Source organism: Vibrio intestinalis, from assembly GCF_025195085.2.
GTDB lineage: Bacteria > Pseudomonadota > Gammaproteobacteria > Enterobacterales > Vibrionaceae > Vibrio > Vibrio intestinalis.
Window position 1 is genome coordinate 1 of sequence record NZ_JANAVY020000017.1, and the last position, 57671, is coordinate 57671.

General features: G+C 45.5%; 52 protein-coding genes (1 of these 52 running past the window's edge). 14 read left to right on the top strand and 38 right to left on the bottom strand.

Features of this window, described 5'->3' with window-relative positions; translation table 11 throughout:
• Nucleotides 1-266 precede the first annotated feature (266 nt).
• From hemG to MU515_RS17000, 3 genes are read right to left on the bottom strand one after another with little or no spacing between them, the layout of a single operon-like run.
• A complete protein-coding gene (gene hemG / locus MU515_RS16990) occupies nt 267-794 on the bottom strand; it encodes a menaquinone-dependent protoporphyrinogen IX dehydrogenase (protein WP_260261576.1) in 528 nt (175 codons plus the stop codon).
• 9 nt (nt 795-803) lie between these two features.
• Nucleotides 804-2261, bottom strand: a complete 1458-nt coding sequence (locus MU515_RS16995) for a TrkH family potassium uptake protein (RefSeq protein ID WP_260261577.1) — start codon at nt 2259-2261, stop codon at nt 804-806.
• A 38-nt stretch (nt 2262-2299) separates the two neighbouring features.
• Nucleotides 2300-2923 (bottom strand): YigZ family protein, encoded by a 624-nt coding sequence (locus tag MU515_RS17000; protein ID WP_260261656.1) that lies wholly within the window; start codon nt 2921-2923, stop codon nt 2300-2302.
• Nucleotides 2924-3141: 218 nt separating this feature from the next.
• Between MU515_RS17000 and fadB the strand changes: the two genes are divergently transcribed.
• Together fadB and fadA are read left to right on the top strand one after the other, a co-directional pair.
• Nucleotides 3142-5313 carry a fatty acid oxidation complex subunit alpha FadB gene (gene fadB, locus MU515_RS17005; protein WP_260261578.1) on the top strand — a complete coding sequence of 724 codons (2172 nt, stop codon included), beginning with the start codon at nt 3142-3144 and terminating at the stop codon, nt 5311-5313.
• Nucleotides 5314-5325: 12 nt separating this feature from the next.
• A complete protein-coding gene (gene fadA, locus MU515_RS17010) occupies nt 5326-6501 on the top strand; it encodes an acetyl-CoA C-acyltransferase FadA (RefSeq protein WP_260261579.1) in 1176 nt (391 codons plus the stop codon).
• Nucleotides 6502-6555: 54 nt separating this feature from the next.
• Here fadA and punR read toward each other — a convergent pair whose 3' ends face one another.
• Complete coding sequence (punR, locus tag MU515_RS17015) at nt 6556-7464, bottom strand: DNA-binding transcriptional activator PunR (RefSeq protein WP_260261580.1); 909 nt, start codon at nt 7462-7464, stop codon at nt 6556-6558.
• 156 nt (nt 7465-7620) lie between these two features.
• Here punR and punC point away from each other — a divergent pair, with 156 nt between their 5' ends.
• The gene (gene punC, locus MU515_RS17020; RefSeq protein WP_260261581.1) at nt 7621-8826 is read left to right on the top strand and encodes a purine nucleoside transporter PunC; all 1206 of its coding nucleotides are present in this window, start codon (nt 7621-7623) and stop codon (nt 8824-8826) included.
• A gap of 38 nt (nt 8827-8864) precedes the next feature.
• On the opposite strand, the gene MU515_RS17025 is transcribed toward punC, so the two are convergent.
• From MU515_RS17025 to MU515_RS17145, 25 genes are all read right to left on the bottom strand, one after another.
• The gene (locus MU515_RS17025; protein ID WP_260261582.1) at nt 8865-10196 is read right to left on the bottom strand and encodes a hypothetical protein; all 1332 of its coding nucleotides are present in this window, start codon (nt 10194-10196) and stop codon (nt 8865-8867) included.
• Complete coding sequence (locus tag MU515_RS17030; protein WP_260261583.1) at nt 10196-10654, bottom strand: SET domain-containing protein-lysine N-methyltransferase; 459 nt, start codon at nt 10652-10654, stop codon at nt 10196-10198. The genes MU515_RS17025 and MU515_RS17030 overlap by 1 nt, the downstream gene beginning before the upstream one ends.
• Before the next feature lie 100 nt (nt 10655-10754).
• Entirely contained in the window at nt 10755-12113 is a 1359-nt protein-coding gene (gene glmU, locus MU515_RS17035) for a bifunctional UDP-N-acetylglucosamine diphosphorylase/glucosamine-1-phosphate N-acetyltransferase GlmU (protein WP_260261584.1), read from the bottom strand.
• A 151-nt stretch (nt 12114-12264) separates the two neighbouring features.
• Nucleotides 12265-12687, bottom strand: coding sequence for a F0F1 ATP synthase subunit epsilon (locus tag MU515_RS17040; protein WP_260261585.1), 423 nt, complete (start codon nt 12685-12687; stop codon nt 12265-12267).
• Nucleotides 12688-12705: 18 nt separating this feature from the next.
• Nucleotides 12706-14109, bottom strand: coding sequence for a F0F1 ATP synthase subunit beta (gene atpD / locus MU515_RS17045; protein ID WP_260261586.1), 1404 nt, complete (start codon nt 14107-14109; stop codon nt 12706-12708).
• A 34-nt stretch (nt 14110-14143) separates the two neighbouring features.
• Nucleotides 14144-15010, bottom strand: coding sequence for a F0F1 ATP synthase subunit gamma (gene atpG, locus MU515_RS17050; protein ID WP_260261587.1), 867 nt, complete (start codon nt 15008-15010; stop codon nt 14144-14146).
• A gap of 42 nt (nt 15011-15052) precedes the next feature.
• Complete coding sequence (gene atpA, locus MU515_RS17055; RefSeq protein ID WP_260261588.1) at nt 15053-16594, bottom strand: F0F1 ATP synthase subunit alpha; 1542 nt, start codon at nt 16592-16594, stop codon at nt 15053-15055.
• A 13-nt stretch (nt 16595-16607) separates the two neighbouring features.
• Nucleotides 16608-17141 carry a F0F1 ATP synthase subunit delta gene (atpH, locus tag MU515_RS17060; RefSeq protein ID WP_260261589.1) on the bottom strand — a complete coding sequence of 178 codons (534 nt, stop codon included), beginning with the start codon at nt 17139-17141 and terminating at the stop codon, nt 16608-16610.
• Between the two features lie 14 nt (nt 17142-17155).
• Nucleotides 17156-17626, bottom strand: a complete 471-nt coding sequence (atpF, locus tag MU515_RS17065; RefSeq protein ID WP_260261590.1) for a F0F1 ATP synthase subunit B — start codon at nt 17624-17626, stop codon at nt 17156-17158.
• Between the two features lie 71 nt (nt 17627-17697).
• Nucleotides 17698-17952: a F0F1 ATP synthase subunit C gene (gene atpE, locus MU515_RS17070; protein ID WP_260261591.1), complete on the bottom strand. Its 255-nt coding sequence runs from the start codon at nt 17950-17952 to the stop codon at nt 17698-17700.
• Nucleotides 17953-18009: 57 nt separating this feature from the next.
• Nucleotides 18010-18825 (bottom strand): F0F1 ATP synthase subunit A, encoded by an 816-nt coding sequence (atpB, locus tag MU515_RS17075; RefSeq protein WP_260261592.1) that lies wholly within the window; start codon nt 18823-18825, stop codon nt 18010-18012.
• A gap of 8 nt (nt 18826-18833) precedes the next feature.
• Nucleotides 18834-19223: a F0F1 ATP synthase subunit I gene (locus tag MU515_RS17080; protein ID WP_260261593.1), complete on the bottom strand. Its 390-nt coding sequence runs from the start codon at nt 19221-19223 to the stop codon at nt 18834-18836.
• A gap of 185 nt (nt 19224-19408) precedes the next feature.
• The gene (locus MU515_RS17085) at nt 19409-20290 is read right to left on the bottom strand and encodes a ParB/RepB/Spo0J family partition protein (protein ID WP_260261594.1); all 882 of its coding nucleotides are present in this window, start codon (nt 20288-20290) and stop codon (nt 19409-19411) included.
• A 25-nt stretch (nt 20291-20315) separates the two neighbouring features.
• Entirely contained in the window at nt 20316-21089 is a 774-nt protein-coding gene (locus MU515_RS17090) for a ParA family protein (RefSeq protein WP_260261595.1), read from the bottom strand.
• A 14-nt stretch (nt 21090-21103) separates the two neighbouring features.
• The gene (rsmG, locus tag MU515_RS17095) at nt 21104-21736 is read right to left on the bottom strand and encodes a 16S rRNA (guanine(527)-N(7))-methyltransferase RsmG (protein WP_260261596.1); all 633 of its coding nucleotides are present in this window, start codon (nt 21734-21736) and stop codon (nt 21104-21106) included.
• On the bottom strand, nt 21736-23631 hold the full coding sequence (gene mnmG, locus MU515_RS17100; protein WP_260261597.1) for a tRNA uridine-5-carboxymethylaminomethyl(34) synthesis enzyme MnmG: 1896 nt from the start codon (nt 23629-23631) through the stop codon (nt 21736-21738). The genes rsmG and mnmG overlap by 1 nt, the downstream gene beginning before the upstream one ends.
• A gap of 486 nt (nt 23632-24117) precedes the next feature.
• Complete coding sequence (mioC, locus tag MU515_RS17105) at nt 24118-24552, bottom strand: FMN-binding protein MioC (RefSeq protein WP_260261598.1); 435 nt, start codon at nt 24550-24552, stop codon at nt 24118-24120.
• Nucleotides 24553-24632: 80 nt separating this feature from the next.
• Entirely contained in the window at nt 24633-25994 is a 1362-nt protein-coding gene (gene mnmE / locus MU515_RS17110; RefSeq protein WP_260261599.1) for a tRNA uridine-5-carboxymethylaminomethyl(34) synthesis GTPase MnmE, read from the bottom strand.
• A gap of 114 nt (nt 25995-26108) precedes the next feature.
• Nucleotides 26109-27728 (bottom strand): membrane protein insertase YidC, encoded by a 1620-nt coding sequence (gene yidC / locus MU515_RS17115; protein ID WP_260261600.1) that lies wholly within the window; start codon nt 27726-27728, stop codon nt 26109-26111.
• Between the two features lie 2 nt (nt 27729-27730).
• Entirely contained in the window at nt 27731-27988 is a 258-nt protein-coding gene (yidD, locus tag MU515_RS17120) for a membrane protein insertion efficiency factor YidD (RefSeq protein WP_260261601.1), read from the bottom strand.
• Nucleotides 27955-28278: a ribonuclease P protein component gene (gene rnpA, locus MU515_RS17125; protein ID WP_260261602.1), complete on the bottom strand. Its 324-nt coding sequence runs from the start codon at nt 28276-28278 to the stop codon at nt 27955-27957. Before rnpA ends, yidD begins: the two co-directional genes overlap by 34 nt.
• A 46-nt stretch (nt 28279-28324) precedes the next feature.
• Nucleotides 28325-28459, bottom strand: a complete 135-nt coding sequence (gene rpmH, locus MU515_RS17130) for a 50S ribosomal protein L34 (protein ID WP_006880025.1) — start codon at nt 28457-28459, stop codon at nt 28325-28327.
• 229 nt (nt 28460-28688) lie between these two features.
• Nucleotides 28689-29426: an amino acid ABC transporter ATP-binding protein gene (locus MU515_RS17135; protein ID WP_260261603.1), complete on the bottom strand. Its 738-nt coding sequence runs from the start codon at nt 29424-29426 to the stop codon at nt 28689-28691.
• Entirely contained in the window at nt 29423-30094 is a 672-nt protein-coding gene (locus MU515_RS17140) for an amino acid ABC transporter permease (protein WP_260261604.1), read from the bottom strand. Before MU515_RS17140 ends, MU515_RS17135 begins: the two co-directional genes overlap by 4 nt.
• A gap of 108 nt (nt 30095-30202) precedes the next feature.
• Nucleotides 30203-30949: an amino acid ABC transporter substrate-binding protein gene (locus MU515_RS17145; RefSeq protein ID WP_260261605.1), complete on the bottom strand. Its 747-nt coding sequence runs from the start codon at nt 30947-30949 to the stop codon at nt 30203-30205.
• 409 nt (nt 30950-31358) lie between these two features.
• Between MU515_RS17145 and dnaA the strand changes: the two genes are divergently transcribed.
• The 5 genes from dnaA (at nt 31359) to MU515_RS17170 (ending at nt 38373) form a co-directional block, all read left to right on the top strand.
• On the top strand, nt 31359-32765 hold the full coding sequence (dnaA, locus tag MU515_RS17150) for a chromosomal replication initiator protein DnaA (protein ID WP_260261606.1): 1407 nt from the start codon (nt 31359-31361) through the stop codon (nt 32763-32765).
• Between the two features lie 72 nt (nt 32766-32837).
• Nucleotides 32838-33938 carry a DNA polymerase III subunit beta gene (gene dnaN, locus MU515_RS17155; protein ID WP_260261607.1) on the top strand — a complete coding sequence of 367 codons (1101 nt, stop codon included), beginning with the start codon at nt 32838-32840 and terminating at the stop codon, nt 33936-33938.
• Nucleotide 33939: 1 nt separating this feature from the next.
• Nucleotides 33940-35019 (top strand): DNA replication/repair protein RecF, encoded by a 1080-nt coding sequence (gene recF / locus MU515_RS17160; RefSeq protein ID WP_260261608.1) that lies wholly within the window; start codon nt 33940-33942, stop codon nt 35017-35019.
• Between the two features lie 17 nt (nt 35020-35036).
• Nucleotides 35037-37454 carry a DNA topoisomerase (ATP-hydrolyzing) subunit B gene (gene gyrB, locus MU515_RS17165; RefSeq protein ID WP_260261609.1) on the top strand — a complete coding sequence of 806 codons (2418 nt, stop codon included), beginning with the start codon at nt 35037-35039 and terminating at the stop codon, nt 37452-37454.
• A gap of 484 nt (nt 37455-37938) precedes the next feature.
• Nucleotides 37939-38373: an Hsp20 family protein gene (locus MU515_RS17170; protein ID WP_260261610.1), complete on the top strand. Its 435-nt coding sequence runs from the start codon at nt 37939-37941 to the stop codon at nt 38371-38373.
• 107 nt (nt 38374-38480) lie between these two features.
• On the opposite strand, the gene MU515_RS17175 is transcribed toward MU515_RS17170, so the two are convergent.
• The 4 genes from MU515_RS17175 to glyQ form a co-directional block, all read right to left on the bottom strand.
• Nucleotides 38481-39731: a valine--pyruvate transaminase gene (locus MU515_RS17175; RefSeq protein ID WP_260261611.1), complete on the bottom strand. Its 1251-nt coding sequence runs from the start codon at nt 39729-39731 to the stop codon at nt 38481-38483.
• A 270-nt stretch (nt 39732-40001) separates the two neighbouring features.
• Nucleotides 40002-42098: an alpha-amylase gene (locus MU515_RS17180; RefSeq protein WP_260261612.1), complete on the bottom strand. Its 2097-nt coding sequence runs from the start codon at nt 42096-42098 to the stop codon at nt 40002-40004.
• Nucleotides 42099-42295: 197 nt separating this feature from the next.
• Nucleotides 42296-44362, bottom strand: a complete 2067-nt coding sequence (gene glyS / locus MU515_RS17185) for a glycine--tRNA ligase subunit beta (RefSeq protein WP_260261613.1) — start codon at nt 44360-44362, stop codon at nt 42296-42298.
• Between the two features lie 2 nt (nt 44363-44364).
• On the bottom strand, nt 44365-45288 hold the full coding sequence (glyQ, locus tag MU515_RS17190) for a glycine--tRNA ligase subunit alpha (protein ID WP_260261614.1): 924 nt from the start codon (nt 45286-45288) through the stop codon (nt 44365-44367).
• A gap of 439 nt (nt 45289-45727) precedes the next feature.
• On the opposite strand from glyQ, the gene MU515_RS17195 reads away from it, so the two are divergent.
• The 3 genes from MU515_RS17195 (at nt 45728) to MU515_RS17205 (ending at nt 48741) form a co-directional block, all read left to right on the top strand.
• On the top strand, nt 45728-46285 hold the full coding sequence (locus tag MU515_RS17195) for a TMEM165/GDT1 family protein (protein ID WP_260261615.1): 558 nt from the start codon (nt 45728-45730) through the stop codon (nt 46283-46285).
• Between the two features lie 309 nt (nt 46286-46594).
• Nucleotides 46595-48268, top strand: coding sequence for an ABC transporter substrate-binding protein (locus tag MU515_RS17200; protein ID WP_260261616.1), 1674 nt, complete (start codon nt 46595-46597; stop codon nt 48266-48268).
• A gap of 212 nt (nt 48269-48480) precedes the next feature.
• On the top strand, nt 48481-48741 hold the full coding sequence (locus MU515_RS17205) for a hypothetical protein (RefSeq protein WP_260261617.1): 261 nt from the start codon (nt 48481-48483) through the stop codon (nt 48739-48741).
• Nucleotides 48742-48811: 70 nt separating this feature from the next.
• Here MU515_RS17205 and tusA read toward each other — a convergent pair whose 3' ends face one another.
• Nucleotides 48812-49060, bottom strand: a complete 249-nt coding sequence (gene tusA / locus MU515_RS17210) for a sulfurtransferase TusA (RefSeq protein ID WP_260261618.1) — start codon at nt 49058-49060, stop codon at nt 48812-48814.
• A 137-nt stretch (nt 49061-49197) separates the two neighbouring features.
• Between tusA and MU515_RS17215 the strand changes: the two genes are divergently transcribed.
• The 3 genes from MU515_RS17215 (at nt 49198) to MU515_RS17225 (ending at nt 52437) form a co-directional block, all read left to right on the top strand.
• On the top strand, nt 49198-49380 hold the full coding sequence (locus MU515_RS17215; RefSeq protein WP_260261619.1) for a hypothetical protein: 183 nt from the start codon (nt 49198-49200) through the stop codon (nt 49378-49380).
• A gap of 364 nt (nt 49381-49744) precedes the next feature.
• Nucleotides 49745-51358 carry a methyl-accepting chemotaxis protein gene (locus MU515_RS17220; RefSeq protein ID WP_260261620.1) on the top strand — a complete coding sequence of 538 codons (1614 nt, stop codon included), beginning with the start codon at nt 49745-49747 and terminating at the stop codon, nt 51356-51358.
• A gap of 137 nt (nt 51359-51495) precedes the next feature.
• Complete coding sequence (locus MU515_RS17225; RefSeq protein ID WP_260261621.1) at nt 51496-52437, top strand: LysR family transcriptional regulator; 942 nt, start codon at nt 51496-51498, stop codon at nt 52435-52437.
• 74 nt (nt 52438-52511) lie between these two features.
• Here MU515_RS17225 and acuI read toward each other — a convergent pair whose 3' ends face one another.
• The 4 genes from acuI to ilvE form a co-directional block, all read right to left on the bottom strand.
• Nucleotides 52512-53492, bottom strand: coding sequence for an acrylyl-CoA reductase (NADPH) (gene acuI / locus MU515_RS17230; protein ID WP_260261622.1), 981 nt, complete (start codon nt 53490-53492; stop codon nt 52512-52514).
• A 171-nt stretch (nt 53493-53663) separates the two neighbouring features.
• The gene (gene ilvA, locus MU515_RS17235; protein WP_260261623.1) at nt 53664-55205 is read right to left on the bottom strand and encodes a threonine ammonia-lyase, biosynthetic; all 1542 of its coding nucleotides are present in this window, start codon (nt 55203-55205) and stop codon (nt 53664-53666) included.
• A 3-nt stretch (nt 55206-55208) separates the two neighbouring features.
• Entirely contained in the window at nt 55209-57050 is a 1842-nt protein-coding gene (gene ilvD / locus MU515_RS17240) for a dihydroxy-acid dehydratase (protein WP_260261624.1), read from the bottom strand.
• A 14-nt stretch (nt 57051-57064) separates the two neighbouring features.
• Nucleotides 57065-57671, bottom strand: the 3' portion of a protein-coding gene (gene ilvE, locus MU515_RS17245; RefSeq protein ID WP_260261625.1) for a branched-chain-amino-acid transaminase. 344 nt of this gene lie beyond the right edge of the window; only the last 607 of its 951 coding nucleotides appear in the window; its start codon lies beyond the right edge, outside the window; it ends in the stop codon at nt 57065-57067.

A 57671-nucleotide genomic window follows, 5' to 3' on the forward strand; every position in this document is an offset into this window, starting at 1 on the left:
GCTTTGAGCTTTACTCGAAACGGACGGCCATTTTAGCGAGTTAAAGTTTAGTGTCAACCACTTTTTTCAAACTTTCTTTCAAGCAATTTGCTTGGCTAATTTGACCTTGCTAACTCGTCTCTCGTTCCTTTCGAAGCGTTGCCGTGTCAGCGAGGGGGCATTATAGAGATCACGTTTTACTTGGCAACCCCTTTTTGCAATTTTTCCGTACTTTTTGATTGTTCGGTTAATTGTTAGTCGAAAAGCGCCAAAACAGGCAGTTTTCTTTACAATTCTTTAAACTTATTAGCAAATAGAGTCACTTTTTCCCAGTTAGTGTACTCAACTTCTTTGCTGGTATCTGTCTCCCCTCCAGTCATGCTCATAATGAACTTAATCATTGTTCTATCAAACCAACTATAACGTGGGTAATAGAGAGCACCAGCAAACACACCGATCAGTTGTGGCTGCCAAGGAGAAAGCGTTAGAAACTTTTTGATGTAAGCGCTGCCTTCTGGCGTGTCTTTACCTTGGTCTTCTTTTCGCGCTGTTAGGTTCACACAAAAGAACGCCACTTTGGCCGACTGAAACTGAGCAAGATTCGCTTCTATATATTGGTAGAGCTTTTTGTTCAGTCTGCCATAACGAATAGACGCACCAATTAGAACTCGCTCATATTGTTCGAAGTCGATAGCTGGTAATTGATGAAGGTCTACCAAATCACATTCAAACTCAGATAACTGTTCTTCTATATAACGAAGGATTTTTTGAGTCTGGCCTTCTCGAGAAGAATAAAGAAATAGTGCTTTTTTCACACGGCTTCCTTAGCTACGCCAAAACGTTGGAGTAAGCAGAATTAATAACGTAAAGATCTCTAAACGACCAAATAGCATGGAAACAACCAGTACCCACTTTGCTTTATCGTTTATCTCACCAAAATGCAGAGCCACCTCTCCCAGACCAGGGCCGAGATTGTTAAGCGTCGCTGCAACAGCTGAGAATGCGCTTAGTTCATCCATTCCAGTGGCAATCAGTGCCAACATGCAAACAACAAACACCAATGCGTACGCAGAAAAGAATCCCCATACCGCATCGACCACCCGCTGCGATAGCGCACTCCCACCAACTTTGATGGTGTATACCGCTCTTGGATGAACCAATCGTTTTAGTTCACGAGCACCTTGTAAGGTTAGTAGCAGGATACGAATTACTTTCATACCACCCCCGGTAGAGCCAGCACAACCCCCTATAAAAGAAGAGAACAGTAACAATACAGGTAAGAATAGTGGCCACTCTGCAAACCCTGTAGTCGTAAAACCAGCAGTCGTCGATATGGATACTGTCTGGAACAACGCCTGATCAAAGGCATCATAGACCGAGTCATAAGAATGATGATTTAGCAGCATCAAGAAACAGATTAAGAATAGCAACGCCTGAATAAAGAAGAAGGCGCGAAACTCTGGATCTTTCCAATAATACTTAGGATGTACACCACCAGAAGCAAAGGCTGCGAAGTGAAGTGAGTAGTTACATGCAGATATCAATAAGAACACTACGGTAATCATATTGATGGCGTAGCTATCGAAATACCCCATGCTGGCATCATGAGTTGAGAAGCCACCAATCGCAATAGTAGAGAAGCTATGACCTATTGCATCAAATGGCGTCATGCCCGCAAGCCAAAATGCCACTGCACAAGCAATAGTTAAACTCAGGTAGATATACCAAAGCGCTTTGGCCGTCTCTGCGATTCTTGGCGTCATCTTACTGTCTTTTACTGGACCGGGAATCTCTGCTCGGTATAACTGCATACCACCGATGCCCAACACCGGAAGAATAGCGACCGCTAACACGATGATCCCCATGCCACCAAACCACTGCAGGAACTGACGATAGAACAAAATCGCTTTAGGGAGATGGTCTAAGCCAACAATAACAGTGGCCCCTGTGGTTGTCAGAGCGGAAAAAGACTCAAAGAAAGCATCGGTGACAGACACATTTGGGTTATCAGATAATAGAAATGGCAATGCACCCGCACTACCGATTACCGTCCAGAACAAAACAACGATAAGAAAACCATCGCGGGCTTTTAGCTCATGCTTGTGGCGACGATTAGGGAACCAGCACACCACACCACAAAATAGCAGCACGAAGAAAGTGGTAACGAAAGGCACACCTGCGCCATCTCGGTAGATAAGCGCTACCAAGGCAGGTGCAAGCATAGATACACTAAATAGGGCGAGTAGCAGCCCTACGATGCGGATAATAGATCGAAATTGCATTAGCTAATGATGTACGAAGCTCGGCTTCTGACTTCCTTTTAAATCCCTTCCAGTGAAGTCAAGATAGCTTTCGCGCCACTCTTATTCACTATCGTTTGGCGAAACGCCTCTAATTGTCGTAGCTCGACTTCTAATATCAGCTCGACGTCATCACTATATATTGCCTCAATTTCTTCTACACCGAATTGACTGTAAAGAGATTGTGCGACAGGCATAAAACCATAGTCTAACTGGAGCTTTACTTTAGTGGTGATTTTTTTCTCTATTGTTTGAAGCAGCTTAAGCGCCTGTTGAACGCCACCACCATAAGCTTTAACCAAACCGCCGGTTCCAAGTTTGATTCCGCCAGAGTAACGAGTGACTACCGCAGTAAGTTCCCCAACTCCTGAACCTGATAATTGAGCCAAAATTGGCTTGCCTGCCGTTCCCGATGGCTCACCATCATCACTAAAACCCCATTGCATTGAGTCTTCTGATCGCCCTGCGACAAATCCCCAGCAATTATGACGCGCATCAGCATGCTTTTGCTTGATATGTTCAATGAACTGCTTTGCTTGTTCGATAGAAGGTGTATGCGCGAGATGAGTAATAAAGATGCTCTTCTTTATCTCTTCTTCAAAAGTCACCGAATCAGCAGGAATTAAATAGGGCTTATCATTCATGGTTTGGCTTGGTTTATCCGAGAACACGCTAAGTTTATCACGAGCGAAACCTAAAAAGCGCGAGTTATATACAAATCACAATGTTAAACACTTGTTTAAAAATTGTATTGAAAATAAACAATCCGCGGTCCACACTAAGATAACTGGTCTTACCAGAACAATAACAACGATGATTAATCGCTACCAATAACGTAAATGGTATGTCACGGAGATAGACAATGATTTACCAAGCCAACAGCTTATATATAAAGGAAGTCAAAGATGGCATTGCCGAGCTCTGCTTCAGCTCCCCACAATCGGTAAACAAGCTCGATTTAGCGACGCTTAAGTCTCTAGATGAGTCTTTGGATGTATTACATCAATCCGAAAATATAAAAGGATTGCTGCTCACCTCAGATAAAGATTCGTTTATTGTCGGAGCCGATATTACCGAGTTTCTCGGCCTGTTTGCCAAGCCTGAAGAGGAACTCGACCAATGGCTTCAATTTGCAAACCAGATCTTCAGCAAACTGGAAGATTTACCATTTCCTACCGTTTCAGCACTCAAAGGCCACACATTGGGTGGCGGATGTGAGTGTGTACTTGCTACCGATATTCGCATTGGTGATAAAACCACCAGCATTGGATTACCAGAAACCAAACTTGGCATTATGCCGGGATTTGGCGGTTGTGTTCGACTACCACGTGTTATTGGTGCCGACAGCGCAATGGAAATCATCACACAAGGTAAAGCGTGTCGAGCAGATGAAGCGCTAAAAGTCGGTTTGCTTGATGCTGTGGTTGATAGTGATGCTTTATATCAGTCAGCAATGACAACACTCGAGCAAGCGATTGAAGAAAAAGTTAATTGGCACGGCCGACGTCAGCAAAAAACATCCGCTTTAATGCTGAGTAAAATGGAAGCGACCATGAGCTTTACTATGGCTAAAGGCCTAGTGGCTCAAAAAGCAGGCCCACACTACCCAGCACCTATGACTGCTGTAATAGCAATAGAAAAGGCAGCCAGTTCAGCACGTAAAGAAGCATTAGATATTGAAAGAAAGCTGTTTATTAAACTGGCTAAGTCAGATGAAGCTCAAGCCTTAGTTGGCTTGTTCCTTAATGATCAATACATAAAAGCACTCGCAAAACAGGCTGGAAAATCGGCCAGTAAACCGACTGAGCGTGCAGCCGTACTTGGCGCAGGTATTATGGGTGGTGGCATTGCTTACCAATCAGCACTAAAAGGTGTGCCTGTATTGATGAAAGACATCGCTCAAGCATCACTAGATTTAGGCATGAGTGAAGCGTCAAAACTCCTCAATAAGCGTCTACAGCGAGGCCGAATCGATGGTTTTAAAATGGCGGGGATTCTCGCATCTATCACACCAAGTCTTCATTATGCTGGTATCGATGATTCAGATGTCATTGTTGAAGCCGTAGTAGAGAACCCAAAAGTAAAAGCAGCGGTTCTTAGTGAAGTGGAGCAATACATCAGCGAAGATACGGTCTTAACGTCCAACACTTCCACCATTCCAATTAACTTACTGGCGAAATCACTCTCTCGCCCAGAAAACTTCTGTGGTATGCACTTTTTCAACCCTGTGCATCGAATGCCATTAGTCGAGATCATCCGTGGTGAGCATACGTCAGATGAAACCATCAATCGTGTAGTCGCTTACGCTGCTAAAATGGGTAAATCACCCATCGTCGTCAATGATTGCCCAGGATTTTTCGTTAACCGTGTTCTATTCCCATATTTTGGTGGATTCAGCAAACTTCTAACTGACGGAGCGGATTTTACTCAAGTAGATAAAGTAATGGAGCGTCAGTTTGGTTGGCCAATGGGCCCAGCCTATCTTTTAGACGTGGTAGGGATTGATACTGCGCATCACGCGCAAGACGTTATGGCTCAAGGTTTCCCAGAACGTATGGCGAAACAAGAAAAAGATGCGATTGATGCGTTATATCAAGCCAAGCGTTTTGGTCAAAAGAATGGCTTAGGTTTCTACCAATATACCATCGACAAAAAAGGCAAACCGAAAAAAGCGCTTTCTGAGGATGTGTTCACTTTATTGAAAAACGTTAGCAGTGAGACGCAACCATTCAGCGATCAAGAGATCATCGAACGCATGATGATTCCAATGATTAATGAAGTGGTTCTCTGCTTAGAGCAAGGCATTATTGCTTCCCCACAAGAAGCCGACATGGCATTAGTCTATGGCTTAGGCTTCCCTCCATTTAGAGGCGGTGTGTTCCGCTATCTTGATCATATCGGCATTAGCAACTTTGTTGCGATGGCGAGTAAGCACCAATCACTTGGCGCTTTATATCAAGTACCGCAAATGCTAACTGACATGGCCGAGAAGAATGAAAGCTTCTATGGTGCACAAGCTCAAAGTTCTATTTAGGAGGAGGACAAGATGACTATCAATACAAGAAATGTAGTAATTGTGGACTGTCTGCGAACTCCTATGGGACGCTCCAAGGGTGGCGCTTTTCGTCATACTCGCGCTGAAGATCTCTCGGCACATTTAATGAAAGGAATATTGGCACGCAACCCGCAGGTGAATCCGCATGAGATTGAGGATATTTACTGGGGCTGTGTACAACAAACCTTAGAACAAGGCTTTAATGTGGCGCGTAATGCCGCATTACTTGCTGGGTTACCCATTGAGATTGGTGCTGTTACCGTTAACCGATTATGTGGCTCGTCAATGCAAGCTTTACATGATGGTACGCGAGCGATTATGACCGGGGATGCTGAAATCTGCTTAATTGGTGGGGTGGAACATATGGGCCATGTACCGATGAACCATGGGGTCGATTTTCATCCGGGTATGTCTAAAACCGTCGCTAAAGCGGCGGGCATGATGGGCTTAACCGCAGAGATGCTTGGCAAATTGCATGGCATTAGCCGTGAACAACAAGATGAGTTTGCTGCACGCTCACACGCAAGAGCTCACCAAGCAACGCTTGAAGGTCGCTTTGCCAATGAAATCCTCCCCACAGAAGGCCATGCAGACGATGGCACACTGACCTTACTCGAATATGACGAAGTGATTCGCCCAGAAACTACGGTAGAAGGCCTGTCCCAACTACGCCCAGTGTTTGACCCTGCCAATGGTACCGTCACGGCAGGCTCTTCATCTGCATTATCTGATGGCGCTTCAGCCATGCTGATCATGAGTGAAGAAAAAGCCAATCAACTTGGTTTAACGATTAGAGCCAAAGTGAAAGCGATGGCTATTGCTGGCTGTGATCCATCCATCATGGGTTATGGCCCAGTACCAGCCACGCAAAAAGCACTTAAACGTGCTGGGCTGTCAATCGAAGATATGGATGTAGTTGAGTTAAATGAGGCGTTTGCCGCTCAATCACTGCCTGTCGCCAAGGATTTAGGGCTACTCGACGTGATGGACGATAAAGTAAATCTTAATGGCGGCGCGATTGCGCTAGGCCACCCATTGGGTTGTTCTGGTGCACGCATCTCGACCACGCTCATCAATTTGATGGAGGCGAAAGATGCCAAGTATGGCTTAGCAACCATGTGTATTGGTTTGGGCCAAGGTATTGCGACCATTTTTGAGCGGCCTTAATCCTCCAACTAAAAAGATCGCTAGGATTTCTAGCGATCTTTTTGTTTTCTTATTTTAGGATCTTAACCAGTCGTTATATAGCTGATCACTTGATCCTAAGTAATCGACCATCCACTCGATCATTTTATGGTTTTCATCTTTACGCCAAACCAAGCAACAATGACTGAGCGGCTTTTCTTCCGGCAAGATTTTCTCCACCAGCACGCCCTCTTCAATCAATGGCGCAGCAATATGACGCGGCATGTAGCCAACCCCAACACCATTCTTCAAACATTCAATCGCGCTATACCAATTAGGTAGCAATAATCGGCGCTGCTTTGGGTAATGCACTGTATGTCGTTTAGGTAAAACGCTGGATGTATCATCCAAACAAATCGCAGGAAACTGGCTGACAAACTCTTCGGTCAGGGTCTGTTCTCGCACGCAAGGATGGCTTGAGGACATAACAAAAGCCCAATCTAAAATACCCATTTCTTTGACTTCAAAATCACCACCGACCGGAATAGCCGCAGTGGCACCAATCACGATATCTGCACGACCTTGAGCAATCGCCTCCCATGAGCCATTGAACACTTCCATATTGATCTGCAGTTCGGCATGTTGGAAAGTCTGATAAAACGCTTCGATCATCGGTTTCATCTGATCAAGGCGCACGACATTATCCAAGGTTAAGCGTAGTGTTTTTTGCCAACCGTGCGCGGCTCGTTTCGTCTGACTTTTGATCTCCTCCATCTGGCGCAGCATCGCTCTCGCCTCAGCCAAGAACACCTCTCCAGCCGGTGTTAGTTCAACTTTTCTCGGTAGACGCTTGAATAAAACCACATCCAAATCTTGTTCCATTTGGCGAACACTGTAGCTGATCGCTGAAGGAACTTTGTGTAATGCCTCAGCGGCCGCGGTGAAACTACCGAGCCGAGCAACAGTGTCAATCATCTTCAAAGATGTGCGGGAAAATACGCTCATAGCAACCTGTTAAAAATTAACCTTTCAAAAAATTTGATTGATAACCACAAATATTAACGTTTCATTTTATAGAAAACCAAAAATAGAATGCAAAGGCAAACAAAAGGGCTGGCGCCAGTAGATAACAATGTGTGAATTTTTTTGAACGGAAATACTATGAAAGTATCCAAACTGCAGCTGTTTTATCTATCAGCACTTTCTATGCTTGGCTTCATTGCCACAGACATGTACTTACCAGCATTTAAAATGATGGAAGTCGACTTTGCTACCGGACCAGAACAGATCGCCCTTTCATTAACGGTTTTCTTGGTTGGTATGGCAAGTGGTCAACTATTGTGGGGCTTAGCCTCAGACAAATTTGGCCACCGCAACACGCTTGCTGTTGGCTTAGTGTTATTTACCCTGTCTTCGCTTGGCCTCGCATTTAGCGACCAAGTATGGCAATTACTTACACTGCGCTTTGTTCAAGCTATTGGTGTATGTGCACCAGCAGTAATTTGGCAGGCGATGGTCATCAAGCGCTACTCAAGCTCAAGCCAACAAATCTTTGCTACTATCATGCCGTTGGTAGCGCTATCACCGGCTCTAGCACCGCAGCTAGGGGTGTTGCTGGCACAAAACCTTGGTTGGCATAGCATCTTCTTTGCCTTAACCGTGATGGGTATCTTGCTGGTTATGGCGACGATGGGTCAGCAAAATGATGTCGTTGAAGAAAAGAAAACGTCGATTAGCAGTGATATTCGCGCACTCATCAGCTCAAAAACCTATTTGGGTAACGTGATGATGTTTGCGACTGCATCAGCGGCATTCTTTGCTTACCTAACTGGTATGCCAGAAATTATGGCTCAGCTAGGCTATGACAGTAACGACATTGGCCTAAGCTTCATTCCACAAACGATCGCCTTCATGGCTGGTGGTTGGTTAGGTAAAGTAGGCGTAGCCAAATACGGTGATGAAAAAGTATTGCGCCAACTGATTGGTCTATTCAGTGTTGCTTCACTGCTTATCTTTGCGGCATCGCAATGGCAGCTCACTTCAATATGGCCAATTCTAGCGCCATTTTGCTTAATTGCTGTCGCGAACGGTGCGCTATACCCAATCGTAGTAAACCGTGCGCTAGCCAGTGCGAAACAAAGCCCAGCGACCGCAGCAGGTCTTCAAAACAGCTTACAAATCAGTGTAAGTAGCTTATCCAGTGCGCTGGTGGCAATGCTAGCAAGCCAAGCTCAAATGGCGACCGGTATTGCGATCATCATCTGTATGGGTGGTTTATGGATTGGTTATGTGGTTTCAAACCGCGAGCTATCACAACACTTTACTACGCCAGATAACGCTCGCGTGGTCAGCGAAGACGAAGCGTAATATCCCTAAAGACAAAGAGCCGCAATGCGGCTCTTTGGTTATTCTTTTTTAAACAAGACTCGATAGACAACGAAGAACATCGACGCGAGCAATAATATTGGGAACCAAGTATTAAATGCTAGCAACAAATCTTTCTCCGAACCTCGGACAAATCCGGTCGAATCAACGAAACTTTCTACTTTCGCCAGCGATAGGTAATCAACCCAGATACTGACCAAACCTAACATTTGTATACATGAAATAATGAATAAGATTTTGTTTTGGCGTCGGTTGGCGTTTTCTACTTTCCGTTGATAGGAACGCTCGATGTACTCTTTGAATGAAGAGATGTAGTTGTTTACTTCATCTAAGGTTTCTTTGATAGTCCACTTAACTTCAATGCCTTTAAAGACCAACTCATTGTCAGATTCAAAGTACATCTTCATATCTTGGTTATGGATACGCACTAGCTCGAACTTATTGATGTAGCTATCAATCAGCTGTATTTCGCCACCATTGGTAAAGCGCCCCATTAACCGATCACGATTTAACTCATCCATCACAGTTTTAAACGAGCTCACAGCATGCCACATAAACTGCGCATGATATTGAATCGGGAAAAAGCGCTCATAATACTCTTGATCGCTACTCAAAATAGTATGGAAGCGTCCATGGAATACAAACTCCACTTCCTCGTTTGAAAGCAGTGTAGAAGCATTATCTTGGACTCGTTCAGCCATCTGATTCGCGTGAGTAATCATCGCACGATATTTCGCTTTGTTCTCAAGTGAGATACCGTTGACCTGAACCGTTATATTGCCAGTATTGTTGAGGAACTTAGGGCGATTATCTTCGGTCACTTTCCCTCCATAAAGCAGCTTTGAAACCACACTTAAACAGTGCTGACGCACTTCTTTCATCCAAGTGCCTATTTCACTATCGTCCTCTTCTTGCACCAACACATTACGAATCGAGTTATAAAAGTTATGCCTATCATCGTCATAATCTGTATCGGAGAACAGCTGCCCGAAGTACTGCTCTTCAATATCAAAACAAAACTCGGTCACAATGGAAATAGCAGACACACGCTCATCATAGATAAGGTCGAACTTCGCAGAGTCTTTGACTAGAAACTGGGAAAGGTCGTGTTGACCAAACACGAAATACTTAGGGTCACTAAAATCGACTCGCAGATACTTACTGCAAATCTCAGGTTTAGAAAGCAGAGAGTTAAAGTGCTTACTTCGGCGGTGAACCTTCTTGAACTCACGAATCCATCTTATCGATGGGGTCTGATAGTTCGATTCTGACACCTTGGCTTTCGAGATCACTTTAAAGGCTTCAACCGATATCTCCAACGGTTGAACACACATAACGGTAAATATAGCCATTACAGGTACTGCCCTCGTTCGCCATTGATGTAGCTGTCAGGTAGCCATTCTTTGCGGTAATCCACCAGCAGCTCTTCGCCTTTATCAATATCTCGCAATGTCACTAACTCTAAAGTATCAAAGTTAATCGCGATGTTAGGCTGGCGATGATGATTGATGTAACTGTATTTGGTTCTCAGACTGCGCACCATTAACTGGTCATCCGGCAAATACGTACATTCCATAAAGAAGTAGTCTTGATACGGTTCTATTTGGGGCGCAATAAGCTGTTGCAGTGCACTGTAGTCGGCTCGAGAGACTAACTGCCCATCAAGACGGCCAATCACTGTATTCTCAGATTTAGATTGTGTTAGAAACAGGCCAAAGCCGTGAGTAGGAGAAGGGTTAATGATAGTGTCGGATATCGTATCTAATGTCGCCTGACGAACGAAATCAATATCCTGAGTGATGTTTGCCATGTTGCCACCTCATATCCGTATTGGCGTCTGCAATTAACAACTAATCTATCACAAACAATGAGATAGATTAGTTGCCTTAACGGATAATTTTGAGGTTTGGCTACTTTTTCGTTGGACGCTGCCAGTTAGCGATTTTACGCTCTTTGGCGCGCGTAATAACGAGTTCACCTTCAGCAACATCTTTGGTTACTGTAGCGCCAGCACCAACTGTTGCGCCATTGGCAATGGTCACAGGAGCAATAAGCTGACTATCAGAACCAACAAATACGTCATCACCAATAATGGTCTTGAACTTGTTTGCGCCATCGTAGTTACAAGTGATTACACCAGCACCCACGTTAACACGTTGACCAATTTCGGCATCACCAAGGTAAGTTAGGTGGTTTGCTTTTGAGCCCTCACCTAAACGCACATTTTTCACTTCTACGAAGTTACCTACGTGCGAGTTGTTACGCATGTCTGCACCAGGACGCAAACGGGTGAATGGGCCTACCGTACAATCTTCACCAACAGTCGCACCTTCAATCACGCTGTATGGGCGAACAATAGTGTTATCATCGATTTCACAATCTTTCAGTATGCAACCTGCACCAATCACAACGTTATCACCGATAGAAACTTTACCTTCAATGATGACGTTAACGTCGATTTCAACGTCCATACCGCATTGCAGTTCACCGCGTAGGTCAAAACGCGCTGGATCGCGTAGCATCACGCCTTGCTCTAGCAATTTATGCGCTTGCATAGATTGGAATGCACGCTCTAGTCGCGCAAGCTGAGCGCGGTCATTCACGCCTTCTACTTCAATTGGATTTACCGGATGAACTGCTTCAACTGCGCGGCCTTCTGCGTGAGCGGCTGCGATAACGTCTGTCAGGTAGTATTCACCTTGCGCATTGTTGTTGTTAAGACCAGACAACCAACGCTTAAGATCACCACCTGTCGCAACCATTACGCCGGTGTTGATCTCTTTAATTAATTTTTGTTCTTCCGTTGCGTCTTTTTGTTCAACAATCGCAACCACAGGGCCATTGCGACGTACAATACGGCCGTAGCCCATTGGGTTATCTAGCACTACGGTTAACAGCGCGATACCACCGTTAGGCTGCGCTTCTAACAGGCTTTCAATGGTTTCCGTCGAAATAAGTGGCACATCGCCATAAAGAACCAAGACTTTTTCATCATCTTCAAAGCTTGGTGACGCTTGGTCAACCGCGTGACCTGTACCCAACTGATCCGCTTGCAGAACCCAGTTAACCGGCTCTTCAGCCAATGCCGCTTGCATTTGATCACCACCATGGCCATACACAAGGTGGATGTTTTGTGCGCCGAGGCCAGCACAAGTATCGATCACGTGTTTCGCCATTGGCTTACCTGCCAATGTATGGAGTACTTTTGGCATGTTGGAGTACATGCGCGTCCCTTTGCCTGCAGCAAGAATTACGGCACTGAATTTCATTAACTAACCTTTCGACGTTCAATTATTTGCGGCTTATTGTAAACATGATTGGCGTAACTGTTAATGCCACCACAAGATTTACTGCCAATAAATAAACAAAAAGGCGGTCAATTGACCGCCTTTATCACACTTTAGACACCGTTAATGCAAATTAACGGCGCTGCTTTGTCAGCTCGATAACACGTAGCTGAGCAATGGCTTTAGCCAGTTCACTGGCCGCTTGAGCGAAGTCCATATCGCCGTGCTGATTCTGGATTTGCTCCTCAGCGCGACGTTTCGCTTCCTCTGCCTTAGCTGCGTCTAGCTCTTCACCACGGATAGCGGTATCAGCCAGTACAGTCGCTGTACCCGGCTGAACTTCTACCATACCACCAGAAACATAAATGATTTCTTCGTGGCCGTGCTGTTTCACAATACGCACCATACCAGGCTTAATAGCGGTCAGCAGCGGCGTGTGGCCATGGAAAATACCAAGCTCACCTTCGCTACCGGTCACCTGAAACGTCTCAACACGACCTGAGAAGATTTGCTTCTCAGCGCTTACTACGTCTAGGTGAAAGGTTATTGCTGCCATATCGCCTCCTAGTTAGCCTTACAGCTTCTTAGCCTTCTCAATAGCATCTTCAATCGTACCGCAGTACATGAAAGCTTGCTCTGGGATGTCATCGTATTCACCAGCTAGTAGACCTTTGAAGCCACGTAGAGTCTCTTTAAGAGGTACGTAAACACCTGGGTCACCTGTAAATACTTCCGCTACGTGATAAGGCTGAGTTAGGAAACGCTCAATCTTACGTGCACGAGATACAACTTGCTTATCTTCTTCAGATAGCTCGTCCATACCTAGGATAGCAATGATGTCTTTCAGCTCTTTGTAGCGCTGAAGAGTTTGCTGAACGCCACGAGCTACGTCGTAGTGCTCTTGACCAACCACTAGTGGATCAAGCATACGAGATGTTGAATCTAGTGGGTCGATCGCAGGGTATAGACCCATTGCAGCGATGTTACGGTTAAGTACAACCGTTGCATCCAAGTGCGCGAATGTTGTTGCTGGAGACGGGTCAGTCAAGTCATCGGCTGGTACGTATACCGCCTGTACAGACGTGATAGAACCAGATTTAGTTGACGTGATACGCTCCTGAAGTACACCCATCTCTTCTGCAAGAGTTGGCTGGTAACCTACCGCTGAAGGCATACGACCTAGCAGTGCTGATACCTCTGTACCTGCAAGTGTGTAACGGTAGATGTTATCAACGAACAGTAGTACGTCACGACCTTCGTCACGGAACTTCTCTGCCATTGTTAGACCAGTCAGTGCAACACGTAGACGGTTACCTGGTGGCTCGTTCATCTGACCGTAAACCATCGCTACTTTTGATTGCTCAGGATTTTCAACGTTTACAACGCCTGCTTCCTGCATCTCAAAGTAGAAATCGTTACCTTCACGAGTACGCTCACCAACACCAGCGAATACTGATAGACCTGAGTGTTGTAGTGCGATGTTGTTGATAAGTTCCATCATGTTAACGGTCTTACCTACACCAGCACCACCGAACAGACCGATTTTACCACCCTTAGCGAATGGACAAACCAAATCGATTACTTTAACGCCAGTCTCTAGAAGTGCGATCTCATTCGATTGATCTTCGTAGCTTGGTGCTTCACGGTGGATAGAGTAAGTCTCTTCCGCACCGATCTCACCACACTCGTCAATTGCGTCACCTAGAACGTTCATGATACGACCTAGGGTCTTAGTACCTACTGGTACTGAAATTGGAGCGCCAGTGTTTACAACTTCAACTCCACGACGTAAACCATCAGAGCTACCCATTACGATACAACGAACTACGCCACCGCCTAGCTGTTGTTGAACCTCAAGAACTAGACGCTCTTTCGATTCTGTTACGTTAAGAGCGTCGTATACCTTTGGTACTTCACTCTGTGGGAACTCTACGTCGACTACCGCACCGATGATCTGTACGATCTTACCTGTAGCCATCGTTAATCCTCTAACTAATTAGTTTTACCTAAGCTTAAACCGCTGCAGCACCTGATACGATTTCAGACAGTTCTTGTGTAATCGCAGCCTGACGGGCTTTGTTATACACAAGTTCTAGATCTTCAATCAGGTTACTCGCGTTATCAGTTGCAGCTTTCATCGCAATCATTCGGGCCGCTTGCTCACAAGCAAGGTTCTCAACTACACCTTGGTATACCTGAGACTCTACGTAACGCACTAAAAGCGTATCCAGTAGAGGCTTTGGTTCAGGCTCATAGATGTAATCCCATGAGTGATCGCGCTGCATCTCTTCGCTTTCCGATTTAGGCAAAGGTAGCAATTGATCGATCGTTGGCTCTTGAACCATAGTATTTACAAACTTGTTGAATACTACGTATAGACGGTCCAATTCACCTTCATCGTATTTCTTCAGCATTACGCTTACAGAACCGATTAGGTCTTCAAGGCTTGGGCTATCGCCTAGGCCAGAAACCTGAGCAGCGACTTTCGCGCCACTGTTGTTGAAAAAGGCTGTTGCTTTTGAACCAATAACCGCTAGTTCAACTTCAGCACCTTTCTCTTTCCAAGCCTGCATATCGTGGACAGCTTTTTTGAACACGTTAATGTTCAAGCCACCACACAGACCACGGTCTGTAGAAACGATGATATAACCAACACGTTTAGCTTCACGCTCTTCTAGGTACGGATGACGGTACTCTAGGTTTGCGTTAGCCACATGACCGATCACTTTACGCATTGTTTCAGCATATGGACGAGAAGCTTCCATTGCGTCTTGAGAACGACGCATTTTTGAAGCTGCTACCATTTCCATCGCTTTCGTAATTTTCTGCGTGCTTTTAACACTACCGATTTTATTACGTATCTCTTTTGCGCCGGCCATCGTTACTCTCCATTAGTTGGTGGCATTACTGCCACCGACCTATTACCAAGTTTGGGTTGCTACAAAATCGTCAGCGATAGCTTTTAGCTGCGCTTCGATTTCATCGTTGTAAGCACCAGACTTGTCGATCTCAGCCGCTAGTTCTGCGTTGTGACCGCGAGCGTACGATAGTAGAGCCGCCTCGAAATCTAGAACTTTGTTAAGTTCTACACCATCTAGGTAACCGCGCTCTACAGCGAAGATAGTTAGCGCTTGGTCAAATACAGACATTGGAGCGTACTGCTTCTGCTTCATTAGTTCTGTAACTTTTTGACCGTGGTCTAGCTGTTTCTTCGTTGCTTCATCAAGGTCAGAAGAGAACTGAGCAAATGCTGCTAGTTCGCGGTATGCAGCTAGTGCTGTACGGATACCACCTGATAGCTTCTTGATGATTTTCGTCTGTGCTGAACCACCTACACGAGATACTGAGATACCTGGGTCAACCGCTGGGCGAACACCCGCGTTGAATAGCTCAGTTTGTAGGAAGATCTGACCATCGGTAATCGAGATTACGTTAGTCGGTACGAATGCTGAAACGTCACCTGCTTGAGTTTCGATGATAGGAAGAGCAGTCAAAGAACCAGTCTTACCTTTCACTTCACCGTTAGTGAACTTTTCTACGTACTCTTCACTTACACGAGCAGCACGCTCTAGTAGACGTGAGTGGAGGTAGAAAACATCACCAGGGAAAGCTTCACGACCCGGTGGACGTTTAAGTAGTAGAGAGATCTGACGGTAAGCTACCGCTTGCTTAGATAGGTCATCGTAAACAATCAGTGCATCTTCACCGCGATCGCGGAAGTATTCACCCATAGCACAACCTGAGTACGGTGCAAGGTATTGCAGCGCAGCAGATTCAGAAGCAGAAGCTACAACTACGATAGTGTTTTGTAGTGCACCGTGCTCTTCTAGTTTGCGAACTACGTTAGCGATAGTCGATGCTTTCTGACCGATTGCTACGTAGATTGAGAAAATACCAGAATCTTTCTGGTTGATGATTGCATCGATCGCCATTGCCGTTTTACCGATCTGGCGGTCACCGATGATAAGCTCACGCTGACCACGACCGATTGGGATCATTGAGTCAACTGACTTATAACCAGTTTGTACAGGTTGGTCTACCGATTTACGGTCGATTACACCTGGTGCAATCACTTCTACAGGCGAAGACAGTTTCGCTTCGATTGGACCTTTACCATCAATAGGCTCACCTAGTGTGTTTACAACACGACCAAGCATTTCAGGACCAACTGGTACTTCAAGAATACGACCAGTACCTGTAACTTTCATGCCTTCCTTAAGGTCGGCATATGGACCCATTACAACCGCACCAACCGAGTCACGCTCAAGGTTAAGTGCTAGTGCATAACGGCCACCCGGTAATTCAATCATTTCACCTTGCATCACGTCCGCTAGGCCGTGAATGCGGATGATACCATCGCTTACCGATACGATAGTACCTTCATTGCGAGCTTCACTAACAACTTCGAATGACTCGATACGTTGTTTGATTAGATCGCTAATTTCCGTGGAATTAAGTTGCATGCTCCAATCCCCATTAAGACTGCAATGCATCGCTCAGGCGGTTCAAACGACCACGCGCTGAGTTATCGATGACTAAGTCTCCGGCTCGAATTATAACCCCACCAAGTAGGGTCTCATCTATACTGCAATTCAGCTTTACTTTGCGCTCAAGGCGTTTTTCAAGTTTGCTGCTGATGGCTGCGAGTTGCTCTTCTGAAAGCTCGCTTGCTGAAGTCACTTCAACATCGATTTCTTTCTCGTGCTCTTGTTTAAGAGCAAAGAACTGTTTGCTTACATCAGGAAGGGCCGCTAAACGACCATTCTCAGCCATCACCTTCAACAGGTTTTGGCCATGTTCATCAACTTGTTCGCCACAAACACTAACAAAGATTTCAGCCAGTTTGTCGGCAGAAACAGAACCACTAAGTAGTTCTTTAACTTGTTCGTTTTTAGCGACTTCAGCGGCGAAAGACAGCATTTGACCCCATTGGTCTAACAGGTCTTTCTCCACTGCAAAGTCGAAAGCTGCTTTAGCATAGGGGCGTGCGATAGTAGTCAAATCAGACATATGCGCCCCCAGACTTAAAGTTTTGCAGTAATGTTGTCGAGAATATCTTTTTGCGCTTCTTTATCGATAGAACGCTCAAGGATTTTCTCAGCACCAGCTATAGCCAGAGTTGCAACTTGTTTGCGCAGGTCATCACGCGCGCGGTTGCGTTCTGCTTCAATTTCAGCTTCAGCTTGTGCAAGAATCTTCTGGCGTTCTGCCTGAGCTTCTGTGCGAGCTTCATCTAAAATTTGAGCTTGACGCTTATTTGCTTGCTCGATGATCTCAGTTGCTGTGCGCTTCGCTTCTTTCAACTGATCAGAAGCGTTGGCTTGTGCTAGATCCAAGTCTTTCGCAGCACGTTCTGCTGCATTTAGACCGTCAGCAATTTTTTTCTGACGTTCTTCGATCGCTTGCATCAATGGCGGCCATACATACTTCATGCAGAACCACACAAACAGTGCGAACGAGATTGCTTGACCTAGCAGAGTTGCGTTCATATTCACAACAGCTACCCCTCTATTTGGACTTCGTGTTAATCAATGACAAGCCTTAGCTTGTCTGAAGTTAAAAGTGATTAACTTAGTTGACCAACGAATGGGTTCGCGAAAGTGAATAGTAGTGCGATTACGATACCGATCATTGGAACCGCATCAAGTAGACCAGCGATGATGAACATCTTAACTTGTAGCATAGGAGCCATTTCTGGTTGACGTGCTGCACCTTCAAGGAATTTACCACCTAGAAGTGCGAAACCAATCGCTGTACCAAGAGAAGCAAGACCGACGATAATACCTACGGCGATTGCAGAAAAGCTCAGTAAAGTTTCCATTACTATCTCCAATTTATAGTTGTTGGCTTAGTGCCCAAATAAAAAGCTTTAAAAAAATTAATGATCACTGTCTTCGTGAGCCATTGACAGGTAAACAATTGTCAACATCATAAACACGAAGGCTTGAATCGTAATAACCAAGATATGGAAAATAGCCCACGGTAGTGAACCCATCCATTGTAAGTACCATGGTAGCATTGCCGCACAAAGAATGAATACAACCTCACCCGCGAACATGTTACCGAATAGACGCATACCAAGTGATAGTGGTTTCGCTAGTAGCGATACAACTTCAATCAGTAGGTTAAACGGAATCATTACTGGGTGATTAAATGGGTGTAATGCTAATTCCTTTGCAAAGCCACCTAGACCTTTCACTTTGATGCTGTAGTAGATCATCAGAGCGAATACGCCTAGTGCCATAGCCATGGTGATGTTCACATCAGCTGACGGTACCACTTTTAGATATGGAATCCCGAGCCAATGCTCTGCTGGGTAAGGTAAGAAGTCGATCGGAACTAAGTCCATCACGTTCATCAAAAATACCCAACAAAAGATAGTTAGTGCTAAAGGCGCGATCAGCGGGTTGCGTCCATGGAACGTGTCTTTGACGTTTTCTGCGACAAATTCAACGATCATTTCTACAGCACACTGAAGCTTACCCGGTACACCTACTGTTGCTTTCTTCGCTACCTTGTAAAAAATTCCAAGGAAAATTAAACCAGTAAACCAAGAAAAAAACAGGCTATCGATATGCACATTCCAGAAGCTTGCTTCATCCGCTACCAAACCTAGCTTAGCTAAAGATAGATTTGATAAGTGGTGGGCAATGTATCCGGACTGTGTTAGTAGCGCTTCACCTGGCGCAGCCATAACTCATCCTATTTTTTGTTGTTAATGAATAGCACTGGCGCACAGATATTAATACCTAGAGCCAGTAAATAGGTTAGTTTTAGGGGAACAAGTTCCACCTGTATATACATGTAAACAATCGAAAATAGTACAACTGTAATTAGGATCTTTAGAACTTCACCCGTGTAAAAGGATGCCGCGACTTTCTTTGCTGCACGCGCTCCACTAAACGCAAACGCACAAACAGCAAACACAGCATTGGCCAAGACAAAAATGCCACCGCCAATTAGTGCAGAAAGCCCCCATTGTATACTTACAGTTGCAGCCATTCCCGCTGCCACTAACGTAACCGCGCCAAGCTGAATCATTAACAATTGCTTAGCAAGCTCTCGCCCTGGTCTAGCCAACGCAGTTACCATGTATTCGTACCTCTATTAAATCCACAGCTATACATCAAGGTGCTGAGGAATTGGCAAAAATTATACGGTGAGTCGAACTGAATGCAATGAAAACACCGCAAAAAGTTACAATTTTGTTTACAAACCGACAACTTTTACTCAAAAAATCGTTTTTTACATATATTGATTGAGATCAAGTATCTCACTTAGCTCTGTAACTTGGCAATCAATTGCGCCAACTTTTCAGGCTCATCAACATTTATAGTCACTTTAGCCTTGCCGCTCTTAGAACGCACAATTGCAACTTTAGCACCAAGCATTTCACTCAGTTTTTGTGACATTTGTTGTGTCTCAACGTCTTGTGGCACATCTTTTTGTTCAGATTGCGGCTGAAGACACTTTTTTACCAACTGTTCGGTTTGACGAACGGTCATGCTCTTCTTCGCTACTTGCTGAGCAATCTCTACTTGTTGCTCGCCTTGCAGCATGATCAGAGCACGCGCATGGCCCATTTCTAACTGCTTGCTAGCCACTAATTGTTTTACGTCGCTTTCCAGTTGGTTAAGGCGCAAAATGTTGCTCACACTCGCCCGTGACTTACCAATCACGTCTGCCACTTGCTGATGCGTTAACGAAAACTCTTGCTGCAAACGCTCAAGCGCTTGAGCTTCTTCAATTACATTCAGATCTTCACGCTGAATGTTTTCGATCAGCGCTATTGCGATCGCGGCGCGATCTTCAACCTTTTTGATCAAACATGGCACTTGGGTCAGACCCGCTTTACGCGCTGCGCGCCAGCGGCGTTCACCGGCGATGATCTCGTACTTACCCATTTCAACCTGACGTACCACGATTGGTTGAATGATGCCTTGCGATTCAATCGAAGCCGCAAGTTCTTCGAGCGCTTCAGGTTCCATATCTTTACGTGGCTGGTATACGCCTGCGCGTAAACTTGTGATGCTTAGCTCAGTCAACTCACCATTGCTTGAAAGCTCTTGGCTATGAATTGCTGTTTGCTGTTTTTCTCGGGCTAGAGAGCTCGTCGAAAGAAGAGCATCAAGCCCTTTACCTAAACCACGTTTAGACATGATTTTGATTCCTTAGGTTAGTGTTTTATGCAGGGACTTCTTCGCGACGAAGCATTTCACCGGCGAGGGCGAGATATGCTTTTGCGCCTGCTGAGTATTTGTCGTAGTACATTGCAGGCTTACCATGACTTGGCGCTTCTGCAAGACGAACGTTACGAGGAATAACAGTGCGGTACACTTTGTCACCAAAGTGCTTTTTCAATTGGTCGGATACTTCATTGGATAGCCGATTTCGAGGGTCATACATGGTACGCAACAAACCTTCGATTTTTAGATTCTCGTTTACAACAGCGGCTAGCTTGCTAATGGTATCCATCAACGCGGTTAAACCTTCAAGTGCGAAATACTCACACTGCATTGGCACCAACACAGAATCTGCTGCGGCCATAGCATTGATTGTAAGAAGGTTTAGAGAAGGAGGACAATCTATAAAGATGAAATCATAGTTATCGCGAACCGAGGCAAGCGCGTGTTTTAAGCGTACTTCACGAGCAAACACTTCCATCAACTTGATTTCAGCTGCCGTTACGTCACCGTTCGCAGCAATGAGGTCATAATTGCCTGACGTTTTTCGGCATACCACTTCTTCAAATGGCACATCTTCCACCAATAACTCATAAGCCGTAGCGTCGATTTGATATTTATCGACACCACTGGCCATGGTTGCGTTACCTTGCGGGTCAAGATCGATCACCAATACTTTACGCTTGGTTGCGGCCATAGACGCGGCTAAGTTAATACACGTTGTTGTTTTACCAACTCCGCCTTTCTGATTGGCAATGGCTACAATTTTTCCCACGATCTACCTCGCTATTAATCCTTGCGCGATAAGATTACTAGATGACGCTCACCTTCCAATTGAGGAACTTGCAAAGGTTTGATATCGGTCACATTACACCACTCAGGGAGCTGCGCAATCTCATCCTGTGATAATTGCCCCTTGAGTGCAAGGAAACGACCGGTTTCCTCTTTCGGCAAGTGATGACACCACTCAACCATATCCACCATGGAGGCAAAAGCTCTACTTAGTACACCATCAAACTTATCTTCAGGTTGATACTCTTCAACACGACTTTGAAGCGGCGTCACGTTTTCAAGCTTAAGTTCATGCACGACTTGTTTAATAAAACGAATGCGTTTTCCTAAGCTATCCAGCAGATGAAAGCTTTTGTCCGGATTCATAATCGACAGTGGTATACCAGGCAAACCAGGGCCAGTGCCCACATCAATGAAACGCTCACCCTGTAAGTGAGTGCTAACCACTATGCTATCCAAAATGTGTTTCACCAACATTTCTTGCGGATCGCGTACTGAAGTTAAGTTGTAGGCTTTATTCCACTTATGCAGCATTTCAACATAAGCAACTAACTGTTGACGCTGAAGCTCTGAAACTTCAAGTTCTGTTTGACCAATAAGTTGATCAAGCGTTTGACGTAACTGAGTCATTAAGCTTCCTCGCCTTTCTTAAGTAGACCGTGTTTTTTCAAGTGAACCAGCAGAATTGAAATCGCAGCAGGTGTAATACCTGAGATGCGAGATGCAATGCCGATGCTTTCTGGTTTGGTATCCGTTAACTTCGCAACCACTTCGTTCGATAAGCCACTCACTTTTGAGTAATCCAAATCGAAAGGCAGTTTAGTGTTCTCATGACGCAGCGATTTCTCGATCTCATCTTGCTGACGCTTGATGTAACCTTCGTACTTCACCTGAATTTCAACTTGTTCACTTGCTTGATGATCATCGAGCGCAGGTTGGAACGCTTCTAGCCCTGTCAGTTGTGCATAAGTGATCTCTGGACGACGCAGTAGATCTTCACCACTTGCTTCACGTGCCATTGGCGTTTTTAGCAGTTGGTTAAGTGCCTCTACACCTTCCGACTTAGGATTCATCCACGTTGACTTCAAACGTTGACGCTCAAGCTCAATGTTTTCAATTTTTTGATTGAAACGAGACCAACGAGCTTCATCCACAAGGCCAAGTTTGTACGCTTGCTCAGTTAAACGTAGGTCAGCGTTGTCTTCACGCAATAACAAACGGTATTCAGCACGAGAGGTAAACATACGGTACGGTTCTTTGGTGCCCATGGTAGAAAGATCGTCGATCAATACCCCAACGTACGCTTCATCACGACGTGGGCTCCAACCCTCTTTGTCTTGGCTGAACAAGCTTGCGTTTAAACCAGCCATAAGGCCTTGCGCTGCCGCTTCTTCATAACCTGTAGTGCCGTTAATTTGCCCCGCAAAGAACAAACCTGAGATGAATTTTGTCTCGTAGGTGTGTTTCAAATCACGTGGGTCAAAGAAATCATACTCAATTGCGTAACCAGGACGCACGATGTGAGCATTTTCGAAGCCTTTCATTGAGCGAACAATTTGCACTTGAACATCAAATGGTAAGCTGGTGGAGATACCATTTGGATACAGTTCATGCGTAGTTAAACCTTCAGGTTCGATAAAGATTTGGTGACTGTTTTTATCGGCAAAACGCATTACTTTATCTTCAATTGAAGGACAGTAACGTGGGCCAATACCTTCAATCACGCCTGCATACATTGGGCTACGATCTAGGTTAGCGCGGATCACATCATGGGTTTGCTCATTGGTATGAGTAATAAAACATGGGATCTGGCGTGGTTGCTGACTGCGTTTACCCATGAACGAGAAAACTGGAGTCGGGTTGTCACCGTGTTGCGCTTCTAGCACTGAGAAATCGACACTGCGAGCGTCAATACGCGGTGGTGTTCCGGTTTTTAGACGATCCACTCGGAATGGAAGTTCACGTAAACGATCCGCCAGAGCGATTGACGGAGGATCGCCTGCACGGCCTCCTGAGGAGCTTTCCATACCAATATGAATCTTACCCCCAAGGAAGGTGCCAACGGTCAATACAACCGCCTTAGCGTGGAATTTAAGACCCATTTGAGTCACAACACCACGTACTTGATCATTTTCAACAATCAGATCATCGACTGACTGCTGGAACAAAGTGAGGTTATCTGTGTTTTCTAGCACGTTACGAACATACGCTTTGTACAAGGCACGATCCGCTTGAGCACGGGTTGCTCTTACCGCAGGGCCTTTTGATGCGTTCAATGTTCGGAATTGAATACCAGAATGATCAATGGCTTGAGCCATTAAACCACCCATTGCATCCACTTCTTTGACTAAGTGACCTTTGCCAATACCACCAATGGCTGGGTTACATGACATCTGACCTAAAGTATCGATGTTATGAGTCAATAAGAGGGTTTTTTGCCCTGTACGCGCTGATGCGAGTGCGGCTTCCGTTCCTGCGTGACCGCCACCAACAACGATGACGTCAAAGTTTTCGTGATAAAGCATGAACTGACCTCTGATATTCACGAGAGATGTAGACAGATAAAAGAGCGATATTCTACCTGCTTTCATGTAGAGAGAAAATCGCTTTTGTGTATTTTCATTTTAGGTGAGCAAAGTAAATATATATAAGATCTATATATATGATCTTTTATTGGATCTATTATTAGGATCGACTGTTTCTGTGGATAACTAAAAAATGATCAACAAGATCATGGATCTTATTTGGATCATATCATGTGATCTTACCTTGATCAGATCGAGGATTACTTGGGATCAAAATCGATGGTTATACACAGGGGGGGAGAGGCGTCAAAGTTATTCTTGGGATAACTATAGGTTAATCACCGGATAAAGTAATACTTATACACAGTCTGAATGGCTAAAATATGAGCACTTAAACGCAGTGGTCTGTGGGATAACTATCCACAGAGAGAATTTTAGGTAAAAAAAACGGCCAGCAAAGCTGACCGTTTTCGATGTTTGAGGGCTCTAGAAGCGCTCAATATGTTGTTCTAACCACTCTTCCGCAGCATCTTCAGGTACTGGATGAGCCAAAATATCGATAGTGAAACACTCCGTTAGCGCGGTTCCACCGATATCTTCCAGTAGGTCGTGTGCGTGTTTACCTGCTGCACAGAAGGTGTCATAGCTTGAATCACCGATTGCAACTACTGCATATTTCACATCACTCATCTTTGGTGGCGTGTCTTGTAGGGCTTGAATGAAAGGCTTGATGTTATCGGGATATTCCCCCGCACCATGGGTAGATGTGACGATAATCCATGTGCCATCAGCGTTTATGTTGCTTAAATCAGGCTGATTGTGAATTTCAGTTTGATGGCCTTTTTCAATCAACAGTTCACTGATGTGATCGCCAACGTACTCTGCACCACCAAGGGTACTACCGGTAATAATGTGGATCATGCGGGTTCCTTTTATTGATACCCATAGCGCGCCATGAGCGACTATGGGTATAAAACGCAGCGCGTGGCTGCGTAAGACTGTTATTTACCAATACAGAAGGATGAGAAAATGCGTCCTAATAAGTCATCTGAGCTGAATTCGCCCGTGATCTCATTTAGGTGTTGTTGAGCAATACGCAGTTCCTCTGCCAATATCTCACCTGCCATGTAGCCTTCTAATTGTTGTTGGCCAATGTCTAGGTGCTGCGCAGCTTTTTCCAGTGCCTCTAGGTGACGACGACGAGCCATAAAGCCGCCTTCGTGTCCACCAGCAAAACCCATACACTCTTTTAAGTGGGTGCGTAGGGCATCTACACCTTGACCTGTTTTAGCTGACAAACGGATCAAAGTGGGTGAATTGACGTGACAGATCCCAAGTTCTTCACCGGTTTGATCCGCTTTGTTACGGATCACTGTCATGCCAATACTATCAGGTAGACGATCAACAAAATCTGGCCAAATATCTTTCGGGTCAGTGGCTTCGGTTGTGGTGCCATCCACCATAAATAGTACGCGGTCAGCTTGAGCTATTTCATCCCAAGCTCGCTCAATACCGATTTTTTCCACTTCGTCAGAAGCATCACGCAGACCTGCGGTATCAATAATATGCAGTGGCATGCCATCAATATGGATATGTTCACGCAGTACATCGCGGGTTGTACCAGCTATGTCCGTTACAATTGCCGACTCTTTGCCTGATAAGGCATTCAGTAAGCTTGATTTACCCGCATTTGGACGGCCAGCGATAACCACCTTCATTCCTTCACGCATGATGGCACCTTGGTTTGCTTCTTGGCGAACCGCTGCGAGGTTATCAATGATGGTCTGTAGGTCTGTAGCGACTTTACCGTCGGCTAAAAAGTCGATCTCTTCTTCTGGGAAGTCGATAGCGGCTTCAACGTAAATGCGTAGGTGAATTAACGATTCAACCAAGGTATTGATGCGACCTGAAAATGCGCCTTGTAGTGACAGCAGCGCTGATTTAGCTGCTTCTTCAGAACTTGCATCGATTAAGTCAGCAATAGCCTCTGCTTGCGCGAGGTCGAGCTTATCGTTGAGGAATGCTCGCTCAGAGAACTCGCCGGGTCTTGCGGTGCGAATCCCATCAATTTTTAAGATACGCTTAATCAGCATATCCATTACTACAGGGCCGCCATGGCCTTGCAGCTCAAGAACGTCTTCACCGGTGAAAGAGTGCGGGTTAGGGAAGTACAGTGCGATGCCTTGGTCAAGTTGATGGCCTTGCTCATCGGTAAAAGGCAAATATTCAGCGTAACGTGGACGCAGTGTTTTGCCGGTTACTTCCAATGCGACTTTTTCGGCCAGTGGGCCAGAAACGCGGATAATACCGACACCGCCACGACCTGGTGCGGTTGCTTGGGCGACAATGGTATCTGTAGTCATAAAAAGTGCCTGTGTTTAGCTGTGCCGCTCGGGCAATAAATATCAATTAGCTGAATTGTAATCAGCTCCAATAAAAAAGGCGACCTTTTGGTCGCCTTTGTCTTGGATTAGAACTTACTTAGTGTGTAAGCCTTTCTTTTCCAGAGCCTTGTAAATCAGTGACTGCTGGATAAGTGTTACGATGTTCGAAACCAACCAGTAAAGAACAAGACCTGATGGGAAGAACAGGAAGAACACGGTGAACATGACAGGCATGAATGTCATGATCTTCTGTTGCATTGGGTCTGTAACGGTTGTTGGGCTCATCTTCTGAATCATGAACATTGAAGCACCCATCAGTAGCGGCAAGATGTATAGCGGGTCTTGCGCTGAAAGGTCAGTGATCCAACCGAAGAATGGAGAGTGACGTAGCTCTACCGATTCCATTAGTGCCCAGTACAGTGCGATGAAGATAGGCATCTGTAGGATAAGAGGAAGACAGCCGCCTAGCGGGTTTACTTTCTCTTTCTTGTAGAGTTCCATCATCTCTTGGCTCATGCGTTGACGGTCATCGCCAATACGCTCACGCATTGCTTGCAGTTTAGGTTGCAGCATGCGCATTTTCGCCATAGAGGTGTATTGCGCTTTCGTTAGTGGGTACATAGCACCACGAACGATAAAGGTTAGACAGATGATTGCCACACCCCAGTTACCCACAAAGCTTTGAATGAATGAAAGCAGTGTGTGTAGTGGTTTCGCGATGAACCATAACCAACCGTAGTCAACTACTAGGTCAAGGTGCGGTGCTACTTCTGCCATTTGGCTTTGTAGTTTAGGACCAACCCATAGTGTTGCGCTAAATTTCGCTTCGTCACCAGTTGCGATTGTCTTGTTAGGCAGACGCACACCGATGTCAGCTAGGTTGCCGATCACGCGAGTGTAGATATTGGTGTTTGGAGCGTCGTTTGGAATCCACGCCGATGCGAAGTAGTGCTGGATCATCGCTGCCCAACCTTGGCCATTGGCTAGGTTAAGAGACAGGTTACGATCTTGCATATCATCGAAGCTGTATTTCTTGTAGTTGGTGTCTTCAGTTGAGTAAGCACCACCACGGTATGTTGGCATAGTAATGCTGCCGCCATCATCCATTACGTTTTGACGTAGGTGCGCGTACATACCGAAAGTTGCGTTGTTGCCAGAGTTGTTCACTACATCGTATTCAACGTCAACAGCGTAGCTGCCGCGAGTTAGAACGAATGTTTTTGTGTACTCAAGGCCATTCGCTGCATAAGTCATCGGAATGCGCAGTTCGTTTGCATCGTCAGCCATTGTGAAGCTGTCAGCGCTTACTGCGTAGTTCGGACGGTTTGTACTGCTAAGGTCGATGCCTTGAGGACCAACTAGACCACTTTGTGCAATGAATTGGTGACCAGCATCGTTCTTTAATAGTTCGAAGTTTGCTTCTGAGTCCAGTTCAGCATCGTATTGGTTTAGGTAAGCTTTAACGATATCGCCACCAACCGTATCAATAGACAGAGTTAATACATCCGTTGTTACAGTAATAGCTTTCGCTGTTGCCTGTTGAGCTGGCGCTGGGTCGAGCTCGTCGGCAAAAGATGGTGCAGGTACAGTGCTGCTTGATTGAGCCTGTTCAACCGGCTGCGGTGCTGGGTTCTTTGCTACTTGCCATTGTTGGAACAATAGGAAAGAAACCAATGCTAGCGCGATCAACAGGATATTACGTTGAGAATCCATCGTTATTTATCTCTGTCTCGTTTTTGAACTGGTGGTACGGGGTCGAAGCCCCCATCATTTAAAGGGTGGCATTTTAATAGACGTTGGCCTGATAACCAACATCCTTTTACAAAACCGTGAGCTTTCAACGCTTCTATAGCGTAACTGGAGCAAGTTGGTTGGAAACGACAGCGCGGTCCGATGAGTGGACTAATAAGACCTTGGTAAAGTCGGACGAATCCGATTGCTAACCACGCGAGGGGCGAGACAGTCGTTGCCATAGCTTGTCAAACAACTTGAACAATTCATCATTGCTTAAATCTTGCGCGCTTTTCTTGGCAATCACAACAAAATCTTTATTAGGAAGTTGATGTTGTTTGTTACGAAAACTTTCTCGAGCGAGACGTTTGAAGCGGTTACGACCAACAGCAGTTTTGATTTGCTTTTTCGGAACGGCTAAACCTAATCGAGGATGAGATAGGTTGTTATTACGAGCAATGATGGTGAAATGAGGTGAGCCAGCTCGGTGAGCTTGCTGGAAGACATTTTGATAATGCTCGGGAGTTAACAAGCGTAACTCCCGATTGAACGCGTACGTATTCAAAATATTCTAGTGATTATTTTGACAGGCGCGCACGGCCTTTTGCACGACGTGCATTAATTACTTTACGACCGTTCTTAGTAGCCATACGTGCACGGAAACCGTGAGTACGCTTGCGCTTTAGAACTGAAGGTTGAAAAGTGCGTTTCATGTTAATTACCTTTACTGATCAGTAGTTTTAGGTTCTTAGTTAACCCGGCGTGGGCATTCATATCTTCTTTATATATAAAGAGGACAAACCGACGCCTCTCAACAAAGAGGCGGAATTGTAATCACACTCACAAATCGTGTCAACGATTCATGTATGTGAAATTCCGGTCGGGCGATTATACGTAGTGTGAGCAAAATCTCAAGGATCATACGATCCTTATGCTTGATCTTTACTCTATTCCCACTTGATTAAGGAATTTTTTCAGCTTTGGATCTTGCGGGTTATCGAAGATTTCCTGCGGCGATCCCTGTTCGACGATGTGACCATCGGCCATGAAGATCACTCTGTCAGCGACTTCTTTGGCAAATTGCATCTCGTGTGTGACCACCAGCATAGTTTGATGCTGAGTGGCTAAGTGCTTCATTAAACTCAATACTTCGCCCACCCATTCAGGATCGAGCGCGGAGGTTGGCTCATCAAATAGTAGCAGTTCAGGTTGCAAGGCCATAGCGCGGCCAATGCCGACACGTTGCTGTTGACCACCTGATAATGCGGCTGGATAGCTGTCACCTTTATCACCAAGGCCAATATCGTCCAGTATTTGCTGCGCGCGAGCTAATGCATCGGCTTTTTTCCAACCACGAACGGTAATTAAGCCTTCAGCGATGTTTTGCCTAGCGGTCATATGGGCAAATAAAGCGTAGTTTTGAAACACAAAACCGGTTTTACGGCGCAGAGCGAGCACTTCCGCTTTGGTGTGCTTTTCGCTGTTCACACTGACATCATCAATGCTGATCGTGCCTTGGTTAGCTTGTTCGAGAAAGTTAACGCAGCGCAGTAATGTTGATTTACCAGTACCACTGGAACCAATAATGACGATGATTTCACCTTTATTGATTTCAAGGTTTATGCCTTTAAGAACTTCAGTTTCGCCAAAGCTTTTATGAATATTGTCTAATTTGATCATCGTACATACGCCTTATTAAGCTTCTCTTCAGCCCAAATTTGTACTCGGGTTAATATCACCACCACACCCCAGTAAATCAGCGCTACAGCCAAGAAGGCTTCAAAGAACTTAAAGCTGGATGAGGCCTCCATTTGTGCTTTGGCCATAATTTCAGCTACGCCTAGGGTAAAAGCAAGCGAGGTCGATTTAATCATATCGATGAAGTAGTTCATCAATGAGGGTAAGGCTACGCGGGTGGCTTGTGGCAAGACAATACGGCGCATGGCTTGAGAGGTGGTCATCCCCACCGACAAACTGGCTTCCATTTGGCTGCGATCAATACCAATAATGGCGGCGCGAATACTTTCTGCCATGTAAGCGGCAAAGTGTAAGGTTAAGCCGATCACCGCGGCGCTAAAAGCGTCCAGCCCAACTAACGCAGGGAAAACTTGCGGCAGACCGTAGTAAAGCAAAAATAGCTGCACTAACAGTGGTGTTCCGCGGAAAAAACTGATGTACAGCTGACTTAGTTGATCAAGGCCTGGGAGGCGAAAAACACGAATATTGGCGATAACAACCGCTAAGATCAGTGAAAATACCAATCCCCAAGTGGCCATCTCCATGGTTGTGCCGAGATATTTGAATAAAATCGGCATCAGATCCAGCATGTAATTAAAATCGAATCCCATAAACTTACCTAACTAGAGAAAACAAAAGGTGGAATAGAGCATTCCACCTTGAACAGAACTTATTTAACTTTAGCCCTTGAACAACGATATCGGGCTAGGGATGGCAAATTAGTGGGTGATGTCCGCACCAAACCATTTTTCAGAGATTGCTTTTAGAGTGCCGTCTGCACGCATGTCAGCCAGTGCTTTGTTCACTTCTGCTTGAAGCGCTTTGCCCTTGTCGTTATCAAGGAAAGGCCAAGCATTTTGAATGGTTTCAAACGGTTCGCCTGCCAATTGTAGTGGTAGACCAGTCTTTTTAATCAGCTCTAGCGCGGATAGGCGATCCATCACAAAGGCATCTGCGCGGCCAAGTGCAACATCATGTTCGATACCTGTATCGTAGGTTTTGACGTTGATCTTGCCATCTTTGTCGTAGCTACGTAGCAGTTGCTCAAAGTTAGAACCTAGGTTTACTGCCACGGTTTTGCCCGCTAAATCCGCCACACCTTTAATGTCATCGTTGCCTTTACGAACGGTGATTTGCGCGCCATCTACCACGTATGGGTCAGCAAATAGGTATTTCGATTTACGTGCGTCCGTCATGGTAATTTGGTTTGAAATCGTATCAATACGACCGGTTTCTAGTAGACCAAACAAACCAGAGAAGTTTGCTGTTACGTATTCCACGTTGTAATCATTACGCTTACCAATTTCATCCCATAGATCCACTTCAAAGCCTTGCAGCTTGTCTTGCTGAACGAAAGTAAATGGGAAGTAGCGGCCTGACATACCCACTTTAACGTCAGTTGCTGCTTGTACTGTGGCAGCGGAGAGAGCGATAACTGCAACTGCAGCTTTAATCCAGTTTTTCATAGTGTGACTCCATGTAATTATGGGGATAAATACTACTGTTCTTGTCTGAATTAGATAAATAACCAAGAGCAATAACCTAGACGGCTTAGTAATAAGTTTGTAAATAGAACCCCGTTTAATGGGTTAGACGTTGCAAAGTAGGTTAAGACGAAGGTGTGGATAACCTGATCGAAAAAACTTTCATTCACAGAGTTATCACCAATTTTAGGATCTAGCTGAAAATGGGCAAATGTGGATCAATGTGTGGGTAAAAAAGGGACGAGATGTGGGGATCTATCGAATTAAGTCGAAAATATTGTGAATAACTTAGATCTTATTCACTGGATCGTAGATCATTTGCTGGCGATCTCGGTTATCAACAGGTAAAATCGCCAGTCTTTTCCGATCTATTACTTCGAGTGGGGGCACTGTGTCATCTTCGCTTTGGTTGCAATGTTTGCAACAGCTTCAAGAAGAGCTACCAGCTACAGAATTCAGTATGTGGGTACGTCCGTTACAAGCGGAGCTCAATGACAATACGCTCACTTTATTTGCACCCAACCGTTTTGTATTGGATTGGGTTCGCGATAAGTATCTCAACAGCATTAATCGTTTATTGCAGGAATACTGCGGTAACGATATTCCAAGTCTACGTTTTGAAGTGGGTAGCCGCCGTGTCAGTGCGCCTGCTCCAGCACCAAAGCGTACTCCAGCAGACGTAGCAGCAGAGTCTTCAGCGCCAGCGCAACTGCAAGCTCGTAAACCGGTACATAAAACTTGGGATGATGATCCACAAGCAGTCGCAAACATTAACCACCGCTCTAACGTAAACCCAAAACACAAGTTCAATAACTTTGTTGAAGGTAAGTCTAACCAACTTGGTTTGGCAGCGGCTCGTCAGGTTTCTGACAACCCAGGCGCAGCGTACAACCCACTATTCTTATACGGTGGTACTGGCCTAGGTAAAACGCACCTATTGCACGCAGTAGGTAATGCCATTGTGGATAACAAGCCAAACGCGAAAGTGGTGTATATGCACTCTGAGCGTTTCGTGCAAGATATGGTTAAAGCACTGCAAAATAACGCGATTGAAGAGTTCAAGCGCTACTACCGCAGTGTTGATGCACTACTTATCGATGATATTCAGTTCTTTGCTAACAAAGAGCGTTCTCAAGAAGAGTTCTTCCATACTTTCAATGCTCTGCTTGAAGGTAATCAACAGATCATTCTTACCTCTGACCGTTATCCTAAAGAGATCAGTGGTGTAGAAGATCGTCTTAAATCTCGCTTTGGTTGGGGTCTAACGGTTGCTATTGAGCCGCCGGAGTTGGAAACCCGCGTCGCGATCTTGATGAAGAAAGCAGAAGACCACCAAATTCATCTTGCTGATGAAGTGGCGTTCTTTATTGCTAAGCGTCTACGTTCAAATGTTCGTGAGCTTGAAGGTGCATTGAACCGTGTCATCGCCAACGCGAACTTTACCGGTCGCCCAATTACGATTGATTTTGTGCGTGAAGCGCTACGTGATCTACTGGCTCTACAAGAAAAGCTGGTGACGATTGATAACATCCAAAAGACCGTGGCGGAATACTACAAAATCAAAGTCGCCGATTTATTGTCTAAGCGTCGTTCACGCTCTGTTGCGCGTCCTCGTCAGCTTGCTATGGCGCTGGCCAAAGAGCTAACCAACCACAGCTTGCCTGAAATCGGTGATGCGTTTGGTGGCCGTGACCATACGACTGTACTTCATGCATGTCGTAAGATTGAGCAACTACGTGAAGAGAGCCACGATATCAAAGAAGATTACTCGAACTTGATTCGTACCCTTTCTTCTTAATTCGCTGTATTCTAGTCAGTGGCTTTGTGGCAGTGATGCCACTGCAATAACGAATTTTAATAAGAGCGCATTATGAAATTTACCATTCAACGTAGCCACCTTTTGAAACCGCTACAGCAGGTTTCTGGTGCTTTAGGTGGTCGACCGACGTTGCCAATTTTAGGCAACCTGCTTATCAAGGTTGAAGACAACACACTATCGATGACAGCCACGGATTTAGAAGTGGAGCTGATCAGCCGAGTAACCCTAGAAGGCGACTTCGAAGCGGGCAGTGTGACCGTACCTTCACGTAAATTCCTTGATATTTGCCGTGGTCTTCCTGACGACTCTGTGATCACTTTTGTTCTTGATGGTGATCGCGTTCAAGTGCGCTCTGGCCGTAGCCGATTCTCTCTATCTACGTTACCTGCTAATGACTTTCCAAACATTGAAGATTGGCAAAGTGAAGTAGAAGTTTCACTGACACAAGGTGAGCTGCGTGCATTGATTGAGAAAACTCAGTTCTCAATGGCAAACCAAGACGTGCGTTACTACCTCAACGGTATGTTGTTTGAGATTGAGTCCACCACACTGCGCAGCGTTGCTACTGACGGCCACCGTATGGCGGTATCGCAAACTCAGCTAGGCGCTGACTTTGCTCAAAAGCAAATCATCGTGCCACGTAAAGGTGTGCAAGAGCTGGTTAAGTTACTAGACGCACCTGAACAGCCGGTTGTGCTGCAAATTGGCAGTTCAAACCTACGTGCAGAAGTGAACAACTACGTATTTACTTCTAAGCTGGTGGATGGTCGATTCCCTGACTATCGCCGAGTAATGCCGCAAACCACCACCAAAACGCTAGAAGCAAGCTGTGACGAATTGCGTCAAGCTTTCTCTCGTGCCGCGATTCTTTCGAATGAAAAATTCCGTGGTGTTCGAGTGAACTTAGCGGACAGCGAAATGCGCATTACTGCCAACAACCCTGAGCAAGAAGAAGCGGAAGAGATGTTGGACGTGAGCTTTGAAGGTGAAGCGATCGAGATCGGTTTCAACGTTAGCTATGTATTGGATGTACTCAATACGCTGCGCTGTGAAAAAGTACGTGTGTCGATGTCAGACGCCAATGCCAGCGCATTGATTGAAAACGCCGATGACGATAGCGCAATGTACGTGGTAATGCCGATTCGACTCTAGCATGCCGCTTACCCGTCTTATTATTCAGCAATTTCGAAACGTTAAAGCCTGTGATATTGAACTATCAGCAGGCTTTAACTTTCTTATTGGCCCGAACGGCAGTGGCAAAACCAGCGTGCTGGAAGCCATCTATTTGCTCGGCCATGGTCGTTCATTTAAGAGTTCATTGACTGGACGAGTGATCCAAAATGAGTGTGACGAGCTGTTTGTACATGGCCGTTTTTTGAACTCGGATCAATTTGAGCTACCAATTGGCATTAATAAGCAGCGTGATGGCTCGACAGAGGTTAAAATAGGCGGTCAATCTGGGCAAAAGTTAGCTCAATTGGCACAGGTTCTACCATTGCAGTTAATCCACCCTGAAGGGTTCGATTTGCTCACTGATGGGCCCAAACATCGCCGTGCATTTATTGATTGGGGTGTGTTTCATACCGAGTCAGCATTTTATGATGCATGGGGACGTTTTAAGCGTTTGAACAAACAACGCAATGCGTTACTAAAAACTGCGCGCAGTTATCGTGAACTCAGTTACTGGGATCAAGAGATGGCTCGTTTGGCTGAGAACATTAGCCAATGGCGTGCTCACTATGTGGAGCAAATGACCGCCAAAGCAGAACAAATATGTCGCACATTTTTGCCAGAATTTGATATTCAATTGAAGTATTATCGTGGCTGGGATAAGGACACGCCTTATCAAAGCATCCTCGAAAACAACTTCGAGCGTGATCAATCGCTTGGTTACACCTTTAGTGGGCCAAATAAAGCTGATTTGCGCATAAAAGTGAACGGTACACCAGTTGAAGATGTGCTTTCACGGGGTCAGTTAAAACTGATGGTGTGTGCGTTGCGTGTCGCGCAAGGGCAGCACCTAACCGAAATGACCGGAAAGCAATGCATTTATCTCATTGATGACTTTGCATCGGAATTAGATAGTCAACGTCGTAAGCGCCTAGCGGATTGCTTAAAAGAGACGGGGGCTCAAGTTTTTGTAAGCTCTATTACCGAAAGCCAAATCGACGATATGAACGACGATAATGGCAAGATGTTCCATGTGGAACATGGCACAATAGAGCCAGTATAAATAGCGGAAGATAACTCATGTCTGAAAATTACGATTCATCGAGTATTAAAGTACTGAAGGGTCTGGATGCTGTTCGTAAGCGTCCAGGTATGTACATCGGCGACACGGACGACGGTACCGGCCTCCATCACATGGTCTTTGAGGTGGTGGATAACTCAATTGATGAAGCGTTGGCAGGTCACTGTAAAGACATCATTGTGACAATCCATGAGGATAACTCTGTTTCTGTTAGTGATGATGGTCGTGGTATTCCAACGGAAATGCACCCAGAAGAGAAAGTATCAGCAGCTGAAGTTATCATGACGGTACTTCACGCGGGTGGTAAGTTCGATGACAACTCATACAAGGTATCGGGCGGTCTACACGGTGTAGGTGTTTCAGTAGTAAACGCTTTGTCTGAAAAAGTGACACTAACGATTCATCGTGGCGGTCATATCCATACACAAACTTACCATCACGGTGAGCCACAAGCGCCACTAGCGGTTGTAGGTGATACGGATAAAACGGGTACGCAAATTCGTTTCTGGCCTAGTGGTGAAACCTTCTCAAACACTGAGTTCCACTACGATATCCTAGCAAAACGTCTACGTGAGCTATCTTTCCTAAACTCTGGTGTTTCTATCATGCTTAAAGATGAGCGTGAAGAAGACAAGAGCGATCACTTCATGTTTGAAGGTGGTATCCAAGCGTTTGTTGACCACCTAAACACCAACAAGACGCCAATTATCGAGAAAATCTTCCACTTCGACTACGAGCGTGAAGATGGCATCTCGGTAGAAGTGGCAATGCAATGGAATGACGGTTTCCAAGAGAACATCTACTGTTTCACCAACAACATTCCTCAGCGTGATGGTGGTACTCACCTTGCTGGTTTCCGTGCTGCCTTAACTCGTACCTTGAACTCGTTCATGGACAAAGAGGGCTTCTCGAAGAAAGCGAAGACTGCGACATCTGGTGATGATGCGCGTGAAGGTCTAACGGCTGTTGTTTCAGTGAAAGTGCCAGATCCTAAGTTCTCAAGCCAAACAAAAGACAAGCTGGTTTCTTCAGAAGTGAAATCAGCGGTTGAATCGGCAATGGGTGAAAAGCTGTCAGAGTTCTTAGTAGAGAACCCGACAGAAGCGAAGATGGTGTGTTCTAAAATCATCGATGCGGCTCGTGCTCGTGAAGCAGCGCGTAAAGCTCGTGAAATGACTCGTCGTAAAGGCGCGTTAGACCTAGCAGGTCTTCCAGGTAAACTGGCAGACTGTCAGGAAAAAGACCCAGCACTCTCTGAACTATACATAGTGGAGGGTGACTCGGCAGGCGGCTCCGCAAAACAAGGCCGTAACCGTAAGAACCAAGCGATTCTTCCACTGAAAGGTAAAATCCTTAACGTAGAGAAAGCGCGTTTCGACAAGATGCTTTCTTCACAAGAAGTGGCGACACTGATTACCGCTTTAGGTTGTGGTATCGGTCGTGACGAATACAACCCAGATAAACTGCGTTACCACAACATCATCATCATGACCGATGCCGACGTCGATGGTTCGCACATCCGTACGCTACTATTGACCTTCTTCTACCGTCAAATGCCTGAGCTTATCGAGCGTGGCTACGTGTACATCGCTCAGCCACCGCTTTACAAAGTGAAGAAAGGTAAGCAAGAGCAGTACATCAAAGATGAAGATGCAATGAACCAATACCAAGTGGCACTAGCACTTGATAACGCATCTCTACACGTGAATGCAGAAGCGCCAGCGCTTTCTGGTGAAGCTCTAGAGAAACTGGTTCAGCAATACAATGCAGGTATTAAGCTGGCTGAACGTATGAGCCGTCGTTACCCACATGCATTGGTTCATGAACTAATCTACACGCCGCGTCTAACAGCAGAACAATGCCACGATGCAGCCGCTGTTGAAGCTTGGACTAAGCAGCTAGTTGAGCAGCTAAATGCTAAAGAAGTGGGCGCTAGCCAATACAGCTTCGAAGTAGAGCAGCACGCTGAGCTTGGCCTAAACCTACCTAAGATTGTGGTTCGTACTCACGGTGTGACACATGATTACGCACTAAGCGTTGATCTGTTTAACTCGAAAGAATACGGCAAGCTAGCGGATCTATCTGAAGCGTTAGAAGGTCTAATCGAAGAAGGTGCTTACATCAAACGTGGCGAGCGTACTCTGCCAGTAACAAGCTTTGTAGAAGCACTTGAGTGGTTGATTAAAGAATCACGTCGTGGCCTAAGCCTACAGCGCTACAAAGGTCTAGGTGAGATGAACCCAGATCAGCTTTGGGAAACCACAATGGACCCAGAAACGCGCCGTATGATGCAAGTAACGATTGAAGATGCAGTCGGTGCAGACCAACTGTTCACCACGTTAATGGGTGACCAAGTTGAGCCTCGTCGTAACTTCATCGAGGAAAATGCACTCAAGGTAGCCAACTTAGACGTTTAGTATCTTTGATACTTCGCTCTTTCGCTTAATTTCTGTGTCAGAGGTGCTCACATACCTTCGTATGCTCCGCGCCTCTTCCTTGAACTAAAGCGAAATAGCTTCGTCTCAAAACACTAAATTATTTTAAAGCACTGTCCTTTGGATGGTGCTTTTTTGTGTTTGTAAGGTATTGAAAAATAAAGGTGTGAAAAATAATTTAAAATAATCCCTTGAAAGTGATTTGAGCTATCCACATATCTATTAGTGAAGAGGATGACTGTCTTGCTCAATAGAGAAGAAACAGGTTTTCTGGATTCGCTGAATAGGTATCGCTCAGGAGAGGATAACCTTGAAAGCACACAATTGAACTTGATTCATGCCTATGTCCCTGCGCTACGAGAGCCCGAGGAGTAGTGAATGAGTCCCTTAGTCGGCAACGATCCTATGCAGAATAGATCCGCGCAAACTCACGACTAAGACTATTGCTTACTATGAGGATAGCATTATGAGAACTGTAGATTTCACTCCACTTTACCGCAACGCAATTGGCTTTGACCGTCTATTCAACATGATGGAAGCCAACACAGCCAAAAATTCTTCTGGCGGTTACCCTCCTTACAACATTGAGCAAAAAGACGAAAACAACTTCCGTATTACTATGGCAGTTGCTGGCTTCGCTGATGACCAACTCGATCTGACTCAAAAAGAAAATATGTTGATAGTAAAAGGTGAGCGTAAAGCTGAAGAAGGCAAACAATACGTTTATCAAGGTATTGCAGAGCGTGATTTCGAACGTAAATTCCAGCTAGCAGACTACGTAAAAGTCGTGGGTGCAAGCATGGAAAATGGTCTACTACACATCGACCTAGAACGTGAAATCCCAGAAGCGATGCAACCACGTAAGATTGCGATTAACGGCAGCAAGCTAATCGAAGGCTAATTACCACTGGCTTTAACTAGCCATATATATCGGGAATTAAGAGTGAAAGAGCACCGTTATTTCTAAGGAAATAGGTGCTCTTTTTTGTATCTAAGGGAAGTGAAAAATCAGCCTTGCTGATATGCCTTCTCAACCTCTTCAGCAATAATTTTGATGCCTTTTTGCATCATCTCATCATCCTGCACATAGTTCATACGTAAGCATTGATGAGCGTGTTCCCAGTCATCTTCCTGGCCGATGAAAAAATATTCTCCCGGAACAATCAATACGCCTCGAGCCTTTAACCGCTTATACAGTTCCATGGTGGTGATTGGTAGTTCGTCAAACCACAACCACAAAAATATTGCGCCTTCGGGCTTATGGATGCGAAAACGTGAGTCGGGAATAACTTGTTGTAGCAATTCAACCGCACGTAGTGATTTGTTTTGGTAAAACGGTTTGATGGTGTTTTCGCTAAGCTTGAGTAGATCGCCTTGCTCAATCATGTGATTCGCGAGCGCAGGGCCTAAGCTGCCTGGTGCTAAACTGATGATGCCGTTCATGTTGGTCATCGCTTGGGTGACTTCTTCGTTGGCGATAACAATGCCACAACGTACGCCAGGCAGGCCAAGTTTAGACAGGCTCATACACAAAATGGTGTTGTCATTCCAAAATGGTTTTACATCTTCAAAGATGATATTTGGGAAAGGCAGACCATACGCATTGTCTATGATGAGAGGGATATTGTTCTCACGCGCTAGCTTATCGAGCTTTTGAATCTCTTCGTCCGTCAGTACATTGCCGGTTGGGTTGGTTGGGCGTGAAGCGCAGATCGCCGCGACTGATTCATCCACTTTCAATTGTTCAAAATCGACGTGGTATTTGAATAGCCCATTTTCCAAAAGCTCGATTTCAGGGTGGTATGAGATGAAGATATTCTCATCAATTCCCGCGTCCCCATAACCAATGTATTCCGGAGCTAAAGGCAGAAGAATTTTTTTCAGTGAGCCATCTGGCTGTTTACCAGCAAGTAAATTGAATAGGTAGAAAAAACCACTTTGGCTGCCATTGGTTAGGCTAATGTTCTTCTCACTGATGTCCCAACCGTAAGTATCTTTGAATAATTGTGCGAGCGCTTTTACAAAGCTGTCTTTGCCTTGAGGGCCATCATAGTTAGCGAGAGCTGCAACCAATTCGCCGTTGGCGAGCATAGTCTCACTGGCTTGGTGAAAGTAATCGAGCATGGCTGGGATGGCGGCAGGGTTGCCTCCTCCGAGCATGATGGCACCCGGTGTGCGTAGGCCATCATTCAAATCATCCATAAGTTGGGTAATACCCGAGTACTGATTAAATTTTTCACCAAATTGAGAGAACTGCATCTGTAGTTAACCTAATTCATTGCGTTTGCTTCGTGTTAGTTCACGCCAGTGCTTGGCTGACGAATCGAATAATCCTTGAACATACCGCAATGGCTATGAGACGCAAAGCACAAATTCATCTAATAATGGATAAAAGTGCTTTTCTCTGGTTATGACGGGTGTGGTTAAAAGTGATTTAAAACCGAGGCTATGTGAAAGTATGAAATGCTGGTGGTCAGAAATGAAACCAAAAGAAAAGGGAAGCTGAAGCTTCCCTTACGTTATTGTCTTTTACTCACCGGTATAAACCACTAAGACCTTGTCATCCTGATATTGGCGCTCGAATGCGTAATACCCTTCTTGCTGTCGAGTGATATGTTTACCTTGGGCGATAGCTGGATGGCGTTGGCGGAACTCGCCAAGTTTTTGCCAATGTTGTAATAACGCCTGCCGCTCATCTTTAATTTGCGCCCATGGCATATCCGATCGTGTGCCTTGGTGACTATCTGAGCCCGCAAAACTGACGTCACGCGCGATCTCATCACCGTAGAATATTTGAACCGCACCAGGGGCGAGCATTAAAGCATTCGCTGCACGGGCTTGGTTGTCGATACTTTGGCTGCGCGACCAAAACAGCTGAGTGTCGTGAGAGGATAGATAACTCAGCACATTAAACTCAGGATCTTGGTTGATACGTTCAGCATAGCGCGCGTAGTCTTTATCCAAGCTTGCAAAACAGTTGAGCGCTTTAGGTGCGATGTCGGTTTGGAACTCAAAGTTAATAATTGAATCGAAGCCGTTATCAAAGTATGGGCTTTTCACTACGCTGTGTGCCCAGACTTCTCCTGTCATCCAAAATGGCAAGTTATCCAAAGCTTTGTCTGGATTGTTTTGCTTCCATTCGGCCAGTGCTTGATTGGCGCTTGTTTTTAGCTCCGCCCAAGCTTGCATCTCAACATGTTTAGCAGTGTCTACGCGAAAGCCATCAATACCATATTCACGAACCCAGTCTGATAGCCAAGTAATTAAGTGCCTACGTGGTGTCAGCTGACTGTCTTGGGCATTGGTTTCTTTATTGCGGTAAAAATTGGGTAATCCGGTCTTTTGCTTCGATTCGGTTTTAAGATCCGGTAAGAAGCTCAACGACATGGTGATGTCGTTGTAGCCTGGGGCGTCATAGTTACCGATATCGGTGCGAAGCCAATCTTTGCCCCACCATTTGTCCCATGCTTCGCCATCGTTATATTTGATGTAGTCGTTGAAACTGTGCCAGTTTTGGCCTTGCTTAGGTGTCCAGTCGGTCCACTTCTCACCGAGGATCTGTTTAGCCTCTTGGTCATCAAGATAGAGTGCACCAAAACCAAATTCCTGCATATCTGCTAGCGTGGCATAACCGGTATGGTTCATCACTACATCCCAGATGACGCGAATGCCTTTACTATGAGCGGTATCAATGAAGGTACGCAGTTCGTCCTCCGTGCCCATATTGGCGTCAAGTTTGGTCCAGTCTTGATGGTAATAGCCGTGATAACCATAGTGTTTGAAATCGCCATTACTGCCACCGCCAACCCAACCATGGATTTGCTCTAGTGGTGAGGTTATCCAAATCGCATTCACGCCGAGAGATTCGATATAGTCGAGTTTTTTGGTTAATCCGGCTAAGTCGCCGCCGTGAAATGTGCCGATTTCGTGTTCGCCATCTTTGCTCCGACCGTAACTCTGGTCATTGTTGGGATTGCCATTGTAGAAACGGTCAGTCATAACAAAATAGACGGTGGCGTTATCCCAGCTAAATGGTTGAACTTCCTGTTGGGCAACCTCTTCAAGTAACAACAGTCCTTGGCTCATTGGCGCAGGTTGTAGAGTAATCGTGCCATTTTCTACAATGGCTTGTTGGCCTGACAGGGCATCTCGAATGACAGTGCCATCAGAGAATGTTTTCGCTACATTGATGGTTTTAGCGGCCTCACCGGCAACAGGGCATGTGTATTGAACAACCTGGGGCTGGTTAGCTTTAGCTTCGACAGTGAGCTCGTTGCTATTAGAGTTGAGAGTGAACTGGTAGCGGCTGGTTTTGAATATGCGTAATGGCATCGCTTGATTGCCTGCACAGTCATTCACTTTAAGCGGTTGGTTGAACTTAATTCGTCCATCTTCAGCGAGCGCATAGCTACTACCACAGCTGTTGTGGTTATCCGCGATGGTGACTGAGTATTGGCCTTTTTCAAGCACTTGCTCTGCAACGAGTAAGCCTTGTTCATTAGGCTGAAATAGAGCGGTATTGTCTCCAATCGTTAATGCGATGGTGTTGTCTGGAATTGTATTGCCTTGCAGTTGGCTACAGGCGCTGAGTAGGCCGATAGAGAGCGCTGAAATGGTTTTCTTCATTGTGTCCTTCCCCCGAATAAACGCCTCAGTTATAACAAAACTGACCCTCTACAATCCGAGTGATGTGACCGTTTCTCCTGCTACAAAACTTTGCCTAGTTCACAAATCGATTTATAAATTCATCTGCTTTTGAATAGGCAATAAAAAAGGGAAACCATGACTGGTTTCCCCTTCGTTCTATTTCATTTCAATGCGGCTTATTTTTGCAGCAGTGAAATGTCCGCAATCTGTAGGAACAGGTTACGTAGGTTGTTTAGCAGTGTTAGACGGTTCTTCTTCAGAGCTTCGTCATCAGCCATAACCATTACGTTATCGAAGAATGCATCTACTGGCTCACGTAGGTCAGCTAGCTTGCTTAGTGCTTCTTGGTAGTTACCTGTTGCAAATGCTGGCTCTAGTGCTTCAGTCATTACTTCAACGCTTTCTGCTAGCGTCTTCTCTGCATCTTCTTGTAGAAGTGCAAGGTCGATTTCTGCTGCTAGTTCGCCGTCGAATTTCGCTAGGATGTTACCTACACGCTTGTTCGCTGCCGCTAGTGCTTCAGCTGCTTCTAGCTCACGGAAGTGAGATACCGCTTTAACGCGTTGGTCGAAGTCTGCTGGCTTAGTTGGACGGTTAGCCAGTACAGCTTGGATGATGTCCACGCTGAAGCCTTCGTCTTTGTACCATGCGTTGAAACGACCAAGCATGAAGTCGATAACGTCGTTTGCAACGTTCTCGTTTGTTAGCTTGTCGCCGAACAGAGACTGAGCCTTAGCAATTAGGTCAGTTAGGTCTAGGTTGTAGCTGTTTTCTACGATGATACGTAGTACACCTAGCGACGCACGACGAAGTGCGAATGGGTCAGAACCCTTAGGCGCTTGGCCAATACCGAAGATACCAACGATAGTATCTAGCTTGTCAGCCATTGCTACAGCAGATGAAATACCTGTGCTTGGTAGGTCGTCACCCGCGAAACGAGGCATGTACTGCTCGTACAGTGCTAGTGCAACTTGCTCGTCTTCACCATCGTGAGTTGCGTAGTGCATGCCCATTACACCTTGAGTATCTGTAAATTCAAATACCATTGATGTCATTAGGTCACACTTCGCTAGTAGGCCTGCACGCTTAGATTTTTCAACGTCAGCGTCGATCTGCTCAGCGATGTAGCCAGCAAGTTCAGTAATACGGTCTGTCTTGTCTTTGATAGTACCAAGCTGCTTTTGGAAGATAGCCTGTTCTAGCTCAGGTAGGCGGTCAATAAGAGGGCGCTTACGGTCAGTGTTGAAGAAGAATTCAGCATCCGCTAGACGTGGACGTACAACCTTTTCATTACCTTCAATTACGTAGCGAGGTTCTTTAGATTCAATGTTTGAAACGAAGATGAAGTTAGGCAGTAACTTCTTGTTCTCGTCATACACTGGGAAGTATTTTTGGTCACCTTTCATGGTGTAAACCAGAGCTTCAGAAGGCACTTTTAGGAACTCTTCTTCAAACTTCGCAGTAAGAACGACCGGCCATTCAACCAGAGAAGTTACTTCTTCTACTAGGTCATCTTCAAGGTCAGCAATACCGCCAACCGCTTCAGCTGCTTTTTGCGAATCAGCAAGGATGATAGCTTTACGCGCTTCGTAATCTGCCATTACTTTACCGCGCTCTTCTAGAATCGCTGGGTATTGCTCTGCAGAATCGATAGTGAACTCTTGCTCACCCATGAAGCGGTGACCACGGATAGTGCGGTCAGAAGCTACGCCTAGGATCTCGCCTTCAATCAGGTCAGAACCCATCAGCATAGTAAGTGTTTTAACTGGACGAATGAACTGAGTCGTCTTGTTACCCCAACGCATAGGCTTAGCGATTGGTAGGTTACCCAGCGCTTTTGCGGCTAGCTCAACAACGATTTCAGTCGTTGCTTGGCCTTTTACTTCTTGTTTGAAAAGAAGCCATTCGCCTTTGTCTGTTACTAGACGGTCAGCTTGCTCAACAGTGATACCGTTACCACGCGCCCAACCTTGAGCTGCTTTGGTAGCATTACCGTCAGCATCGAATGCCACAGAAACAGCAGGGCCACGTTTTTCAACCACTTTGTCTGCTTGGCCTTCAGCAAGACCTGCAACTTTAAGTGCTAGACGACGAGGTGCTGCGTACCATTTCACACCCTCGTGTGCTAGGTCTGCACCTTTAAGTTCCGCTTCGAAGTTTGCAGCGAAAGCTTCTGCTAGCGTACGCAGTTGCGTTGGTGGTAGCTCTTCAGTACCTAGCTCAATTAGAAATTCTTTTGCCATGATTACTTCTCCTCGTCTTGTTTCTTACACATTGGGAAGCCAAGTGCTTCACGAGATGCGTAGTACGCTTCTGCAACCGCTTTAGTTAGGTTACGGATACGAAGGATGTAACGTTGGCGCTCTGTAACAGAGATAGCTTTACGCGCATCAAGAAGGTTGAATGCATGTGCTGCTTTAAGAATGCGCTCGTAAGCTGGAAGAGGTAGAGGTTTCTCTAGCTCTAGTAGCTCTTTAGATTCTTTTTCACATTGGTCAAAGAAGCTAAATAGGAAATCTACGTCAGCGTGCTCGAAGTTGTAGGTTGATTGCTCAACTTCGTTTTGGTGGAAGATATCACCGTAAGTCACGTTGCTGCCGTCTGGTGCTACGTTCCATACAAGATCGTAAACAGAGTCTACTTCTTGGATGTACATTGCTAAACGTTCGATACCGTAAGTGATTTCACCTGTTACTGGTTTACACTCAAGGCCACCAACTTGTTGGAAGTAAGTAAACTGAGTTACTTCCATGCCGTTAAGCCATACTTCCCAGCCTAGACCCCATGCGCCTAGTGTTGGGTTTTCCCAGTTGTCTTCTACGAAACGAATGTCGTGAACAAGTGGGTCGATACCAAGCACTTCAAGTGAGCCTAGGTACAACTCCTGAATGTTATCTGGAGATGGTTTTAGAGCTACTTGGAATTGATAGTAGTGCTGCAGACGGTTCGGGTTCTCACCGTAACGACCATCGGTCGGACGACGAGAAGGTTGAACGTATGCCGTAGACATTGGCTCTGGGCCAAGTGCACGTAAACATGTCATTGGGTGAGAGGTACCCGCACCTACTTCCATATCTAGAGGTTGAACGATGGTACAACCGTTTTGTGCCCAATAATCCTGCAGCGCGAGGATCATTCCCTGGAAGGTTTTGATATCGTATTTTTGCATAGCCTGCTTCGCGCGATTCTTCTGAATGAATTTAATGAAAATAACGATCAAGTATACCGAGATATCGTGCGTGGTAGTAGAGGGAATCTTGCTTATTTCATAGGCAAAAGCGTTTAGTTTGCTCTAAACACAAAATTTTCCACCAAAACTACCGTTAAGTACGCCTGATAACGGTTTCTGACTGCAGTTTCTCGGCTTGCAACTGGCTATGTTACTGATTAGAATTGCGCCGTCTTTGGGGAGTAGCTTACTCATTCAACAACCTCGTTGAAACGTTCGTTCGTCAACATACTTGGTGCCAAATCACCATGGCGTTCGAGACTCATCATTCCGCGATGGGTTTAGCAAGACCTTAGACAAATCATCACAAACCAGGGTGGGGAGTGAGGTTTGTCTTTGGAAATATAATAATAATCCCCGCCCTAATATGAGCAATGTTGTGAGCGTTCTAGCTATATCTTTAACGACTGTAGCGATAGCCGAGATAGGGGATAAAACCCAACTGTTGTCTTTGCTGTTAGCCAGTCGCTTTCGTAAACCTGTGCCAATTATTTTGGCCATCTTATTGGCGACTCTTGCCAACCATGCCTTAGCAGCATGGTTAGGGGTAGTGGTGGCCGATCATGTTTCTCCTGAAGTTCTCAAATGGGGTATTGCAGCGAGCTTTTTAGCTATGGCTGTGTGGGTGTTAGTGCCTGACAAAATTGATGAAAATGAAACCTACTCAGGTAAAAGTGCCTTCTTTACCAGTTTTATGGCCTTTTTCATTGCGGAGATTGGCGATAAAACGCAAATTGCGACCTCAATTATTGGTGCGCAGTACGCTGATGCTTTGCTGCTAGTGGTGATCGGTACGACGCTTGGCATGATGGTGGCAAATGTGCCTGTTGTGCTGATGGGGAATTTCTCTGCCGACAAATTACCGTTAGCCCTTATTCGCAAGATAACGTGTGCCATCTTTGTTGCATTGGCGATTGGCGCAGCATTCTTCTCTTAAATTTGCCTAATCGCTGATAGTGAATGACGTGCGGCCAGATGGATATTTTAATCTGGTCGCATTTTAATCAGAATAGTGGCGAATTCGATTAAATCTGATTTGTTGTAATCTTTCATCAAACGGCACAAAAATAGATGATGTGCTGCTCAAATATTCCGCAATTTGACGGCCAAAGTTGTTGTTCAATTATCAAACATCATTTTTTTGTAATGAACATGCAACGCCATGTTTTTTATTAGATTTTCGTCATATTGATGTCGTAAATTATTCTCGTTATTTTCTATGCGATTTTATTCATAAGGTATCGCTATGAAAACAACTCTTTTATCTACCGTGATTGCCTCTGCAATCGCGTTTTCTGCAAGTTCTGTTGTTGCGGCTGATTTAGATGAGATGTCTCAACTGACAATCATCCCAAACCATAACCCATCGCTAATCCGCAACTTTAACCCTTATGCAGTGTCTCGCCTGCATACTGCGCGTGACTTTATCTTCGAGCCGTTAGTGATCTTTAATGAGCTGAAAGGTAATGTGCCAGAGTACCGTTTGGCGACAGGCTTTGCGCTAAGTGAAGACCTACTCAGCATTACTTTTGATTTACGTGAAGGCGTGACTTGGTCTGATGGCGAAACGTTCGATGCAGACGATGTGGTATTCACGTTTGATTTAGTTCGTAAACACCCAAACATTGATGATCGCGGCATTAACAGCAAAGTGAAGTCAGTTGAAAAGCTTGGCCCTTACAAAGTGCGTTTCAACTTAGATAAGGTGAACACCAACATCGGTTACGAAATCGCGCAAGTTCCGGTTGTGCCTGAGCATCAATGGAAGTCAGTTGAAGACCCTGCGGCATTTATGAACCCGAATCCTGTCGGCACAGGGCCATTTACTGAACTACCTAAGTTTACTTCGACTCTGTTCCTTCAATGTCGTAACCCGAATTACTGGGATAATGACAATCTCGATGTAGACTGTTTACGTGTACCGCAAATGAACCATAACGACCAAGTGTTGGGTGAGTTAATGAACTCACGCATTGACTGGGCAGGCTCGTTCATTCCTGATATTGATCAGACTTTCCTAAAAGCCTCGAAGAACCATGGTTACTGGTATCCGCCAGCAGGTACGCAAGCATTCATGTTTAACTACGCGTCAAAAGACAAAGTGAAACATGAAGTGCTGAACGATATTCAGTTCCGCCGTGCCTTCTCAATGGCGATTGACCGCCAAACGCTGATTGATATTGCGAACTACGGTAATGCGGTATTGAATGACTTTGCTTCTGGCCTCGGCTATGCATTTGAAACTTGGTCTGATGAAGCGGTACATAACCAGTACAAACCGTTTATGACTTACTCGCCAGAAAAAGCAAAAGCACTATTAGCAGAAGCTGGCTATAAAGATATCGACAACGATGGCTTTGTTGAGTCTCCATCTGGTGAGAAGTTTGAACTAAGTATTCAATCACCTCAGGGTTGGACGGATTTCAACAACACAGTCATGCTGGCTTCTGAGCAGTTGCTTGAAGTGGGTATTAAAGTGAAAGCGCGTACACCTGATTTCTCTATCTACAATAAGAGCATGCTAGGTGCGGATTACGATATCGCTTACACCAACTACTTCCATGGTCCAACACCACACAAATACTGGGATAGTGGTTACCACTCGCGCCTACAAGCGTCTGAAGGTATGCCGCGCTTTGCGATGCACCACTGGAAGAACGATAAGTTAGATAGCTTGCTAGATAGCTTCTACAAAACAGCAGATAGCCAAGAGCAGAAAAATATTGCTCATGACATTCAAAAGCTGATCGCAGAAAACCAAGTAACAGTGCCAGTATTGTCTGGACCTAACTTCTACCAATACAACACCACTCGCTTTACTGGCTGGTGGACAGAGGATAATCCAAAAGGTCGTCCAATGGTTTGGGAAGGTACACCAGAACGTCTACTACACGTACTCGACCTAAAACCACGTAGCTAATCCGTTAGCCTACAAAAGCTCAACACATAAACCCAAAAGGCTCTAATCTTAGATTAGGGCCTTTTTTATGCTTGATGAACTGACCTATAAAGAAGAAAAGTGAGTTTGTTCAAACTCTTAAGTAAATTCGGTGAAATGCGTGACCGCTGACATATTAGTGTCACAATTGTCATGCTACTTTAATCATAACAACAGTGGCGGAGGGCAAAATTATGCTGACACGTTACATGGGGATGACCCCAAAAAGTCAGAGCTATTTGTTCACATTTGGCTTAGTACTGACCATTCTCGGTATGATGTTGACGGATATGTGGCTGCCGATGGTGGCAGGTGCCATTATTCTTGCAGGCTTAACGGTCGAATCTTGGATTCGCGTGGCACACATTATCCCAATGCATGAACAGATGCGCTCAATGCAAAAACAGATAAACAAGCTGCAATCTGAAATACGTACGCTTGAGTACGACGAATAATCGCTCACAGAACAAACCAAAACGGCTGCCAATGGCAGCCGTTTTACTATCTGTTTTCCAACGAAGTATTCTAGCTTAAGCCTTTTTTGATGAGGTACTGGTAAGGCAGCTCATCAGTCTTAGCATCAATTAATTGATGATCCATAAAGCGGCAAAAGCTTGGGATATCTCGAGTGGTTGATGGGTCATCTGCTTTCACTAACAGAACCTCACCATCTTGCATGTTGCGAATTGTCTTCCTGACCATCATTACGGGCTCTGGGCAGCGTAATCCTTCTGCCTCTAGGGTATGCGTTACCTGCTCTGAATTCATTGTCATGGTCATATCTGTGTTGCTCGATTAAGGCGGTAGATAATACTAGTGAAGAAAAAATATTCAATAATCACTTGGCAAAAGGATCATTTTGTTTTAATTTAATTAACAAGTTGGTAACAAAAATAAAAGAGAGAATGGAAATGCTAACCCCACTCGATAGACTTTCTATCTATTCTGTCCTCTGTTTTATCGCGTTAAGCACTCTTGTTATGCGTTCACCTGCTGAGGGTTCTTTGATGCCATTGATTAGCGTTGCAGCCACAATTGTAGGGATTTGGCTTGAAATACGCCAGTGGCAAGGATCTTCTTCTAAAGAGTGCTGACTAACTGAGACATTGTAATTGTCATATTAATTCCGCCAAAACTCTATTCCGACACTATCCCCAGTTTTCTTGGGCTTCCCCGCCGAAAGGCGGGATTTTTTTGCCTGAGGGATTTAATTTTATAATGATTAGTTTAGTTTTTTGTTAAGCACTATGTTGCTTACATTCGGCTTACAAAAAACGCCTTGCAAAAGAAGTGGTTAAACGCAATTATCGCGCCCCTCATCGATAGGTTTGCAGTTTATAAATGTCAGGCGAACTATAGAGAGTTTGATTTATCAGGTTTTATGCTGTTCGCTTTTTATAGGGATGTTGGATTCATACTCGTCGCAGACTTTTGTTATACGAACCAGTGCGAGGCATTATGAAAAATATCTCTACAAAACTATTATTGATTCCACTTCTTTTTTCCCTTTCATTGATAACAATCCATCTTTTAAATGAGTCTGTCACGCAGAAGGTGATGGAGCGCTTCGAATCTGTTTATTTAGACCGTGTTGTTCCTCTTTCTGACCTAAAAAGAATTTCTGATTTGTATGCGGTGAACTTGATTGATGCCGCCAACAAACAACACATTGGTGCAATCAACAAAGCGCAGCTTGATTCGAGTGCGTTGAGTGCCATCAATGAAGCAAAAGCAATTTGGCAAGCGTACTTGAATACCACACTGACTGATAAAGAAGCACTAATCGCTAAAGGTCTTGATCTCAAACTTAAAGATGTGGAAGCCAAAGTGCCAACGATGTTGGTGCAGCATGAGAGTGGTGACCTAGACGATGTAGAGTTGATCTCAGAGCTTTATTTATTAGTTGATGCTTTGGGTGAAGATCTTGGTTCACTAATCGAACTTCAACTTGATGTTTCTAGCAAGGAATTTGATACGTCACACCAAGAGTTAGATTCGGCGACTTTATGGGGTTGGGTGATTGTGATTATGACTTCACTCATGGTTTCCGCGCTGTCTTTTTGGTTTACAAATCGAGAAGTAAAAAACCTGCCTAAAATTGTAGGATGGCTTAAAGAGTTGTCTGAAGGTCATGTTAATCAGCATCGTTTACAGAGCTGTAATAACGAGTTGGATAGCATCTCAGACTCTTTGATTACATTGTCCGAAAAGCTATCGGGCGTGATATCAGAGAGCCAAAGCGTTATGGATGCCATTCAAGTCAAGCAAGGCCAATCATTACAACTTGTGGAGAAAAACCGCGCAAACTCTTTCAGTGAACTGTCATCGATAGAGCAAGTTGCTACGGCCTCAACAGAGCTTGCTTCTACCGCAGATGATGTGGCGACTAACGCATTAAAGGCAGAAGATGCCACAGCCCAAGCCTCTAGTGTGATTGAGTCTAGTCAGTCTATATTGACTAACTCAACACAGACAACGGAGCAAATCAGCGAGTCAATTACTGAAGCTAAAGGGTTAGTGAATCAACTGCGTGAACACTCAGAAAATATCAATACTGTGGTTGAAGTGATCAATAACATTTCTGAGCAAACCAATTTATTGGCTTTGAATGCTGCAATTGAAGCAGCTCGCGCCGGTGAGCATGGCCGGGGATTTGCAGTCGTTGCAGATGAAGTAAGAGCTCTGGCTGCGAAGACCCAGCAATCAACGGTTGATATACAAAACATTATTTCTCAGCTTCAAGACCAATCAATGCTTGCTGATGATTCGATGAGTAGAAATGTAGAATTGATGGAGTCGGCTAAGGCAGCAACATCAGAACTAGCTAATTCTTTTGATATTATCTCTCAGCAAGTTGAAGGTATTTCGGATGTGAATGCGGTGGTGGCGACTGCTTCAGAAGAACAAAGCGTTGTAACACAAGATATTTCAAAGCAGCTTGAAGATATCAATACATTGGTTCAGCAAAACATCCAAGGCATTGAAGAAAGCACGTTATCAAACCAAGAAGTGAATGCACTAGCTAAGCAGTTACAATCTAAGCTTGCCTTCTTTAAGGTCAGTGATAGATAGTGATTTAATGGCACTAACAGAGATTAAAAACCACCAGCTTATCTGGTGGTTTTTTTAGTTATGAGAGCGACTTTTCGTGATGTAGTCTAAAAAGGTACTATAGAAGACGCGAATTATTCGAACTAAGTGGGAAGCGAGTGGAACTAGAAGACATCTATCGTCGAGATTTGAATTTGTTAGTCGCACTGCGCGTGCTGATTGAAGAGAGCAGTGTCAGCAAGGCTGCAAATCGTCTCAACTTAAGTCAGTCGGCCATGAGCCGTGTGTTAGGCCGTCTGCGCAGCCTGCTTGATGACCCTTTGTTTACTCGCCAAGGCCAACAACTAATCCCGACAGAAAAAGCGCTAGAAATTGATGCGGCATTGGGTGAACCTTTAGAATCTCTGCGCCAATTGTTGGCTCCGATGGAGTTTGACCCGCAGAGTTGCGACCAAACTTTTACGATTGCGACCACTGACTATGCGATGCAAACCATCTTGCCATTCGCTTTGCCACGTATTTACCAAGAAGCACCCAATGTGTCGTTTAACTTCTTACCTTTGCAGCATGACCGCTTAGCGGATCAGCTTACCTACGAAGGTGCAGACTTAGCCATTTGTCGCCCGACAGGGCCTGTCGATCCATTGCGCAGTGAAATACTCGGCCGAGTGGGGGTGTTTTGTTTGTTGTCGAAGCAGCATCCACTCGCAGATAAAGAGATGAACTTGGCGGATTATCTGAGTTATCCGCACGCGATGATCGCAATTAGTGATGGAGTCAAAGCGCTGATAGAGCAAGCATTGGTTGATCAACCGAAACGTAAAATGGTGTTGCGTGCTTATCATTTAGAAGCAGCGCTCGCGATAGTTGATACCATGCCGCTGATTATTACCGTGCCTGCAGACTTAGCGTATTTAGTTTCTGAACGTTATGACTTGGTGGTTAAGCCATTACCATTTCAGTTCACGCCGTTTGATTATTCGATGATTTGGCACGCGCGCTGCGAGCACTCACCAGCTCAAGAGTGGTTACGCTCAATCGTAAAAGAAGAGTGTAGTCGCCTGATCGCCAAACGGATTGAGGATATGGGGCTAGAGTAGCGTTCAATTAAAAAAATTCAGATAACAAAAGAGCCAGCATTGCTGGCTCTTAATCTAACTAAACAAACTATCGATTATAGTTTGATCACTACTCGGCCTGTTACTTGGCCATTGGTGATGTCTTCAGCGTATTTAGGCGCTTCTTCTAGTGCTACTTCAGTACATGCTTGCTCAAAGTAACTGTCTGGTAGTAGCTCTACGAGTTTCTCCCATGCTGCAATGCGTTTTTCAGTTGGGCAAGACACAGAGTCCACACCTTGTAGGCGCACGTTACGCAGAATGAATGGCATAACTGTGGTTGGTAGGTCAAAGCCACCAGCTAGACCACACGCTGCTACAGCACTGTTGTAATCCATTTGAGCCAGTACTTTTGCTAGCACTTTGCTGCCTACGGTATCAACCGCACCGGCCCATACTTGCTTTTCAAGTGGACGCGCTGGTTCTTCAAATTCCGCGCGGTCAATGATGCGGCTTGCACCAAGTTTCTCTAGTAGTGGTCCATTTTGTTCAATACGACCTGTTACCGCAGCGACTTTGTAGCCTAGCGCTGAAAGCAGTGATACCGCTACCGAACCTACACCGCCACTTGCGCCAGTAACAAGTACTTCACCAGCTTCTGGTTTAACACCAGCATCTAATAGTGCTTGAACACATAGCATTGCAGTAAAGCCTGCAGTGCCTACCATCATGGCTTTTTTGCTATCCAAACCGTTTGGTAGTGGAACAAGCCAATCTGCTTTTAGGCGAGCACGTTGTGCCATGCCGCCCCAATGGTTTTCGCCTACGCCCCAACCTGTCAGAACAACTTTGTCACCTGCTTGGTAGCGACCATCTTCAGAGCTGACTACTGTACCTGCAAGGTCAATACCCGGAACCATAGGGAAGTTACGAATGATCTTGCCTTTACCTGTGATAGCAAGGCCATCTTTGTAGTTTAGAGATGAGTAGTCGACATCAATGAGAACATCGCCTTCTGGCAATTGTGCTTCGTCGATTTGTTCGATAGTCGCTAAGGTGCGTTTGTCTTCTTGATTTAGGATCAGAGCGTTAAACATTTGATATCTCCGCATATATGCAGCAATTGAATTAGGTCTAGTTTAGTCGTGTTTGGTCTATGACTGAAATGAAACTTTAGCATTTAATGTATGCGTTATACGCATGGATAGTTTGGCTAACTTATTGAGAATAGAACAAAGCCAGTCAATCGACTGGCTTTTATACGCAGATTAGGACAAAAAGAACTGATAGGAAGGATTATCGGTTTCGTCTTTGCATTGATAGCCCAGCTCACGTAAGTGAGCAGAGAAGCGGGTTAAGTCGCTATCGTCTAGCTCAAAACCACACAATACTCGGCCATAATCAGCGCCGTGGTTGCGATAATTGAATAAGCTGATGTTCCAGTGAGTGCCTAGGGTGCTTAAGAATTTAAGCAATGCGCCCGGGTATTCTGGAAACTCAAAACTATATAACCTTTCTTTGAGTGGCTTAGATGGTTTGCCACCAATCATATAGCGCACGTGTAGCTTGGCCATTTCATCGTCCGAGAGATCAACCACTGGGTAACCACCCGCACGAAGATCTTGAATAATATTATCCAACTCTTCTTGGCCGCCATTAAGACGTACACCCACGAAGATGTTCGCCAGAGAGTCGTCGTTATAGCGATAGTTAAACTCGGTGACGGCTCGGCCGCCAATGATGTTACAGAACTCAAAGAAGGCACCTTGACGCTCAGGAATCGTTACAGCTAGTAAGCCTTCACGTTTCTCACCAAGTTCACATCGCTCAGAGACATAACGCAAACCATGGAAGTTAGTGTTAGCACCTGAAAGCACGGTGCCTAGCTGTTTGCCTTTTAGTTGCTGCTGATCGGCATACTTCTTCAAACCAGCTAGTGCCAGAGCACCTGATGGTTCAGCGATTGCACGTGTATCTTCAAAGATATCTTTCACCGCTGCGCAGATTTCATCACTCGAAACGCTGATATGACCATCAATGTATTGCTGGCAAAGACGGAAGGTCTCTTCGCCAATGCGCTTAACGGCCACACCATCAGCAAACATGCTGACTTGGTCTAGCACCACTGGCTCGCCCGCGTCTAATGCCGCTTTTAGGCAAGCGGAATCTTCTGGCTCAACCGCAATCACTTTGATTTCAGGCATCAGTTGTTTGACTAATACCGCTACACCGGCTGCTAAACCGCCGCCACCAACAGGGACAAAGATATAATCGAGATGGCCATTTTGCTGCAACATCTCCATGCCAATGGTTCCTTGGCCTGCGATCACTAATGGGTGATCAAAGGGAGGCACGAAGGTATAGCCATGTAGATTTGATAGACGCTCTGCTTCTGCTTTAGCTTCATCAAAGTTGCTGCCGTGTAATACCACGTTGCCACCAAAACCACGTACCGCCTCTACTTTAATATCAGGCGTGGTTTTCGGCATCACAATGGTGGTTTTGGTACCCAATTTAGCGCCAGACAGCGCCATACCTTGGGCATGGTTACCTGCAGATGCGGCAATCACACCAGCGGCTTTTTGCTGCTCTGTCAGGCTTGATACCATGTTGTATGCGCCGCGCAGTTTAAACGAGTGAACGGGTTGGCGATCTTCGCGTTTAATTTGCACCTCATTGCCGATACGTTCAGAGAGGCGAGGCATTTCTTGCAGCGGCGTGACTGTCGCTACTTCATACACGGGGGCGCGGAGAACCTGACGCAGATAATCTGCGCCAGATTGTTTGGGTTGTGAATTAGCATCACTCATGGGCTAGCCCTCAAGGATAGACTTATCGCGTACAGCACCTTTGTCTGCACTGGTTGCCATGCTTGCATACGCTTTTAGTGCAAAAGAAACTTCACGTTGACGGTTGGCAGGTTTCCAACCTAGTTCATCTTGTTTAGCTCGGCGTGCAGCTAATTCCTCTTCAGACACATCTAAGGTGATCGAACGGTTTGGAATGTCGATGGTGATGATATCGCCACCTTTTACTAAACCAATCGTACCGCCACTTGCCGCTTCTGGTGAGGTGTGGCCAATGGAAAGGCCTGATGTACCACCTGAGAAACGACCATCAGTGAGTAGCGCACATGATTTACCCAGCCCCATCGATTTAAGGTAAGTGGTTGGGTACAGCATTTCTTGCATGCCCGGGCCACCCTTTGGACCTTCATAGCGAATCACAACCACTTCACCGGCTTTTACTTTGCCGCCAAGAATGCCTTCAACCGCAGTATCTTGGCTTTCAAATACAATCGCTGGGCCTTGGAAGGTGAGGTTTTCTTCGTCTACACCCGCGGTTTTAACGATGCAGCCATCTACAGCGATGTTGCCTGAAAGTACGGCTAGGCCACCTTCTTGGCTAAAGGCGTGTTCGCGTTTACGAATACAACCATTTTCGCGGTCATCATCAAGACGATCCCAACGACAATCTTGTGAAAAAGCTTTGGTGGTACGAATACCAGCAGGGCCTGCACGGAAAAACTTAAGTACCGCTTCATCTTCGGTTTGCATGATGTCGTATTGGGCTAGTTGGTCTCTCATCGTGAGGCCAAGTACCGTGCTGGTATCACCATTGATAAGGCCTGCGCGATCTAGCTCGCCAAGAATTGCCATTACACCACCTGCGCGGTGTACATCTTCCATGTGGTATTTCTGAGTCGACGGTGCCACTTTACAAAGGTGTGGTACGCGGCGAGACATCTCATCGATGTCCGTCATGTTGAAATCGATGTCACCTTCTTGAGCCGCTGCCAATAGGTGCAGAACCGTGTTACTTGAGCCGCCCATTGCAATATCAAGTGCCATTGCGTTTTCGAATGAGGCGCGGCACGCGATGTTGCGTGGCAGAGCCGATTCATCATCTTGCTGGTAGTAACGTTTGGTTAGTTCAACAATGCGTTTACCTGCGTTAATGAATAGCGCTTCACGGTCAGCGTGAGTGGCCAGCATAGAGCCATTACCCGGTTGAGAAAGGCCAAGCGCTTCAGTAAGACAGTTCATTGAGTTGGCAGTGAACATTCCTGAACATGAACCACAGGTAGGGCATGCAGAACGTTCTACTTGTTGGCTTTGCTCGTCAGAGACGGTTGGATCGGCACCTTGAATCATGGCATCAACAAGGTCGAGCTTGATCAGTTGGTCGGAAAGCTTGGTTTTACCCGCTTCCATCGGGCCACCAGAAACAAAGATGACCGGAATGTTGAGGCGCATTGCAGCCATCATCATTCCCGGAGTGATTTTGTCACAGTTGGAAATACATACCATGGCATCAGCGCAGTGTGCATTAACCATGTACTCGACTGAGTCAGCGATTAGCTCACGAGATGGCAGTGAGTAAAGCATACCGCCGTGACCCATTGCGATACCGTCATCGACTGCAATGGTATTGAATTCTTTGGCGATCCCGCCTGCTTTTTCAATTTCACCAGCAACTAATTGGCCCATATCTTTTAAATGCACGTGGCCGGGTACAAATTGGGTAAATGAGTTTACGACGGCAATAATAGGCTTACCGAAGTCCTCTTCTTTTACGCCTGTCGCTCGCCATAGTGCGCGCGCACCCGCCATGTTGCGGCCGTGGGTGGTGGTGGCCGATCTGTATTTAGGCATATCCTTGTCCTCTACTACTTGGCTGAGTTCTGTTGTTCAGGGTATACGTAATCTAACCAACCCCATTTATCTTCTGTGGTGCCATTAAACAGACCGAAGTATGCCTCTTGAACCGCTTTCGTGATTGGACCGCGTTTACCGCTGCCCACTTCAATTTTGTCTACTGTACTTACCGGCACAACTTCCGCGGCTGTGCCTGTCATGAAGACTTCATCCGCAAGGTATAGCGCTTCACGGGCGATGTTGGCTTCACGCACTTCGTAACCCATTTCGCGTGCGAGCGTCATGATTGAATCACGAGTGATACCAGGCAGGATTGCACTAGTAGCTGGTGGCGTGGTGATGACTTTGTCTTTCACGACAAAGATGTTTTCACCAGCACCTTCTGAAAGGTAACCATCAACGCTGAGAGCAATACCTTCATCGTAGCCGTGGCGACGCGCTTCACCGCCAACCAGCAGTGAAGAAAGGTAGTTACCGCCAGCTTTAGCAGCGGTAGGGATTGTGTTTGGTGCTGCGCGGTTCCAGCTAGAGATCATCGCATCAACGCCCTTTTCAAGAGCCTCTTCACCAAGGTAAGAACCCCATGGGAATGCTGCGATGATCAGATCCATTTCGGTA

Coding starts and splice junctions, on each gene's coding strand:
- MU515_RS17025 (WP_260261582.1), bottom strand. CDS start 10,196: ATGGCTATATTTACCGTTATGTGTGTTCAACCGTTGGAGATATCGGTT.
- MU515_RS17180 (WP_260261612.1), bottom strand. CDS start 42,098: ATGAAGAAAACCATTTCAGCGCTCTCTATCGGCCTACTCAGCGCCTGT.
- punR (WP_260261580.1), bottom strand. CDS start 7,464: ATGAGCGTATTTTCCCGCACATCTTTGAAGATGATTGACACTGTTGCT.
- glyQ (WP_260261614.1), bottom strand. CDS start 45,288: ATGCAAAAATACGATATCAAAACCTTCCAGGGAATGATCCTCGCGCTG.
- atpG (WP_260261587.1), bottom strand. CDS start 15,010: ATGGCCGGCGCAAAAGAGATACGTAATAAAATCGGTAGTGTTAAAAGC.
- MU515_RS16995 (WP_260261577.1), bottom strand. CDS start 2,261: ATGCAATTTCGATCTATTATCCGCATCGTAGGGCTGCTACTCGCCCTA.
- MU515_RS17220 (WP_260261620.1), top strand. CDS start 49,745: ATGAAAAATATCTCTACAAAACTATTATTGATTCCACTTCTTTTTTCC.
- MU515_RS17085 (WP_260261594.1), bottom strand. CDS start 20,290: ATGTCTAAACGTGGTTTAGGTAAAGGGCTTGATGCTCTTCTTTCGACG.
- MU515_RS17215 (WP_260261619.1), top strand. CDS start 49,198: ATGCTAACCCCACTCGATAGACTTTCTATCTATTCTGTCCTCTGTTTT.
- mnmE (WP_260261599.1), bottom strand. CDS start 25,994: ATGACTACAGATACCATTGTCGCCCAAGCAACCGCACCAGGTCGTGGC.
- acuI (WP_260261622.1), bottom strand. CDS start 53,492: ATGTTTAACGCTCTGATCCTAAATCAAGAAGACAAACGCACCTTAGCG.
- MU515_RS17200 (WP_260261616.1), top strand. CDS start 46,595: ATGAAAACAACTCTTTTATCTACCGTGATTGCCTCTGCAATCGCGTTT.
- ilvA (WP_260261623.1), bottom strand. CDS start 55,205: ATGAGTGATGCTAATTCACAACCCAAACAATCTGGCGCAGATTATCTG.
- MU515_RS17140 (WP_260261604.1), bottom strand. CDS start 30,094: ATGGGATTCGATTTTAATTACATGCTGGATCTGATGCCGATTTTATTC.
- MU515_RS17175 (WP_260261611.1), bottom strand. CDS start 39,731: ATGCAGTTCTCTCAATTTGGTGAAAAATTTAATCAGTACTCGGGTATT.
- MU515_RS17205 (WP_260261617.1), top strand. CDS start 48,481: ATGCTGACACGTTACATGGGGATGACCCCAAAAAGTCAGAGCTATTTG.
- MU515_RS17000 (WP_260261656.1), bottom strand. CDS start 2,923: ATGAATGATAAGCCCTATTTAATTCCTGCTGATTCGGTGACTTTTGAA.
- mnmG (WP_260261597.1), bottom strand. CDS start 23,631: ATGCTTTATCACGAAAACTTTGACGTCATCGTTGTTGGTGGCGGTCAC.
- glyS (WP_260261613.1), bottom strand. CDS start 44,362: ATGGCAAAAGAATTTCTAATTGAGCTAGGTACTGAAGAGCTACCACCA.
- MU515_RS17030 (WP_260261583.1), bottom strand. CDS start 10,654: ATGGCAAACATCACTCAGGATATTGATTTCGTTCGTCAGGCGACATTA.
- MU515_RS17135 (WP_260261603.1), bottom strand. CDS start 29,426: ATGATCAAATTAGACAATATTCATAAAAGCTTTGGCGAAACTGAAGTT.
- MU515_RS17040 (WP_260261585.1), bottom strand. CDS start 12,687: ATGGCAGCAATAACCTTTCACCTAGACGTAGTAAGCGCTGAGAAGCAA.
- atpB (WP_260261592.1), bottom strand. CDS start 18,825: ATGGCTGCGCCAGGTGAAGCGCTACTAACACAGTCCGGATACATTGCC.
- rpmH (WP_006880025.1), bottom strand. CDS start 28,459: ATGAAACGCACTTTTCAACCTTCAGTTCTAAAGCGCAAGCGTACTCAC.
- glmU (WP_260261584.1), bottom strand. CDS start 12,113: ATGAAATTCAGTGCCGTAATTCTTGCTGCAGGCAAAGGGACGCGCATG.
- MU515_RS17080 (WP_260261593.1), bottom strand. CDS start 19,223: ATGGTAACTGCGTTGGCTAGACCAGGGCGAGAGCTTGCTAAGCAATTG.
- yidC (WP_260261600.1), bottom strand. CDS start 27,728: ATGGATTCTCAACGTAATATCCTGTTGATCGCGCTAGCATTGGTTTCT.
- yidD (WP_260261601.1), bottom strand. CDS start 27,988: ATGGCAACGACTGTCTCGCCCCTCGCGTGGTTAGCAATCGGATTCGTC.
- atpA (WP_260261588.1), bottom strand. CDS start 16,594: ATGCAACTTAATTCCACGGAAATTAGCGATCTAATCAAACAACGTATC.
- punC (WP_260261581.1), top strand. CDS start 7,621: ATGAAAGTATCCAAACTGCAGCTGTTTTATCTATCAGCACTTTCTATG.
- dnaN (WP_260261607.1), top strand. CDS start 32,838: ATGAAATTTACCATTCAACGTAGCCACCTTTTGAAACCGCTACAGCAG.
- mioC (WP_260261598.1), bottom strand. CDS start 24,552: ATGATCCACATTATTACCGGTAGTACCCTTGGTGGTGCAGAGTACGTT.
- tusA (WP_260261618.1), bottom strand. CDS start 49,060: ATGACAATGAATTCAGAGCAGGTAACGCATACCCTAGAGGCAGAAGGA.
- fadA (WP_260261579.1), top strand. CDS start 5,326: ATGACTATCAATACAAGAAATGTAGTAATTGTGGACTGTCTGCGAACT.
- atpH (WP_260261589.1), bottom strand. CDS start 17,141: ATGTCTGATTTGACTACTATCGCACGCCCCTATGCTAAAGCAGCTTTC.
- atpE (WP_260261591.1), bottom strand. CDS start 17,952: ATGGAAACTTTACTGAGCTTTTCTGCAATCGCCGTAGGTATTATCGTC.
- fadB (WP_260261578.1), top strand. CDS start 3,142: ATGATTTACCAAGCCAACAGCTTATATATAAAGGAAGTCAAAGATGGC.
- MU515_RS17145 (WP_260261605.1), bottom strand. CDS start 30,949: ATGAAAAACTGGATTAAAGCTGCAGTTGCAGTTATCGCTCTCTCCGCT.
- recF (WP_260261608.1), top strand. CDS start 33,940: ATGCCGCTTACCCGTCTTATTATTCAGCAATTTCGAAACGTTAAAGCC.
- MU515_RS17170 (WP_260261610.1), top strand. CDS start 37,939: ATGAGAACTGTAGATTTCACTCCACTTTACCGCAACGCAATTGGCTTT.
- gyrB (WP_260261609.1), top strand. CDS start 35,037: ATGTCTGAAAATTACGATTCATCGAGTATTAAAGTACTGAAGGGTCTG.
- atpD (WP_260261586.1), bottom strand. CDS start 14,109: ATGGCTACAGGTAAGATCGTACAGATCATCGGTGCGGTAGTCGACGTA.
- ilvD (WP_260261624.1), bottom strand. CDS start 57,050: ATGCCTAAATACAGATCGGCCACCACCACCCACGGCCGCAACATGGCG.
- rsmG (WP_260261596.1), bottom strand. CDS start 21,736: ATGACTCAGTTACGTCAAACGCTTGATCAACTTATTGGTCAAACAGAA.